This window comes from Thiosulfatihalobacter marinus (genome assembly GCF_016019955.1).
GTDB lineage: Bacteria > Pseudomonadota > Alphaproteobacteria > Rhodobacterales > Rhodobacteraceae > Shimia > Shimia marinus_A.
This window is the reverse complement of record NZ_JAECRZ010000012.1, coordinates 1-57,169: the sequence shown is the minus strand read 5'-3', so window position 1 is coordinate 57,169 and position 57,169 is coordinate 1. Positions and strand designations below refer to the sequence as shown.

General features: G+C 59.9%; 52 protein-coding genes and 2 pseudogenes (1 of these 54 cut by a window edge). 27 read left to right on the top strand and 27 right to left on the bottom strand.

Annotation, left to right across the window (positions count from 1 at the left end; genetic code table 11):
- A protein-coding gene (gene istB, locus I3253_RS15790) for an IS21-like element helper ATPase IstB (protein WP_068289770.1) crosses the window boundary here: on the top strand, nt 1–263 show its end. Its footprint begins 532 nt before the window's first position; only the last 263 of its 795 coding nucleotides appear in the window; its start codon lies beyond the left edge, outside the window; its stop codon occupies nt 261–263.
- Nucleotides 264–488: 225 nt separating this feature from the next.
- Here istB and I3253_RS15785 read toward each other — a convergent pair whose 3' ends face one another.
- The 16 genes from I3253_RS15785 to I3253_RS15710 all read right to left on the bottom strand — a co-directional run bounded on the left by I3253_RS15785 (nt 489) and on the right by I3253_RS15710 (nt 15,700).
- A complete protein-coding gene (locus tag I3253_RS15785; protein WP_084353841.1) occupies nt 489–3,110 on the bottom strand; it encodes a DEAD/DEAH box helicase in 2,622 nt (873 codons plus the stop codon).
- On the bottom strand, nt 3,107–3,964 hold the full coding sequence (locus tag I3253_RS15780; RefSeq protein WP_235859527.1) for a HamA C-terminal domain-containing protein: 858 nt from the start codon (nt 3,962–3,964) through the stop codon (nt 3,107–3,109). Before I3253_RS15780 ends, I3253_RS15785 begins: the two co-directional genes overlap by 4 nt.
- Before the next feature lie 348 nt (nt 3,965–4,312).
- A complete protein-coding gene (gene virB11 / locus I3253_RS15775) occupies nt 4,313–5,308 on the bottom strand; it encodes a P-type DNA transfer ATPase VirB11 (protein ID WP_007120616.1) in 996 nt (331 codons plus the stop codon).
- 82 nt (nt 5,309–5,390) lie between these two features.
- On the bottom strand, nt 5,391–6,833 hold the full coding sequence (locus I3253_RS15770; protein WP_007120615.1) for a TrbI/VirB10 family protein: 1,443 nt from the start codon (nt 6,831–6,833) through the stop codon (nt 5,391–5,393).
- Between the two features lie 2 nt (nt 6,834–6,835).
- Nucleotides 6,836–7,558, bottom strand: coding sequence for a TrbG/VirB9 family P-type conjugative transfer protein (locus I3253_RS15765; protein ID WP_007120614.1), 723 nt, complete (start codon nt 7,556–7,558; stop codon nt 6,836–6,838).
- Nucleotides 7,559–7,563: 5 nt separating this feature from the next.
- Nucleotides 7,564–8,244 carry a virB8 family protein gene (locus I3253_RS15760; protein ID WP_007120613.1) on the bottom strand — a complete coding sequence of 227 codons (681 nt, stop codon included), beginning with the start codon at nt 8,242–8,244 and terminating at the stop codon, nt 7,564–7,566.
- Nucleotides 8,245–8,261: 17 nt separating this feature from the next.
- Entirely contained in the window at nt 8,262–9,275 is a 1,014-nt protein-coding gene (locus tag I3253_RS15755) for a type IV secretion system protein (protein ID WP_007120612.1), read from the bottom strand.
- Nucleotides 9,276–9,701, bottom strand: coding sequence for a hypothetical protein (locus I3253_RS15750; protein WP_007120611.1), 426 nt, complete (start codon nt 9,699–9,701; stop codon nt 9,276–9,278).
- An 8-nt stretch (nt 9,702–9,709) separates the two neighbouring features.
- Nucleotides 9,710–10,477, bottom strand: a complete 768-nt coding sequence (locus I3253_RS15745) for a type IV secretion system protein (RefSeq protein ID WP_007120610.1) — start codon at nt 10,475–10,477, stop codon at nt 9,710–9,712.
- Entirely contained in the window at nt 10,474–11,586 is a 1,113-nt protein-coding gene (locus I3253_RS15740) for a lytic transglycosylase domain-containing protein (protein WP_007120609.1), read from the bottom strand. Before I3253_RS15740 ends, I3253_RS15745 begins: the two co-directional genes overlap by 4 nt.
- Complete coding sequence (locus I3253_RS15735) at nt 11,583–11,792, bottom strand: hypothetical protein (RefSeq protein ID WP_007120608.1); 210 nt, start codon at nt 11,790–11,792, stop codon at nt 11,583–11,585. Before I3253_RS15735 ends, I3253_RS15740 begins: the two co-directional genes overlap by 4 nt.
- Nucleotides 11,789–14,182 carry a VirB4 family type IV secretion/conjugal transfer ATPase gene (locus I3253_RS15730; RefSeq protein ID WP_007120607.1) on the bottom strand — a complete coding sequence of 798 codons (2,394 nt, stop codon included), beginning with the start codon at nt 14,180–14,182 and terminating at the stop codon, nt 11,789–11,791. The genes I3253_RS15735 and I3253_RS15730 overlap by 4 nt, the downstream gene beginning before the upstream one ends.
- Nucleotides 14,157–14,435: a type IV secretion system protein VirB3 gene (locus tag I3253_RS15725; protein WP_038070148.1), complete on the bottom strand. Its 279-nt coding sequence runs from the start codon at nt 14,433–14,435 to the stop codon at nt 14,157–14,159. Before I3253_RS15725 ends, I3253_RS15730 begins: the two co-directional genes overlap by 26 nt.
- Nucleotides 14,436–14,450: 15 nt before the next feature.
- Nucleotides 14,451–14,732 (bottom strand): TrbC/VirB2 family protein, encoded by a 282-nt coding sequence (locus tag I3253_RS15720; protein ID WP_007120605.1) that lies wholly within the window; start codon nt 14,730–14,732, stop codon nt 14,451–14,453.
- A 16-nt stretch (nt 14,733–14,748) separates the two neighbouring features.
- Complete coding sequence (locus I3253_RS15715; protein WP_007120604.1) at nt 14,749–15,306, bottom strand: lytic transglycosylase domain-containing protein; 558 nt, start codon at nt 15,304–15,306, stop codon at nt 14,749–14,751.
- 79 nt (nt 15,307–15,385) lie between these two features.
- Entirely contained in the window at nt 15,386–15,700 is a 315-nt protein-coding gene (locus I3253_RS15710; protein ID WP_007120603.1) for a hypothetical protein, read from the bottom strand.
- Between the two features lie 132 nt (nt 15,701–15,832).
- On the opposite strand from I3253_RS15710, the gene I3253_RS15705 reads away from it, so the two are divergent.
- Nucleotides 15,833–16,411 (top strand): hypothetical protein, encoded by a 579-nt coding sequence (locus tag I3253_RS15705; protein WP_007120602.1) that lies wholly within the window; start codon nt 15,833–15,835, stop codon nt 16,409–16,411.
- Here the strand turns inward: I3253_RS15705 and I3253_RS15700 are convergent.
- The 8 genes from I3253_RS15700 to I3253_RS15665 all read right to left on the bottom strand — a co-directional run bounded on the left by I3253_RS15700 (nt 16,405) and on the right by I3253_RS15665 (nt 23,665).
- Entirely contained in the window at nt 16,405–16,605 is a 201-nt protein-coding gene (locus tag I3253_RS15700) for a hypothetical protein (RefSeq protein ID WP_007120601.1), read from the bottom strand. The two genes, I3253_RS15705 and I3253_RS15700, sit on opposite strands and share 7 nt — an antisense overlap.
- Nucleotides 16,606–16,681: 76 nt before the next feature.
- The gene (locus tag I3253_RS15695; RefSeq protein ID WP_007120600.1) at nt 16,682–16,891 is read right to left on the bottom strand and encodes a helix-turn-helix domain-containing protein; all 210 of its coding nucleotides are present in this window, start codon (nt 16,889–16,891) and stop codon (nt 16,682–16,684) included.
- 323 nt (nt 16,892–17,214) lie between these two features.
- On the bottom strand, nt 17,215–18,414 hold the full coding sequence (gene pcaF / locus I3253_RS15690; RefSeq protein ID WP_007120599.1) for a 3-oxoadipyl-CoA thiolase: 1,200 nt from the start codon (nt 18,412–18,414) through the stop codon (nt 17,215–17,217).
- On the bottom strand, nt 18,411–19,337 hold the full coding sequence (locus I3253_RS15685; RefSeq protein WP_009827022.1) for an FAD-binding protein: 927 nt from the start codon (nt 19,335–19,337) through the stop codon (nt 18,411–18,413). The genes pcaF and I3253_RS15685 overlap by 4 nt, the downstream gene beginning before the upstream one ends.
- A complete protein-coding gene (locus tag I3253_RS15680) occupies nt 19,337–20,095 on the bottom strand; it encodes an electron transfer flavoprotein subunit beta/FixA family protein (protein WP_009827023.1) in 759 nt (252 codons plus the stop codon). The genes I3253_RS15685 and I3253_RS15680 overlap by 1 nt, the downstream gene beginning before the upstream one ends.
- Nucleotides 20,096–20,171: 76 nt before the next feature.
- Complete coding sequence (locus I3253_RS15675) at nt 20,172–20,948, bottom strand: SDR family NAD(P)-dependent oxidoreductase (protein ID WP_009827024.1); 777 nt, start codon at nt 20,946–20,948, stop codon at nt 20,172–20,174.
- Between the two features lie 51 nt (nt 20,949–20,999).
- Nucleotides 21,000–22,637: a flavin-containing monooxygenase gene (locus tag I3253_RS15670; RefSeq protein WP_009827025.1), complete on the bottom strand. Its 1,638-nt coding sequence runs from the start codon at nt 22,635–22,637 to the stop codon at nt 21,000–21,002.
- A 125-nt stretch (nt 22,638–22,762) separates the two neighbouring features.
- On the bottom strand, nt 22,763–23,665 hold the full coding sequence (locus I3253_RS15665; RefSeq protein ID WP_009827026.1) for an alpha/beta hydrolase: 903 nt from the start codon (nt 23,663–23,665) through the stop codon (nt 22,763–22,765).
- Between the two features lie 252 nt (nt 23,666–23,917).
- Here I3253_RS15665 and I3253_RS15660 point away from each other — a divergent pair.
- Nucleotides 23,918–24,851 (top strand): annotated as a pseudogene (locus I3253_RS15660) (IS5 family transposase).
- A gap of 75 nt (nt 24,852–24,926) precedes the next feature.
- Here I3253_RS15660 and I3253_RS15655 read toward each other — a convergent pair.
- Both I3253_RS15655 and I3253_RS15650 read right to left on the bottom strand, forming a co-directional pair.
- On the bottom strand, nt 24,927–27,008 hold the full coding sequence (locus I3253_RS15655) for an FAD-dependent oxidoreductase (RefSeq protein WP_197918802.1): 2,082 nt from the start codon (nt 27,006–27,008) through the stop codon (nt 24,927–24,929).
- A gap of 8 nt (nt 27,009–27,016) precedes the next feature.
- Nucleotides 27,017–28,471, bottom strand: a complete 1,455-nt coding sequence (locus I3253_RS15650) for an NAD-dependent succinate-semialdehyde dehydrogenase (RefSeq protein WP_232272174.1) — start codon at nt 28,469–28,471, stop codon at nt 27,017–27,019.
- Nucleotides 28,472–28,642: 171 nt separating this feature from the next.
- Between I3253_RS15650 and I3253_RS15645 the strand changes: the two genes are divergently transcribed.
- The 22 genes and pseudogenes from I3253_RS15645 to I3253_RS20740 all read left to right on the top strand — a co-directional run.
- On the top strand, nt 28,643–29,437 hold the full coding sequence (locus tag I3253_RS15645; protein ID WP_007120594.1) for an IclR family transcriptional regulator: 795 nt from the start codon (nt 28,643–28,645) through the stop codon (nt 29,435–29,437).
- Between the two features lie 15 nt (nt 29,438–29,452).
- The gene (locus I3253_RS15640) at nt 29,453–30,613 is read left to right on the top strand and encodes an acyl-CoA dehydrogenase family protein (RefSeq protein WP_007120593.1); all 1,161 of its coding nucleotides are present in this window, start codon (nt 29,453–29,455) and stop codon (nt 30,611–30,613) included.
- Nucleotides 30,614–30,631: 18 nt separating this feature from the next.
- Nucleotides 30,632–31,786: an iron-containing alcohol dehydrogenase gene (locus I3253_RS15635; protein ID WP_007120592.1), complete on the top strand. Its 1,155-nt coding sequence runs from the start codon at nt 30,632–30,634 to the stop codon at nt 31,784–31,786.
- On the top strand, nt 31,786–32,988 hold the full coding sequence (locus tag I3253_RS15630) for a CaiB/BaiF CoA transferase family protein (protein WP_007120591.1): 1,203 nt from the start codon (nt 31,786–31,788) through the stop codon (nt 32,986–32,988). The genes I3253_RS15635 and I3253_RS15630 overlap by 1 nt, the downstream gene beginning before the upstream one ends.
- A gap of 52 nt (nt 32,989–33,040) precedes the next feature.
- A complete protein-coding gene (locus I3253_RS15625) occupies nt 33,041–33,922 on the top strand; it encodes a helix-turn-helix domain-containing protein (protein WP_232272173.1) in 882 nt (293 codons plus the stop codon).
- A gap of 73 nt (nt 33,923–33,995) precedes the next feature.
- The gene (locus I3253_RS15620; protein WP_007120589.1) at nt 33,996–34,454 is read left to right on the top strand and encodes an acyl-CoA thioesterase; all 459 of its coding nucleotides are present in this window, start codon (nt 33,996–33,998) and stop codon (nt 34,452–34,454) included.
- A 204-nt stretch (nt 34,455–34,658) separates the two neighbouring features.
- Nucleotides 34,659–35,785 (top strand): IS3 family transposase gene (locus tag I3253_RS15615; RefSeq protein WP_197918801.1). Its coding sequence is split into 2 segments (ribosomal slippage): nt 34,659–34,929 and nt 34,929–35,785, totalling 1,128 coding nucleotides; the frame shifts between segments, so codons are not numbered across the junction.
- A 165-nt stretch (nt 35,786–35,950) separates the two neighbouring features.
- Nucleotides 35,951–38,122, top strand: a complete 2,172-nt coding sequence (locus tag I3253_RS15610) for a ParB/RepB/Spo0J family partition protein (protein WP_009827031.1) — start codon at nt 35,951–35,953, stop codon at nt 38,120–38,122.
- Nucleotides 38,123–38,248: 126 nt separating this feature from the next.
- Nucleotides 38,249–38,629 carry a DUF3768 domain-containing protein gene (locus tag I3253_RS15605; RefSeq protein ID WP_009827032.1) on the top strand — a complete coding sequence of 127 codons (381 nt, stop codon included), beginning with the start codon at nt 38,249–38,251 and terminating at the stop codon, nt 38,627–38,629.
- Nucleotides 38,630–38,745: 116 nt separating this feature from the next.
- On the top strand, nt 38,746–39,042 hold the full coding sequence (locus I3253_RS15600; protein ID WP_009827033.1) for a hypothetical protein: 297 nt from the start codon (nt 38,746–38,748) through the stop codon (nt 39,040–39,042).
- A 78-nt stretch (nt 39,043–39,120) separates the two neighbouring features.
- Nucleotides 39,121–39,504 (top strand): DUF6878 family protein, encoded by a 384-nt coding sequence (locus I3253_RS15595; RefSeq protein ID WP_009827034.1) that lies wholly within the window; start codon nt 39,121–39,123, stop codon nt 39,502–39,504.
- Nucleotide 39,505: 1 nt separating this feature from the next.
- Nucleotides 39,506–39,982 carry a DUF6915 family protein gene (locus I3253_RS15590; protein ID WP_009827035.1) on the top strand — a complete coding sequence of 159 codons (477 nt, stop codon included), beginning with the start codon at nt 39,506–39,508 and terminating at the stop codon, nt 39,980–39,982.
- A 105-nt stretch (nt 39,983–40,087) separates the two neighbouring features.
- Nucleotides 40,088–40,732, top strand: a complete 645-nt coding sequence (locus I3253_RS15585; RefSeq protein ID WP_009827036.1) for a hypothetical protein — start codon at nt 40,088–40,090, stop codon at nt 40,730–40,732.
- A 50-nt stretch (nt 40,733–40,782) separates the two neighbouring features.
- On the top strand, nt 40,783–41,034 hold the full coding sequence (locus I3253_RS15580; protein WP_009827037.1) for a type II toxin-antitoxin system ParD family antitoxin: 252 nt from the start codon (nt 40,783–40,785) through the stop codon (nt 41,032–41,034).
- Nucleotides 41,027–41,326 (top strand): type II toxin-antitoxin system RelE/ParE family toxin, encoded by a 300-nt coding sequence (locus I3253_RS15575; RefSeq protein WP_009827038.1) that lies wholly within the window; start codon nt 41,027–41,029, stop codon nt 41,324–41,326. The genes I3253_RS15580 and I3253_RS15575 overlap by 8 nt, the downstream gene beginning before the upstream one ends.
- A 126-nt stretch (nt 41,327–41,452) precedes the next feature.
- Nucleotides 41,453–45,850: a strawberry notch-like NTP hydrolase domain-containing protein gene (locus I3253_RS15570; protein WP_009827039.1), complete on the top strand. Its 4,398-nt coding sequence runs from the start codon at nt 41,453–41,455 to the stop codon at nt 45,848–45,850.
- Complete coding sequence (locus I3253_RS15565; RefSeq protein ID WP_009827040.1) at nt 45,847–46,893, top strand: DUF7146 domain-containing protein; 1,047 nt, start codon at nt 45,847–45,849, stop codon at nt 46,891–46,893. Before I3253_RS15570 ends, I3253_RS15565 begins: the two co-directional genes overlap by 4 nt.
- Before the next feature lie 312 nt (nt 46,894–47,205).
- Nucleotides 47,206–48,117: a DUF2493 domain-containing protein gene (locus I3253_RS15560; protein ID WP_009827041.1), complete on the top strand. Its 912-nt coding sequence runs from the start codon at nt 47,206–47,208 to the stop codon at nt 48,115–48,117.
- Between the two features lie 192 nt (nt 48,118–48,309).
- Entirely contained in the window at nt 48,310–49,503 is a 1,194-nt protein-coding gene (repA, locus tag I3253_RS15555) for a plasmid partitioning protein RepA (RefSeq protein WP_009827042.1), read from the top strand.
- On the top strand, nt 49,487–50,416 hold the full coding sequence (repB, locus tag I3253_RS15550; protein WP_100161449.1) for a plasmid partitioning protein RepB: 930 nt from the start codon (nt 49,487–49,489) through the stop codon (nt 50,414–50,416). The genes repA and repB overlap by 17 nt, the downstream gene beginning before the upstream one ends.
- Nucleotides 50,417–50,629: 213 nt before the next feature.
- Nucleotides 50,630–51,841, top strand: a complete 1,212-nt coding sequence (gene repC, locus I3253_RS15545) for a plasmid replication protein RepC (protein WP_037954835.1) — start codon at nt 50,630–50,632, stop codon at nt 51,839–51,841.
- 179 nt (nt 51,842–52,020) lie between these two features.
- Nucleotides 52,021–53,379: pseudogene (locus I3253_RS20740) on the top strand (ParB/RepB/Spo0J family partition protein); the annotation flags it as partial.
- A gap of 97 nt (nt 53,380–53,476) precedes the next feature.
- On the opposite strand, the gene I3253_RS15535 reads toward I3253_RS20740, so the two are convergent.
- A complete protein-coding gene (locus I3253_RS15535; protein ID WP_084353840.1) occupies nt 53,477–54,574 on the bottom strand; it encodes a tyrosine-type recombinase/integrase in 1,098 nt (365 codons plus the stop codon).
- Nucleotides 54,575–54,730: 156 nt separating this feature from the next.
- On the opposite strand from I3253_RS15535, the gene I3253_RS15530 reads away from it, so the two are divergent.
- Both I3253_RS15530 and scpB read left to right on the top strand, forming a co-directional pair.
- Nucleotides 54,731–55,615 (top strand): DUF1403 family protein, encoded by an 885-nt coding sequence (locus I3253_RS15530; protein WP_197918800.1) that lies wholly within the window; start codon nt 54,731–54,733, stop codon nt 55,613–55,615.
- A 2-nt stretch (nt 55,616–55,617) separates the two neighbouring features.
- A complete protein-coding gene (gene scpB / locus I3253_RS15525; protein ID WP_197918799.1) occupies nt 55,618–56,232 on the top strand; it encodes an SMC-Scp complex subunit ScpB in 615 nt (204 codons plus the stop codon).
- Nucleotides 56,233–57,169: the final 937 nt, after the last annotated feature.

The following is a 57,169-nucleotide window of genomic DNA, read 5'->3' as shown; positions in this document are numbered from 1 at the left end:
TCAGCGCATCTGGCGGGGCGCTACTCTTCCATCTGCTGAGCAAGCTTTACGAGCGCACCAGTGTCATCATCACAACCAACCTCAGCTTCAGCGAATGGGCCAGCGTGTTCGGGGATGCAAAGATGACAACTGCACTGCTCGATCGTCTCACGCATCGCTGCCACATCCTGGAGACCGGAAACGACAGCTTCCGCTTCAAAGCCAGCTCCGCCACAGCGGCCAGAAAAAAGAAGGAGGCAAGTCATGTCTTGACCGAAGACTGACCCAAAATTCATAATCAGAGGTGGGTCAGTTCTCGATGGAAAACCCGGGTCAGTTCTCGGTGGAAATCAACACGTTAGTATTTCGGCGTCTTCATTGGTTACCTTGTCACCCAGTTCATATTTGTACAGCATATCCCTAAAAAAGTCGTTTGCGTCTCCTTTCCTCGCGAATGAGAGCGATCCGATCTCTACTGGCTTTGCGGGCATAATCGCTTCCTCTCTACTCTATTCGCTGAATTCGTGGCCCGCTTCCGGATCATCAAGGCCCGATACCTGCAGCGTTTCCCTGACGATAAGGTTAGGCAGGTCCATCCCGGCGAAATTCGGGCCATGCTGATTAATCCAGGCCAGGCAACCTTCCTTGTCCAGATCGTCGCGCGCAATCTTCTCATACAAGGCCACCGCAGACATGCGGGAAAGCCCTAGTTCCATTAATGAGAGAAGCGTGATGCTGGAGACGCCAAACTCAAGCGCTATCCCGATGTCAAAGTCTTCATCAATCAGGTCCTCGCGCTCGGCTTCAGTCAAGAACAGGCGGAGGACATCCATATAGGCGGAAATATACTTCGGTGCCTTGAATCTTGCTGTCTCTTCCACCATGCTCATCGTTTCGCGAATGAGCACTGGAAGCTTGAACGATCTGTTGTTTCGTTGCTGATACTCTATACGCTTCCTGATAATTGCAGCCAAAGACAATCCTTTCAGCCACTCGACAACCACGAGCGCGTGCAGGGGAATGAGACTGTCTGGCAGGAAGACAGGATACAAATTTGCGTTAATCCGTCGCATGACGGTGACGTACCTGTCGTACGCATCGACGCTTTCCGAAGGCGCGAGCAGCAGATTTTCGATATTGCCTTCGTACTTTCGAAAAGCTTCCAGCAAACGCTGCAGGCCCACCGCGCTGACGCCTGGATGTCTTACTAGAACATCCTGCGTAATATTGATCAGCGCCGAAATACCTTCGAGGCTTCTATCGAGTTTCCGGAGCGCATCTGGAGAATGCCGTTTCGCAAATGCGGCATCGGAAAGCGTACCAAGACGAATATATGTATTGAGGAGGTAAGCCCCGACCTGCTCGAATTCTTCGCCTTGCGCAAGATCGGCCAAAGAGTCGATGTTTCTGTTCTCAAGATACGCAGCCAGTTCATCGGTGGAAGATATAACGACGTCAGTTTCTCTCTTGATCGGGTAGCGTGAGCGCTTCGGCACGCCGACGGGCCATGCTTTTTCATCCTTTGGATCGATACAGATAATATTGCCTTGGAATTCGTTTCCCCAGCGACCGGCCCGTCCCGCGAGGTTCCAGAAGTCGTGCGGCTCCATCGGGTTCCCACGGCCCTTCCGGGGACCGCGCACAACGATGGTCCTGCAAGAGAGATTTACTCCTTCAATCAGCGTCGAGGTGCAGGCAAGAAATCTTATCTTGCCGTCGCGGAACAGCCTCTCAACCTCGGTGCGGATGAGAGAGGGCATGTTTCCATAGTGAAAAGCGACACCACGTTCGACCAGCGGCGCGAGCTGATAATTACGGTGGACCCCTTTGCGGGCCAGATCAGCCAGGTCCAGCAATTCCTGATCATCTGTCTTCTCCGAGCCTTCCAACTGGCTGATAAGGAGCGCGACGTCCTCCGCTTCAGCCGCGCCGTTGCAGTAAACCAGTGTGCCGCCGCGACCGCCTGCCGCCGCTGCGATAAACGCCAGCCTTTTTTTCAGGCCCGCAGGCTTGTTTGACAGTTTAAGCGTGCCCAGTGGTATGGGTGAATCGCCCCAGACAAGGTCCAGCGACCACTCCTTGGGCTTCCGAGGCACTTGCTCGGCTAGGATCACGTTCTGCAGAACGGTTGGCATATCGGTATTGACCGACGTTTTCGGCATATCGTTCGGCGCATCCTCAAGCAGTTCTCCGGGATTTTGTGTCGAAGGACTTACAAACACGACCTTCATCATCGGGTTCTGCCGAGACACCCGCTCGATTGCATCCTGCAGTATTACACCACGCTGATTGTCTCCGATCTTGTGCGCTTCATCAACAATGAGAAGGTCTACACTGAAGTCCTCCCCGAGAAGATTGACAAGCAGGTGCAAACGCTCCTGCGTGAATACGAAGACGGCTTTCTTGTCTCCCGTCGTAGATGAGAAATAAACTTCCGTCAGCGGTAGCGACGTGATCTCGATGCCGGTGTCCGACTGACATAGCTCCTTCAGACTGAGTTCAATCTCACTCACCAAAGCCCGGGTTGGGGCAAGGTAAACGGCGATCTTTGTCTTGCTCGTGCGAACGTGATCGAGCAGCCACTGCAAAACGAGGTAAGTTTTTCCGGACGCGGTTGGCGCGGACGCTGAAAGCCAGCCGGCGCCGGAAGAGGCGCCCGCCCATAGTTCTTTCTGAAAATCGTTGACGCCTATCCATTTTCCGCTCGATTCAAGGAGTATCGAGTCCTCGAAACGTCTTCTGTTGGCTTCAAGGCGCATCGACACGCCCAGTCTGCCCTCAAGATCGGGAGCGATCCGGTTTCGCAGTATTGCCAGCTCGACGGACCTGCGATTGGACAGCTTTTCGAGGAGGACAGCCCCCGCATCCCGCACTTCCGGCGAAGTTTCGAGTGTGACGGCAGCGGTTGCGATCCGCAGCGCCGCCTCCTGATGCGTTCGTTCGGTTGATCTGGCCAAAAGGCTTCCGGCCAAAAGAAGCTGCTGCCAGTCAAAGCTCTTCTTTGGGTCAGCGGATTCATGGATTGCGTCCAGATTTGTTATCTCAGTCGCCACTGTGATCTGAGTCAACCTGATAATATCATCACGAAGCGCCTCACCCGACAGCCAATCAAAGAGTTCGGTATCTTTCATTTCTTAATACCCAGCGCCTTAAGGAACGATGCGCGAAACCCATCCGCCGAAGGCACTGGCACACAGAAAAACTGAATGTCGAATTTGTCGAGTTTCTCCACCGATAGTCTGTTCTTTACATTCTTCACCCATTTTTCCATTTCGTCATTCGCCGCCTTCAGGATGTCCTCCCCGATGCCTTTTGCATCATCTTTCGGATAGAAATCCGCATCGAAGGCGATAAGCGCGATCCCGCAATATTCGACCCTGTTCGATAGCGGTGAGGTTCGGTCGAAATATTTCCGGAATGCGGCCGTAAGTTCCGGATCACTGAGATCGGCTTTGTCGCTGAGGAGCACGAGATCCCGCTCGCGATCAGCGCCTTCGTGGTCCGTCTCCACGAGGAAAGGGGCAAGTGATGAAAGGCAATCTCTTATGGCCGCTGTAGGGTCGCCATACACCTTTGACTCGCCCCAGAAAAGTTTGAGAAGGCCGTTTTCGTTTACGGAAGCATAGACGCCGTCCGCACCATGATAGTGCATGTGAGAGTCGGTCTTAAGGTCCATCTTACAGAGCACCTGAGGAACCTTGAGAAAGCGCTCTGCGAGTAGGAAGAGCAGCATCTCGCCGCCTTCGCCAGTATTGGCAAGGTCCGTAAAAGTGCCGATTGCCTCGTGGTGCAGGGCTGCAACCGCGCTTCCGGACTTGAATCTGGCGTCCCGCGCCCGCGCATCATCCAACCGCGATTTCGGGACGGCATAATCGATAATTGAGTTGCGCATAAATTCCGCAAGACGCTCCGGCTTGACGCGTCCGTTCCCATCCACAGTCAGGCAATGACAGTGGAGACGGGCCACGCAATCTTTCAAGAGCACGTCCCGTTTAACAAGCTGGAGATGAACACCCAACTCTTCTGGATCGCCCGAAACTATATTAACCAAATCTTCTGGAAGTACTTGAGTCAGTGGTCGCCTCCTTTCGTTTTAGGGTGGTTGTGCCGACCCCGCTGCTGCTCGCATAGAGAGTATCATACGTAATTCAAATAGTTAGGTTTTTCTTCGCGCTGCGGTCAAAGAAATTGTGCGATACTCCTTCAACGCCCCAAGGTCCGGAGTGTCACCGCTGCCCGTTGATAATACGTCAGCTGTCTCCTTTTGGCGTGAACGCTACACTTCGCCTTGCGGAAGTTCAGTTCAGCGTTGCAAACGGCTGCATCGCGCCGTCTATGTCGGTAGTTTTCTCGACCCCGGCAGATAGAACTCCGTAATCCCCCGCTTCCCCTCGGCCCGCCCGAGCTGGACGATCACATCGATGGATTTCCGGATGTATTCCCGAACCTCGGCAAAGGTCAGTGGTGTGCCGGCCTGCAGCACCATGATCGCCAGTCGATCGATTGCGAGTTCTGCGGTTTCCGCGTGGATGGTGGAAACCGACCCGCCATGGCCGGTGTTGATGGCCTCGAGGTAGGTCAGGGCCTCGGCACCGCGCAGCTCGCCGACGATGATCCGGTCAGGTCGCATACGGAGGGAGGCTTGAAGGAGAGCGTTGGCGCTGCGTTGCGAACCGGCACCGCGGTCGGCAAGGAGGGCGACGGTGTTGGGCTGGCCGGGGAAGAGCTCAAAAGCGTCTTCGATGGTGATCAGCCGCTCGTGCTCGCTCACATGGGTCAGGAGGTGGCGGGCGAACGTGGTCTTCCCGGTCGAGGTGCCGCCGCTGATCAGGACGTTGAGCCGCGCCTCGACCAGAGTCTGCAGCGCGGCCTCAAGGTTCTCCTCCGCTAGACTGGCGATGTTTTTCATCTTCTCCGCGCGGAGGGCGTCGAGCGAGACGGCCTTGCCGAAGAGATAAGCCGGGGCGTAGTCCCTAATGCTGCCAGAGGCGAAGAGGCGAATGGTGATCGAGGCACCGCGATCGATGGCGGGCGGCACGGCGACCTGGACCCGAAGCGGGCGGCCCGCATATTCCACCTTGCCGGAGACGAGGGGGTTCTTTTCAGAGACGCGGGCCTTGGCATCGCCGACGATGGTCTGGGCCATGTTGAGGGCTGTGGTCCGATCCACGGTCTGACCTTCGTGGCGCATGCTGGCATCCCCCGCGACCTCGAGCCAGACCTTGCCGTCGGGGTTGATCGCGATCTCGACCACGTCGTCACGCCGCAGGAGATCGCGGAACGGGTCGAGATAACGCTCGAGGTATGAGGCTGGCGAGGCCTGATCCATCAATTCGGTGATTCCGGTAATATTGAACCTGGTTTCGCTGCCTCTCGCCTGCGGCTCGAACGCGAAACCTGATGCTTCTTTTTCATTGTGAACCGGAACCCCCGTAGATCACCACATCCCGGTCCACGAGCACGGTGACCGAGGCGCCCTGATCGACATAGATCGTCGGCGCGATCGAGACCTGATCGGCGATGACCGACCCGACAGCGTCCTGCAGGTCGCTGCTGACATCGCCCAGGACAATGCTTGTCGTCTCGTTGTTGGCACTCTCCGCCGCCACGGCAGGCGCCGCCCCGATCACGGAAATCAGCGCCGCCCCGCCGAAGCGCTCGGCAAACTTGGTGTCGACGAGACCAGTGAGGCCCGAGCGGCCAAGCTGGTCGCCGCCCACAGCGGCGATTTCCATCGAGGTGCCGTCCGGGGTCAGGACGCGGGTCCAAAGGATCAGGATGCGCTTCTGGTGCATTTCGATCCCGGAGCGGTATTGGCCAAAAAGGCGGGAGCCCCGGGGGATCAGGATCCGGTCTCCGGAAAACGCCAGCACCGGCTCGGAGACCACCGCGACAACGGAGCCGGGCAGATCGCTGTTAATAGCGGTTTGCAGCGCCGCCTGGATGACGGATCCTTGGGTCAGCGTGCGTTCGGGATGGATGAGGCGGGCGGCCTCCTGCACCTCGAGCGGTCGCGCACTCTGCAAGAACTGCTCGTTGCCCGAGAGGGCCGGTCCACTTGCGCCAGCGGCGGCAGGATCGGCCACCGCCGCGCCACTCGCACCACCACGTGGACCGTCCGCATAGACCACGGCGGGGGATTTGATCTGGGCAGTCAGAAGCTCCTCGGCGATGCGTTCGGCCTCGCGCAGACGCTGCTCCTCTTCCTGACGCCGGCGTTGTTCGAGAAGGCGCTGATCGGCGATCACCCCTTCGCGATCGAGCTCGGCCTCAAGCCCCTCGCGCTGCGCCCGTTCGGCATCGAGCATGGCCTGCAGCCCCTCGATGCGAGTCTCGGTCTGGCGTTGGAGGTTTGCCAGCTCGGTTTCCTTTGCGGCGAGCGTTGCTTCGAGCGCGGCCTTTTGCTCGTCGAAGGCCTCGCGCAGGTCCGCGACAGCGGATTGGATTTCCGAGTTGCGGGCAGCCTGGCTGGCGGCGAGGGCTTCGCGGAGCTTGGCGATTTCGGCCAGCACCTCGGCGCTCGGTTCCGGGGCAGGGGCGGCGGGCACGTCGAGCGCTTCCTCGACGGCGATCAGTGCGTCATTGACCCGTTGCTCGGTCTCGTCGGGCGGAAACTTCAGCCGCCCGCCGGAGCCGGGGCGGCGGTCCTGAAAGGTCTCGACATCGGAGGTCTCAAGCGCACTGTCACCTTCCTGCAGACCGGTGGCCAGAAAATACGCGACCCCGGCCCCGCCAAGGGCGAGGGCGGCCGCGAGCGCGCCGACCCCGAGGCTGTTTCCGCGGGGCTTGGACTTGCCGCGCTGGCTGAACTGGTCGAGACGGTCCTGAAGGTCGGGAGGGGTTTGTTCGGCCATGGTCAGTTGCTCACGTAGATGGCGCTCTCGTCGCGCCAGGCGCAGATCGCCTCATCGCCGATACGCAGCGACCAGTAGGTGTTCACCCCAAGCACCCGGACCGTGTTGCCTTGCTGGGTCCAGTTGACCGTGCGCTCACGGCCCTGGTCATCGGCCTTGAAGAGGGCGGGCTGGCGACCGTTTTCCGGGATGACGAAGTAGGTATAGCGCCCGTCGTCATAGATATGGCTGGGGCGGAAATCACCTTCGCCCGAGACGCGGTAGTTGTAGTTGCGGGGCGCCTCAAAGCCTTTGGGCTGGGTAGCCGCCGTCGCTCGACGTTCCTCATCGGGGTAGCGGAAGCGGACTTCGAAGAACATGCCGGTGCGGTTCGGGATCGAGCCTTCGCGCAGGTGGAAGGAATAGGTGCGTCGGTTGGTGATCACCGTCATGTTGGTGGAGGCATTGGCCACATGCGGTTTGATGGTCAGCACATTGCCAAGCTCTGGGATCGGATCGACCTGGAAGCTTTCGGTGTCGCCGACGATCACGGCCTCGAAGCGCTCGCCCGCCCCGAAATGGATCGTGGTCGAATGCCTCAGATCGGTTTCGATCCGATAGACCTGGTTTTCACTATAGACGGCGGTGCGGATGCGGATGTCGAGCGGGCCGCCTTGCGGCGTGGCCTCGGCGTTTGCGGCAACAGGAAGGGCAAGCGCCAGGAAAAGCGCGGGCAGAGATTTCATCTTGGTCAGTTCTCCAGAGTCTCGGCGTCGACGCGGTAGGAGGTCACCACGAAGCCCAAGGGGTTGGCCCAGACGTCCTGAAGGCGCTGGCGGGTTTCAGGTTGGAAGTCATAACCAACGGTAGCGACATAGGACCGGGTGACGGTGCGGGTGTCGCGGGGACGGCGCAGCGTGCGGGTGAAGCGGACCTGGGCCACGCCGCGCTCGATCTGGTTCACGGACTTGATCACCACCTCGATCTTGGCGTCGCGGCCATAGACGGTGATCGGGTAGTCTTCGTTGGTCGAGGACCAGAGATCGCGCAGCGTGCGGGCGGCATCGCCATCGGAACGGTTGAGCACCGAGTTGATACGCTGCTCGCCATCGGTCAGGTCATAGGTTTCCCGATCATCGACATAGGCCACGAGATTGGCCTGGATGATGGCGTCGCTCTCGGAAAGCGTCAGCGCCTGTACGGCGGCGACCCGGTCCATCTCTCCGGTTTCCTTGTCGACCACGACGACGAAGGTCTCGGTCGATTTGAGTGGAAAGAGGCTCGCGCCCGCGACCATGCCGGCAACACCAACCAGCACGCCTGCCGCCGCAACGAACCAGGCGAAACGCTCACGCCGTCTTGGCCCGTAGATGAAATCCGCCTCGAAAGCGTCGCGGTCAGGCGCGGAGGAACTGGTCACAAGCTTCTTCAAAGTCGTCGTCTTTCACATCAGGGTTTGCGGAAGGCCTTGGCGGCGGAGAGAAGCGCGCCGGGGCTTTGCCGGATCAGCTCGCCGGTCTTCACCACACCCGCATTGGCCATCTGGTTCAGCTCATGCGGGGACTTGCCGGTGACGAGGCGCGAGGTTGCGCCCGCGCCATACTCCCGTGTGTTCACGAACCCCTGGCGCGCAAGGCCCGTGAGACCGACGGCATTGGACGCGATGCCGACGACACCGGTGAGATTGGAGGCGATGTAGGGCACCGAGGCCATGATCCCGGCGCTGAGGATCAGAATGACGAGGAAGGGCAGGATCAGGCTGACGGTTTCGACATCGCCCGGATCGGCGGAGGCGTCCCCGATCGCTTCGGCGATGGCGACGATGATGCCCGCGGCGCCTGCTGCGGCGACCGGCATGAGCGCGTAGCCAATGGTGGCGCGGGTCCAGGCCTCGAAGAGGGACTGGGTCGGTTTGAACAGCGAGGTCACGATCATGAAGGGGGCGATGACGATCATCAGCGCGAAGACGATGCGGGCGAAGGCGATGATCCCTGCGGTGACGGCGGCGAAGACGGCGGAGAGGACGAAGAAGATGGCACCCAGAACCGCGCCGAAGACCCAGCCCGCGCGGTCGCCGATCGTATCGCCATAGGCGGTGATGCGGGCGACCATATTGTCGAGGCTCTCATAGACCCCTGCCTCGTCGCCCGAGCCGGTAAGCGCCAGGATCGAGGCGCCCACGGAGTCGGGCACGCGCGTGACGATGTCATAGATGACGCTGAAATTATCCCAACTCTGCGCGAAGATCCCGACCAGGGCCACTTTCATCCCGAAGGCAAACCCGGTTCCGAAGGGCAGGGGGCGGAGCTGCATGACCGCGTTGATCCCGAGGAGCACGACAAGGAGCGTCGCGCCCGCCGAGATGACATTACCGACCGAGGCCGCCGAGGAGATAAAGCCGTCCTGCGCCACGGTGTTCACCGCGGCGTCGACTTGGCCAAGGATGTCGCGAATGACCCCCATTTACTCCGCACAGGCCTCCACAACTTGCGCCTCGAGCGCGTCCGCCTTGGCGTAGAGCTCGAGCACGTTGAAGGGCAGGCGCGGGTTGTCCGAGGTCTGGAACCGGGGCAGGGCGGCAAGCGCCTGATCCCAGGCGAACTGATCCAGCAGGCAGGTGCAGGTTTCCGAAGCGAGCGCCTCTTCGGCAATCAGGATGCGCAAGATCGCGCGGTAGCCATTGCGCAGATAGGCGGTTTCGGCCAGATCGGTAGGGGGTTTCGGAACACGACATTCATCCGTTTGATCCCGCGCGATGGCCATCGAGTTGAAGGGCGTGTCGCCGGAAGGGTTCGTGCTCGGGGTCTGGGCCGACGCAGCATTGTGCAGGATGCTCAAGACAAGGGCGGCGAGACCGAGCGCCCGGCCTGGAGCCAAGCTGCGGGTCATGGTTTGCCTCATGGATCCACCGCCATCGAGCGGAACTTGCGCTCATCCGCGAGGGTCGCGGCATCGACAACGCCAAGCTGGCCGGCACTCACGCCTTGCGCCGCTTCCAGCCGCCAAATCTGGGTCAGGATGATGCCAAGCTCGGCGGTGACGCGGGTGTTGAGATCGACGGCAGCCTTCAGCCCGTCCTGATCGTCGATGAGCCCGACCATGGTCTCGAGCCGCTCAAGGCTTTGGCCCGCTTCTTCGTGGCTTTCCTGTGCCGCGACGGAGAGCATGGCGCTGGCCCCGGCGGAAGCGGCGATGCGGTTATCGGCGGGCTCATCCGAGCCAGAAAGCGTGCTCAGGCGTTCCGAAGTAAACCCGCTGCCCGAAAGCACCCGTTCGACCGAGGCCGAGAGTTCTGCACCCGGATTGAAGCCGCTGAGAAAATCGCCGCTTGCCAGCGATTGTGCGGTATTGAGGGGCGCCACCAGCTTGCCGCGCAGCGCTCGGAATTCTTCGACCGTGGCGAAGAGTTCTCCGAGCCCGCTGCCTTCAATGAGCGAGGTCAGTTGCGCCTCGAGGTTCGTGAGCTGCGAGAGCTGGGTTTCCAGTTCCAGCCGCATTGTGGCGAGCTGCTGCATCTGGACATTCAGGTCCTCGGCCATGTGTTCGAGCTGCGCCACGAGTTGACCAAGCTGCGAGCCATCAAAGGTTGGGACGCCCTGGGCCGTTGCGGGCGAGGTAAACCCGAGTGTGGCGACCGCGGCCACGGTCAGGAGAAGCTGTCTCATTCGGGAACTCCCATCTGCATGAAGTCGCGCTCCGCCAACCGGTCTGCGACGAGGTGCTGCGCATAGACCGCCTCGCGCTGCTGGTTGGCGGCCATCAGCCGGACGCGAAGGTTGAGGATGCGGCCAATCTCGGCCTTGGCGTAGGTGTTGAGTTCCCAGGCCGCCTTGGCATTGGGTTGCGCATCGATCTGCAGGATGATCGCGCGGAGGCGGTTGATCACTTGCTCGGTCGTTGCCGAACTGTCGGCGGCGTAATAGACGCCCGCCTCGGAGATGCTGGCATATTCGGCGAGCGCAAAATCCGAGGGCGAGAGCGTGCCAAGCGCGTCGGCACCGCCCACCACAGCGAGGTATTCGTTGTAGAATTTCGAGATGTTGCGCACATAGCCTTGGGTCTCGGCAAAGGGCGGCACGCCCCCGTATTCGATGACCCGACCCGGCCCCGCGTTATAGGCCGCGAGCGCATGGGGTATGTTGCCGAAGCGGTTGAGCTGGGTGGTGATATAGCGCGCGCCGCCGCGGAGGTTGTCTTTCACGTCATAGCGGTCGACGCCGAGATCGGAGGCGGTGCCAGGCATGAGCTGGGTCAGGCCATAAGCCCCGACCGGGCTTTCAGCGGCGACGTTGAAGCGACTCTCCTGTTTAATCAGAGCCTGGAAGAGGCAGCGCCACTGGGTGGCCGAGAGACCGGCGCGGGCCACACCGGGCGCGCCTGCGAACTCGCCGGCGACCTCGACGATCATCATCTCGACCGTCTCGCGGCCCTCGCCGAAGAGGCGGCTGTTCATCGGGCTTGGATCGGTATTGGGATAGACCGCCGCCACCCCGAAATCCGCATTGCCCTCGAGCGCACGGATGTCGAAGCCAGGCCCGGTAATGGCAGCGGTCATTTCCTCGAGGACGCGCAGCTGGTCGGCCTGCACATCCGCCAGCGTGGACTCGGTCCGATCCTTGTCCTGCTGGACGCTTAGATCCTCGGCCAATGCCCTCACCCGGGCGATGGCGCGACCGATCGCGGAATTGTCCTGTGTCGGCACGCCCTGGGCATGCGCAGGCAGGGCGCTGAGGCCGAGGCAGAGCCCGGCGGATATGATCGCGGCGCGGCTCATTCCGAACGGGGCAGGGGCTCGAAGGTGCAGTCAGGCTTGGCCGTCTCCTGCACCGGTGCGCCCATGGTCGAGAAGGACAGGGCGGACCGCGTCACTTGCGGCTCGCCATTGCGTCCGAAACAGGGCGAGGTTTTCTCGGTGTATTTCTCGCAAGCGGAAAGAAGGCTCGCGGCGGCGCAAAGCGCGAGGAGGGGTTTCGAACTCATATCACATGTCTCCAGAAATCGGGATTGGCGCGCCAATCGGCAGGCACGCGGGCCTCGCCAGTGGCGCCGCCGCCAAGGATGGGAAGGAGGTCGCCAAGTGCGGAGAGATCGGCATCGACGAAGACGCTGTCGCCCGCCGAGCGGATAAGCGCGATGCGCTGGCCGATGGTCGGCTGCACGAGAAGGGCAGCCTCCTTGGCGTTGACGCGGAGAAAATCGTAATCGGAGACGGTGGCGCGATCGTTCGGGAAGAGGATCTGCGTCGGCACCGTCTCGACGATGGTTTTGCCGACGCGGCTGTCGCGCAACTGGCTCGGATACTGCGTCATCATGATGACGACGCAGTTCATCTTGCGAAGCGTCACCAGCCAGTTTTCCAGCCGCGCCCCGAAATACGGATCGTCCAAGAGCTTCCACGCTTCGTCGAGCACGATGATGGTGGGACGGCGGTCTTCGACCACGCGTTCGATCTGGCGGAAGATGTAGGAGAGTACCGCCATGCGCTCGGTCGTCATGTCGAGGATCTCGGTCATATCAAACCCGACGATGTCGCCCGTGAGCTTGAGGCCCGCGCCGCGCTCGGGCTCGTCGAACACCCAGCCATAGCGCCCGCCGGGGGCCCATTCGGCAACGCGGGATTGCAGCTCGCCATCATCATCGAGTGACTGGAACAGGGTCTCGAAACTGGCGAAACGCTGCAGCGCCGCCCCCGCATCGGCGTTCTGGCCGACCGCGCTTTGGATATGGCGGGATTGCTCGCCCGAGAGCGTGCCATTCCGTGTGAGAAGTGTCGCAAGCCAGTCCGAGAGCCAGGCGCGGCCGCGCTCGTCGGTTTCGGTGGCGAGCGGGTTCAGACCTGTCGGCACGCCAGCCCGGATTTCGTTATAGCGCCCGCCGAGGGCGCGCACGGCCATCTCCAGGCCGCGATCCTTGTCGAAGAAGAAAAGCCGTGCGCCGACCCGCTGCGCCTGCGCTGCGAGAAAGGCAGTGGTGAGCGTCTTGCCGGTCCCGGTGCGCCCCAGAACCAGCGTATGGCCAACGGTCGGTTCCTTGCCTGGGGCTCCCGCCTCGTGGAAATTGAAGCGATAACCAGAGGTGCCGACCGTGGGCAGGACCGAAATGGTCTGACCCCAGGGCGACTGATCAGGACCGCGTCCTTCGACGCTACCATGCAGAGCTGCGAAGTCGGCGAAATTGATGGAGGAAATCGGCGTCTTGCGAGCGCGGTAGCCGAAATTGCCGGGGGATTGTGCGAAGTAGGTGGCTTTCAGCGCCATGTTCTCGCGCACGATGACGGACATGATCTCCTGACCCACGCGTTTGATCTGGGCGGCGGCCCGTTCGAGCGTGTCGCGGTCCGGCGCGTAGACCGCGATGGAGAGGTGATGGTCCCCGAAGGCGATGCGTCCTGCCTCCTGGTCGTCGGCAGCCTGGCCCAATTGTTCGCGCAGGGAGACGGCCGCATCGTCGGAGGCCTGCATCTGGCGGATGATGCGCTGGATGCGTTCGGCCATGATGTTGTTCGGGATCGGGCTGAAGGAGTTCGTGAGCACGATGTCGAGCGGCAGGTCGAGCGCGTCGAGCAGCGTCACATCGGTCAATGCCGGGTAGGTCTTCATCGAAAAGAGCGCGCCGTATTTGACCCGCCCAGTCACGGCGTCGGTCAGGGTGACGACGTCGCCGTCGAAGGTCGCGCGGCAATTGCTCAAAATATGTGAAAGAGGCAGAGCGCTTTGTCCGAAGGCTATGGGGGAGAAGCTGCCCGCGTTCAGCGTGTTTAGATAGCCCAGCCATTCACCACCCGTGCGGGTCAGGCGCACAGGGTTGGCCGAAGACAGAGCCACCTCGAAAAAGCCCATGACCTCGTTCAGCTCCTGCAGGCGCGTCGCGCGGTCCTTGACCCAGGCTTTGCGGGCCAGCGTCCGAAGGAATGGAATGCGCGCGGAGATATCGGGGCGCCGGATCACGCTGAGATAGAGTTGGCGCTTGGCCGGGCGCAGGTCTTTCACATGGGCCTGCCAGCGGGCATCTATCGCGGCGGCGAAGCTGTCGCCCTCGATGGGGCGCATCCCCAGATCCTGTGGCACGGAGATGCGGTGGATGTAAAAGCCGAAGGCATTGCCGGTCTGGGCGACGATGGCGGCAACCGCGCGCTTGAGCGCATCGAGCCGTGCGTCTTCGCTGGTCATCGGGTTCAGACCATCAAGGCGCAGGGTCGCCATCAGATCGCCCTCGCGCAGCACCATCACATCGTCATCGGCAAGCGCGAAATACGGCAGGTGATCAGCGAGATAGCTCTCCCGCGCGAACTCCCCGCCGCCAGCCTGAAGCAGAGCGGTTCCGTGAGTGGAAAGTGTGCCCGCATCAAGCGCCAAAGCTGTCGCCTCCATGCAGGGCGCGGTTCTTCGTCGGGCGCACCGAGCCGTAGGAAACGCGCAGGACCTCGAAGAAATGCGGCTCGCGGTCGGCGACGAACCAGAGGATCGGATAGGCGACGAGGCCGATCAGGAAGAAGACCATGGACTTGGTCCAGATGAACGGCAGAACGACCCCGGTCGCCAGCACCACGAGGTATCCGACAGGGAGGCCCAGATACTTGGGCGGTCGGGCGAGGCCCAGAAAAAGGGGGGATCGTTCTGCCAACTCTATTCTCCAACCTCAGGAGAAGCCGTCGACGATGGTGCCGGCCGAGAAGATCAGCACGATCCCGATGATGACCGAGGCGAACCAGCCCCAGTTCAGCCGCCCCATCATGCACATGAAACCAGTGCCGATGACGGCGAGTGTGGCAACCGCGATCCCAATCGGACCGGTCAGCGCGGCCTCGACGGTTTCCAGCATGGTCTGGATCGGCGACAAGTCCTGCGCGAAGGCAGGGCTTGCGAGAGCCGCCAAGGTTGTGGTGGCAGGCAAGAGGCGGCTGAGGCGATGTCGAAGCATGCGAAGTTCCCTTGTTTTACTGAAGATCGATGAGGACCGGCGCGCGGGCTGGAACCCGGTCTGCGACGCGGATGTCCGGCGCGGAAACAGGTGTACCCGCAAGTCGGGACCGGATCCGGTGGATGCGCGCGATGTAGTCGCGGGTCTCGATGAAAGGCGGGATGCCGGAATACTCGACCACCCGGTGCGGTCCGGCATTGTAGGCCGCGAGCGCCAAGTCGATGTCCTTGAACGTTCCGAGTTGTGCGAGCAGATACCGCGCCGCGCCGTCGAGGTTCTGGGAGGGATCGCGCGGATCGACGCCGAGCGCACGGGCAGTATCCGGCATCAGCTGGCCAAGACCATAGGCATCCTTCGGGCTGACGGCGGTCGGGTTGTAGCTGCTTTCAGCCTCGACCAGGGCGCGGAACAGAATTTGCCAGTCGTCCGCATCAAGGCTGACCTGCCGCAGGGCACGGTTCCCCTGGTGGCGGACGGCAGTCGTGCGGATCAGGGAGAGGGTGTCGTCGCGACTGGAAGGCGGCGTGGCGTCCAACGAGGCCAGAACGACCTCGGCTTCAGCGCTATGTTCCAAACCAGCCCAGGCAGGGCGCTCACCGTGAAAGGTCCAGCCCGAAGTCCGGGCTGTGCCGTCGCGGCCGAAGGCGATAACGTCAGCCGCGCTCCTCGAGGGTGATGCTGTAGTCAGGACCAAAGCGCAGATCGCGCCCGTCACCGAACTCGAGATGATGTTTGAAGAGCCCTGGCCATATGTTGAAATACCGCGGCTCAGGCCCGTGCGGGGTGATCCGGGTCGAGACCAGAATGGCTTCCGGCTCACCCTCGCGCAGGTAGATGCACTGGTAGCGCGGCTTGCCATCGTCCGTGAACCCCACGAGTTCATACCGGCAGCGGAACGCGATGCCCTGTTCGGACAGGTCTTTGACACCATCGATGGTGATCAGGATCTGGTTGCGCGCTATCGGCATGTTCGGACTCTCCCCACGAGAGCCCTTCTACTTCCTGCGCTTAAATCCATAAAGTCATATGGAGTCAATACGACATATTGCAGATAAATACATATTGCGCGATAGTCTGCGCAACTTTTGCGGGAGAGCGACATGAAGCGACAGGCGATGGCAGCGGCGATGGGGGTGATGGCGGTGTTCGGAGCCCCGGGGAAGGCGCAGGCCTATGACATCGACTGCGCCATCATGCTCTGCATGGCTGGCGGCTTCCCCCCGAGCGCAGTCTGTGCACGGGCCTATCGCACTATGATCCGCCGCATCACGCCCTGGCCGAGCCTGCCGCCCTTCGGGGTCTGCACCTTCGCACATGTGCCGGTCGAGCTGGGCGGGCCCGGCGGGGAGGGCGAGCTCGACACCACTCTGCCCGAATACGAATGGCTGAACCGCACCCATGTGATCTGGTTCACCGGTCAAGCCTATAGAGAAAGGGGAGGTGAACAGTATTGGGACTGGTCTCTCCGTTCCTGCGACCGAGAGAACCGCACCTGCCGGTACATCCAGCGGGTCTACCGATCCCACACGCCCTGGCCCGAGGCATTCGTATCGGAAGGCGGTCAGGAGATCGCCTATCCGACCGGCGGAGGTTCCTCGTACTTCTATTTGCGCAGTATCATGGTTGAATACGGCGACTACGAGGGCAACATGGGCCACTCGGAGTGGTTCTCCTACTGATCCGAACGGTCTGATGCCTTCAGGGAAACTGGGCGAAGCTCGACCAGACAAGCATCAAAGCGTTCTGGATCGACATGCCAGCGGCGGCTCACCGAGCCATCATTCCAACGGTAATCGGTGAACAGGTGAATCTCCTGCGCACCGTCGTTCAGAAACCCGTTCTGGAAGGGCCAGCCTGTCTTCTTCTTACCCATCGAACTCTCTGCACTCCATTTGACTACCTCTTGAGACGTTCCGCTCCAGGACGCATCAGGGGCTGGCAAAAACTGGCTAGCGTTTTGTGAAGAGCTCTGCTGGATCTACGTTCAGTGCTTTGGCGATACGTTCGAGAAGGTCGAGGGAGGCCGCGAACTTGGCGTTCTCGAGCTTGCCCATATGGCCGCGACTCACATCGGCCCGATGAGCAAGCTCCTCCTGGCTGAGGCTGCGGGCGCGTCTCAATTCCTGGATGTTTAGTGCTACACGGTCCCGCAAGTTCATGCCGTTGAAACGGACACGATGCGCGAAATATCGCCACGCGATATATGTTACATTCGGAAGTGCAGAGAAGAAATCTTGGGATGGCGCGAGATCGCCGGAATGGAATGCCTGCCGAAACGCAGGTCACGTGATGATCCGTCTCGCAAACATTATGGGCCGTTCAATCGTTCTTTCAGGAAAGGGCGGCACCGGAGAGAGGTTCCGGTACCGCCAGGGTATCGCCCACAGGGAGGTGGTAGAGGGCGAATTCTACACGGAAAATTTGGGGTCGACCAATAATCGCGTAAACATGATTATGGTAATTTTTAGGCTGTCACGGCACCTCAGACAGCTTCGAGTGCGATTGCAATTCCCTGTCCCACGCCAATACACATGGTCGACAACGACTTTTCTCCAGGTTTGAGGTCCAGCATCGCTGAGCCGGTGATGCGGGCACCCGACATGCCAAGCGGATGGCCGAGAGCAATAGCGCCGCCGTTTGGGTTCACGCGGGCATCATCATCCGCGATCCCCAGGTGCCGTAGTGTGGCCAGACCCTGCGAAGCAAAGGCTTCGTTAAGTTCGATCACCGAGAAGTCTTCTTGTTTCAGTCCAAGTCGCGCCATCAGCTTTTTCGACGCCGGTGCCGGCCCGAAACCCATGATGCGCGGTGCAACGCCGGCGGTTGCGCCGCCCAAGACCCTTGCGACCGGCGTGAGGCCAAATTTTTTTGCGACGTCGCTGGTGGCAAGGATCAATGCTGCGGCACCATCGTTCACGCCTGAAGAATTCCCTGCGGTTACCGTGCCATCCGCTTTTACGAAAGTTTTCAGTTGGGCGAGCGCTTCCAAAGTCGTACTCGCGCGAGGGTGTTCATCCTGTACGACGATCTTTGGCTCCCCCTTTCGCTGAGGAATCTCTACCGGGACAATTTCACGGGCCAAACGACCGTTCGCCATAGCAACGCTCGCCTTTTGCTGGGAATGTAGGGCGAAAGCATCTTGGTCGGCGCGGTTGATGCCGAAGACTTCAGCCACGTTTTCGGCCGTTTCAGGCATACTGTCGACGCCGTATTGGCTCTTCATCAGTCTATTGACGAAGCGCCAGCCGATGGTGGTGTCTTCCACACTATTCTCGCGCGAGAATACTGTTGTAGCTTTTGGCATCACAAACGGAGCACGCGACATGCTTTCCACACCACCTGCGACAATGAGATCGGCCTCTCCTGATTTGATAGCGCGGGCGGCCGTGATTATCGCATCCATGCCCGACCCGCACAACCGATTCATTGTTGTCCCCGGTACACAATCCGGAAATCCAGCTAGTAGAAGCGACATGCGAGCAACATTACGGTTGTCCTCTCCCGCTTGGTTGGCGCAGCCAAAAATCACTTCGTCAATGGTCGCTAGATCTAGCCCCGGGTTTCGGCTGGCCAAGGCCCTGAGTGGGATTGCGCCAAGATCGTCGGCTCGCACAGAAGAAAGCGCGCCGCCATAGCGACCGATTGGTGTGCGGATGTAATCGCAGATATAGACGTTTGTCATTCTTTGAGTGCCTTTGTCAGGTCCGGGACTGCGTCGAAGAGGTCTGCGACGAGGCCGTAATCGGCGATTTGGAAGATGGGGGCCTCTTCGTCCTTGTTGATGGCGACGATGACCTTACTGTCCTTCATCCCCGCAAGGTGTTGAATTGCCCCGGAAATCCCGACCGCGATATACAGCTCGGGCGCCACGACCTTGCCGGTCTGGCCGACCTGCCAGTCGTTCGGTGCGAACCCAGAGTCCACAGCCGCGCGCGAGGCGCCGACGGCAGCACCCAGTTTGTCCGCAAGTGCTTCAATAATCGCGAAATTTTCCTCGGAACCGACGCCGCGCCCGCCCGAGACCACGACCTTGGCCGAGGTCAGTTCCGGACGATCCGACGCCGCGACCTTGTCCTCGACCCAGGCGCTCAGGCCCGCGTTGCCGGCTGCTGCGATGGCCTCGACGGCGGCCGAGCCACCCTGGCCAGCCGCGTCGAAGGCGGTGGTGCGGACGGTCAGTAACTTCTTGGAATCGTTGGACTTTACCGTCTGCATCGCGTTGCCCGCGTAGATCGGGCGCTCGAACGTGGACCCGTCCAGGATGGCCGTCACGTCCGACAGAACCATCACATCCAGCAGCGCCGCAACGCGCGGCAGGATGTTTTTCGCGCTTGCCGTGGAGGGAGCAACGATATGTTCATAATTGCCTGCCAGGCTGACCACCAGATCGGCGACCGGCTCGGCCAGGCCGTTGGCGTAGGCCGCGTCATCCGCGACCACAACCTTCGCCACGCCGTCGATCTGCGACGCGGCCTGACCCGCAGCAGCAGGGCCCGCAACCAGAACGGTCACATCGCCCAGCGATTTGGCAGCGGTCACCGCCTTGGCGGTGGCGTCCAGCGCCAGCGCGCCACCGGCGATTTCTGCAAGGAGAAGAACAGCCATTACACGATCCCCTTTTCTTTCAGTTTCGACACCAGCTCGTCGACCGAGCCGACCATCTCGCCTGCCGACCGTGCGGCGGGCTCGGCGGTTTTCACAATCTCCAGGCGCGGGGTGACATCGACGCCGTAATCGGCGGCGGTCTTCTCATCCAGCGGCTTCTTCTTGGCCTTCATGATGTTGGGCAGCGAGGCATAGCGCGGCTCGTTCAGGCGCAAATCGGCGGTGACGATCGCCGGCAGCTTGACCTTGATCGTCTGCAACCCGCCATCCACTTCGCGGGTCACGACGGCATGATCGCCTTCGATCCCGACCTCGGAGGCATAGGTCGCCTGGCCCCAGCCCAGCAGCGCCGCCAGCATCTGGCCGGTGGCGTTCATGTCATTGTCGATCGCCTGCTTGCCCGCGATCACCAGGCCCGGCGCCTCGGCGTCGATCACGGCCTTCAGGATCTTGGCCACCGCCAGCGGCTCGATGTCCTGGTGCACGTCATCGGCGGCCACAACCAGGATCGCCCGGTCCGCGCCCATCGCCAGCGCCGTGCGCAGCGTTTCCTGCGCCTGCTTCACGCCGATCGAGACGACGACAACCTCGTCCGCCTTGCCCGCTTCCTTCAGCCGGATCGCCTCTTCGACCGCAATCTCGTCGAACGGGTTCATCGACATCTTCACATTCGCGAGATCAACTCCGCTCCCGTCCGCCTTAACGCGAACCTTCACGTTGTGGTCAATTAGGCGTTTTATAGGAGCAATTATTTTCATTGGCTTTTATCGTTTTCAAAATTTGCAATGGTGGTAACGGCCCGGATTCCGAGCCGTTACTCGGGATGGGTCCCTGTCAATTCGCAGTATAACCGCCATCTACTACAATCTCTGCTCCGTGAACGAACGATGACTCATCCGATGCGAGGAACAGGACCGCATTCGAAACCTCTTCAGGTTTGCTTGGTCGCTTGAGCAGCGTCGCCCCCAGAATTGCCTGCCGGGTAACTTCGTCGGCGTGTAGCAGATCTTTTGTCATGGGAGTATCGATGACACCGGGATGGATCGAATTCACGCGTATGCCACTTTCAGCCAGGTCGACTGCGCAGGATTTCGTCAACATCCGTACGGCGCCTTTGGATCCAATGTAGGCTCCCGCCGAAGCGGCTCCAACAATCCCATAGATTGAAGAAATATTGATAATAGATGCCTTTTCGGCCTCTTTCATCAATGGAACCGCGGCTCGGATGCCGAGATAAATACCGCGTACATTGACGTTGAACGTCATGTCAAATTCGTCAGGCGAGGTTTCGTGGAGCGGCTTAAGAATGAGAATGCCAGCGTTGTTCACTAGCACATCAAGCCGACCAGCACTTGATTGCACCGTAGAGATGACATTCTTCCAATCTTCTTCAAGCGTCACGTCATGTTGAATGAATTCCGCCTTCCCTCCGGCTTCAATGATACCTTTCACTACGCTTTCAGCCGCTTCCGTGTCACGGTCGGTTACAAATACATGCGCACCTTCACGTGCCAGCGTTTCACAATGGGCTTTTCCCATGCCCATCGCTCCACCTGTTACCAGTGCGACTTTTCCGAATACCCTTCCCAAATCTCTCTCCCTAGTTTTCATGAACAAATTTAATTGGTTCCGCCGGGGATTCTTGATGCCCGGCGGAATTCTTTACACCTTCTCGGCAGTGCGGTTGCGGATCAGGGATGTATAACCTTCCTCCTTCACTGCATTAATGGCATTTCGGTAATTGCCAATCCCGGCCATGTAGAACATTACTGCATTCTTCTTTCCGGGGATATTTGCGCCGAAGATCCAGCTTTCAGCTTTGGGGAAGAGTGTCATGTCGGCGATTTCACGACAGGTGCGAACCCAAGCATCGCGCGCTTCCACGGTTGGCTCCACATTTCGAACCCCCTCTTCTTCCACCGTGCAAATCGTGTCAGCGATCCATTCGACTTGCGTCTCAATGCTGGGGGGCAGGTTGGTGAAGGGGCCATTAGGGCCAAGGATCATGAAGAAGTTCGGGAAGTCGACCTCCATCATGCCGAGGTAACCGAGCGGGCCTTCCTTCCAAGTGTCGCGCATGGTCACGCCTCCGCGTCCGCGGAGGTCCATTTTGACGTAATTGCCGTCGACCGCATCGAAGCCAGTGGCAAAGATTACGATGTCAAGCTCATGCTCCTCGCCGCTTTCGAGACGTATGCCGTTCGGAGTGAACTCTGCGATCGGATCGGCCTTAACGTCGGCGAGGGTCACGTTGTCTCGGTTGTAGACCTCGTAATAGTTGTTTCCGCAAAGCGGGCGCTTGGCGTAAAGGTCCTTCGGCGTCAGTTTCTCTGCGACCTTGGGGTCCTTCACGATTTTCTTGATTTTGCCCTTGATGAAGTCAGCGGCCGCATCATTGGCCACTTGGCTGGTCGCAATATCGCAAAAGGTGCCAAACATGAAATAGAAACCACCGCCGCGCTGCCAGGCGGCTTCGAAGACCCGCTCCCGTTCTTCGGGGGAGGCGGTTTCGGCGGGCTTGACGCTTTCTTCGAAGCCGAAGGCCACAACAGAATTCTTCACTTGATTCCAGATACTATCGTAGTTTGCCTTTTGCTCTGCGATGGTAGCATCGTCTTGCGGGGTGTTCCCAATCGGCACGACATATTGTGCAGAGCGCTGAAAAACAGTCAGGTGTTTTGCAACTGGTGCCGTTGCTGTAATAACCTGCACACCGGTCGAGCCAGTGCCAATAATGCCCACGCGTTTGTTGCTCAAGTCCACGCCGTCGGGCCAGGCACCTGTGTGTAAGATACGGCCTTTGAAATCATCGATGCCCTTGAATTTTGGAACATTCGTTGCGGACAAGAGACCGAGGCCAGTGACAAGGTATTTGGCGGTAACTGTCTCACCACTATCAGTGATCACGTTCCAGAGACCGGTTTTTTCATTATAGTGCGCGCCGTCCACCTTGGTGTCGAACTTGTAGCTGCGTCGGAGATCGAGATGATCCGCCACCTCGTTCATGTATTCGAGGATCTCGGGCTGGGTCAGATACCGCGTTTTCCAGCGGCCTTTTTGAAGCAACTCTTTGTCAAAAGAATAGCGGTAGACATAGCTTTCCGTGTCCGACAGCGCACCGGGATATCGGTTCCACCACCAGGTGCCGCCAACGTCACTGGCGCTGTCATAGCCCCGGACGTTCAGTCCCTGCTCGTTGCGAAGTTTGTGGACGGCGTAAAGCCCGCCGAAGCCCGCGCCAATGACGACTGCGTCGTAATCCGCTCCGGATGTTTTAGTAATCTCAGTCTGAATGTTCATGTCACTCCTCCCAGAGTAAGACTGCTCCGCCCCGCAGTTTGCGGGTGAGATGGCAGATGAATGTGTCGTAGGGGTTTCTCTCGCACCGCACCGCACCGCACCGCAATGCAGTGCGAGTACAGGTGTCAGAGGGCCTGATACCATGCGGCGATGCGACCAAGTTCCTCGTTCGCCTCGGGCGCGCGTCCCGAAAGCGCGGGAAAGACATGCTGCATGCCTTCGACGATAGACAGGGTCACATTTACGCCCTGTGCCTTGGCCTTTTCGTGCAACCGCTCGGCATCGCTCCTAAGCGTCTCAGCCCCTCCGGCATTGATATAAAGCGGCGGGTAACCGGTGAAATCGTTCTCCAGAGGGTTGGCCAACGGATTTAGCTGATCAGTGCCTTCACCGAGGAACATTCCCGCCATCGCTTCGAGAATCGGTTTCCCGACTAGCGCATCGGTTTCCGCGTTGGTTTCCAGTGTTTCCCCGCGCATCGCCATGTCTAGCCAGGGCGAATATGCGATGACCGCTCCGGGCAGTGGCAGCCCAAGTTCGCGAAATTTCAGCACGCTGGCGATGGCAAGATTGCCGCCAGCACTGTCGCCAGCGGTCAGAATATTTCTTGCCTTGAAGCCCTTATCCAGCAATGCTGTGTACGCGGCTACCGCATCTTCGATCTGCGCCGGAAATGGGTGCTCGGGTGCGCGTCGATAGTGCAGGATCACCGACGTAACCCCAAGCACCTTAGCGAGGTGCCCTGCCATTTTCCGATGACTATCGGCTGAGCCGACGGCAAAGCCGCCACCATGAGTGTAAACAATTACACGCGAGGTATCGGCCCCGACAGGCAGTGCCCAGATAGCCTCGACTCCTCCGATATGATCGCTTTTGTAGCTAACGTTTTCCGGCTCTAGAGCAGGCTGCCCCCATTCATCGAACATGCTGCGCAAGTTCGCGATCGTCAGGTCTGGGTTCTCGACCATCTGATCGGTCCAATTCTGATAAAGCGCCCGCAGCGTATCCGCTTCTCTACTGATTTCCATATTTATCCTCCCAAGAGTAACATTTGGCAAAGCCACCACCTGACGTCGCCAATCTCGGAGGCGTCAAACGGTCTGAGGCGTACGCCAATGATCTCAGAGTAAGGGCGAAGAATGCACCGTGTATTGAACATACCTGCTTTGGAAATTGTATGATCTTGCTCAGCCTGTCGTGAGGCAGATATGCCTGCTACTAGGCTCTGTTGAACAAATTCCGTGCGGGATCCATCTTATGAACCCGGCTTGGTAGCCGGGGTGCATGAGCAGACTGCACCCCCGACCTACAACACCAGGAACTTGCGAGCCTACAATGAAGCGCTCAAGCGCCGGGGCGCTCTGGCAATCTGGTTCGACCCCGAAATGAGCTGGGAGGCCGCGCCGATAGGCAGTCGTGGCCGGCAGCAGACCTACAGCGATGCCTCCAGCCAGACCTGCCTTTCCATGAAGGTGTTATTCGGCATGGCGCTCCGGTAGACGACTGGGTTCGTCTAGAGCCTGCTGCAGCTGGTTGGTCTCGTCCGGACTGTGCCCGACTTCAGCACCCTGTCCCGGCGTCAGAAGACCCTGGCCGTGAACATCTCGAATCGCGGCTCCAAGGGGCCGCTGCACCTGCTGTCAGCACGCGTATCAAAGTCGCGGGCGAAGGCGAGTGGCACGCCCGCAAGCATGGTGGACCCAAACGGCGCGTCTGGACCGAGATCCATCTCGGGGTTGACGAGGAAACACTGGAGGTTCGCGCAGTGACGAGGTCACAGGGAGCCACATCGGCGATGCATGGGTTTTACCCGACCTCCTCAACCAGATCCCGGCGGACCAGTAGATCGGCAGTGTCATGGCTGACGGTGCCTACGACACACGGAAATGCCACGACGCAATTGCTGACCGTGGTGCCCACGCCGTTATCCCGCCACGCAAGAACGCAAAGCCATGGAAGACCATCACCGCCGGAGCCGTGGCGCGAAACGAGGCCCTGCGCGCGGCGAAGTGCCTGGCTCGCGCGCTCTGGCGACGATGGAGCGGATACCACCGCCGAAGCAGTGTCGAGACGAAAATGAACTGTGTCATGTCGCTGGGGCATCGCCTTATAGCGCGGGACTTTGACCGTCAGGTCGCGGCACTCCCAGTCCGCATCGCCGTCCTGAACGGATACACTGCACTCGGCATACCCGTTACGGAAGCTGTGGGATAAGTTTATCCGGGGAAAGGGCAACCACGGCCATCACCCCATTTGCAAAACAGACTCCCTCTACCACAGAAAGACAACTTATCTGCCGGTGATCGTGGGAAACATGCTGACATGTTCCTCCCCGGTCGCGAAAACTCTTTCTAAATAACGAGGCACCCTCCAGCCGCAAGGATCCTCTTTGACATGCGCGCTGAAGAGCGCGGTCAACCGATCCTTGCCGATATTTTTGGCGTGGTGCATCAGGCCTCCCCGCCAGCGGGGAAATCCGTAGCCGTGAATCATTACTAGGTCGATGTCTTGCGGTTTTTCTGCTACGCCTTCGTCAAGGATATCGCAGGCTTCCGCCACCATTGTGAGCAAGAGCCTTTCTACGATTTCGTCAGCTGAGAACTCGCGGCGAGTGAAGTTCATTTCTTCTGAGACACGGAGTATTTCGCTAGCGACCAGCTCCGAATGTGAGGGTTTGCCGTCTGGCCCATAGTCGTACCATCCGGCGCCCGATTTGCGTCCTAGGCGTTTGTGCTTTTCGACCAGCCGCTCGACCAAGGGCACGTGACCACAGCAGTTCCCTTCGGCAACTGCCTTGCGACGGATATTCGCGTAGGCGATGTCCAGCCCCGACATGTCCTGTGCAGCATATGGACCCATCGCCATACCGAATCCGCGCATAGCCGCGTCGATCTCGTCGACATTAGCCCCCTCCACCAGAAGGCGATTAGCGGCGCGACGGTAGCTCGACAAAATTCGGTTTCCGATGAAGCCATCGCAAACACCAGACAGTACCGGGATTTTACCAAGCCTGTGCGCCAGCACAAGTGCTGCACCTAATGTTCCGTCTGACGTTCGGTCGCTCCTGACGACTTCCAGAAGTTTCATAATATGCGCAGGACTGAAGAAATGCATCCCTACAAAGCGTGCCGGGTGTTTCAACCCATCAGAGAGCCGATTTACATCGAGATAGGATGTGTTTGTGGCAATGATGGTCTCGGGTGGCAGTGCGCCTTCGAGTTCGGTCAGGATCGCGGTCTTAACCGCAAAATCCTCGAAGGCCGCCTCGATTGCTAGATCGGTTGGTGGCAGAGCGTCATAGCCTGAGACCGTAACCAGCCGGTCTTCAACCGTCTTTGCCGCATCGACGGACAGAATACCGCGACTGATACCCTGATCAATCAGCTTTTGCAGGTTTTTACTGGCCCACTCGGCGGACGAGGCACTACGTTCGACGACAGTCACCGAGATCCCTGCGGTCGCCAGCGTGTACGCAATAGCTGCGCCCATATTGCCACCACCGACCACGATGGCGGTTTCAGCATCTCGGGAAGGTCGGGGGTAGGCGCGCCCCTTGTTGGTTGCGGTACGCTCGGTGAAGAAAACGTGCCTAAGGGCCCGCGCCTGATCCGAGGTACGAAGGTCCAAAAACGCAGAGCGCTCGCTGGCTAGTGCGTCGTGCAGCGGCGTCGTCGCACTGGTCGCGACTAGGTTCACCGCAACCTGCGGGGCATTCTGGCCAGGCATACGCCGCGCTACATGCGCTCGGGCGACTTCCGCTGCGACGTGGTTTGGCTTTGGTGAAGGAAGATTGTCGGGTGCCTGTGCCGCCTCAAGTACATCGTCATCGAGAGCTATGGCCGCGCCAAGCGGGTCATCGGCTAGCAGCTGGATCAGTCCCATTTTCAGTGCCTGCTCGGCGGAAACAGCCTTCCCGGTGACAATCATGTCAAGCGCAGCTTCAATACCGATAAGTCGCGGCAGTCTTTGGGTTCCCCCTGCGCCAGGCACGATCCCCAAGTTTACCTCTGGCAAGCCCAGTTTGGCAGAAGTTGAGGCGATGCGATAGCAGCAAGCCAGAGCAATCTCTAGTCCCCCACCAAGCGCAGCCCCGTTGATTGCTGCGATAGTAGGAATCGGGAGGTGTGCAAGTTGCATCAGCACATCATTTAGTTGTGGATCAACAGGCAACTTACCGAATTCCTTCGCATCCGCGCCCGCGACGAAGGTCGTTCCTGTGCCGGTGATAATCAGCCTGGTAGCCCCAGTTTCGAGGACTTTGAAGATACAGTGTTGTATTCCAGCCCGAACCTCCGCGTTGATTAGGTTAAGCGGCGAATTGTCTATGGTCAGAATTGCTGCGTCATTTGAGAAGCTTAATTCAACAGGCATGGGCATCCTCACAGCACTGGCGCGCGATTGCGCGAGATAAATTTGGTAATGAGATAGCCTTCGAAGGTTTCCGTCCCGCCTTCAGTCCCATAGCCGCTGTCTCTCACGCCTCCAAACGGAGTCTCGGGCAGAGCGAGGCCGAACTGGTTGATGCTTACCATACCTGCCTGCAAACCCGCAGCTGCTTTATCTGCACGCTCTAACGAATTGGTAAAGACATAGGACGCCAGCCCGAAGGGTAGCCCGTTGGCCCGCGACAGTCCGTCCTCTATGTCACGAAAAGACGAGACGACAGCAATCGGGCCGAAGGGTTCTTCGCGCATCAAGTCAATGTCGTCGTTGGGCGTATCGACGATTGTCGGGGCATAGAAGTTACCATGATTTCCAAGCCTTTTGCCTCCCGTCAACACCCGTGCGCCGTTTTCGCGGGCATCCTCGACGAGCTTTTCCATCGCATTCACGCGTCCGCGATGACACAATGGTCCCATCTGCGTGCCTTCGGCTAAACCAGCGCCCACCTTTACGCTCTCAAATGCTGAAACTAGTTCGGACAGAAATCGATCGTAGATGCCTTGTTGTACGTAAAACCGGGTTGGGGCGATGCACACCTGGCCTGCATTGCGCAGCTTGTTGACCGCCAAGGCGCGCGCCGCGGCCGTGGCATCGGTGTCGTCGAACACCAATACGGGCGCGTGACCGCCGAGCTCCATCGTCGCCCGCTTCATATGGCGGCCAGCCAATTCTGCCAGATGCTTGCCCACCTCGACCGAACCGGTGAAGGTGATTTTGCGCACCTCGGGGCGCGCAATTAGAGTTTCCGAAATGAAGGCCGCATTACCCCAGACAAGGTTCAGACAGCCTTCGGGCAATCCTGCATCCAGCAGATAGCGAGCAATTGCCATGCAACCCGCCGGAGCCTCTGCCGGGGCTTTTAAGATCATCGTGCAACCTGACGCAAGCGCCGCCGCGACCTTGCGTACCGCTTGGCTCAGCGGAAAATTCCAAGGCGTGATGGCAAGGCAGACGCCTATCGGTTCGCGCACGACAAGCTGCTGTACCCGCGGGCTGCGTGATGGAATGATGCGCCCATAAATGCGCCGACATTCCTCGGCGTGCCAGTCAACGTGGTCAGCCGAGGCGCGGACCTCAGCCAAAGCCTCAGCCAGCGGCTTGCCTTCATCGAGAGTGATCCAGCCAGCGATCAGTCTGTCATTTTGGCGCAGCAGGTCGGCAAACCGCCGCAAAATCGCACTTCGTTCCATGGGAGAGCTGTTTTTCCATCGGCGAAAAGCTGATTCGGCCGAGTGAACCGCATGGTCTAGATCTGCGGCGCTAGCCTGCGGAATCTGTCCGATAGTTTGCCCGTTTGCAGGGTTTATGACTGCACGATCCTCTGGCGTGGGAGAAGCGATCCAGTCTCGTCCGATGAGGTGCTGGATGGTCGGATAATTCATTTCTTTCATGGCATTATGCCCTCGCTTAGTTGTGTCATCCGCAGGATCCGGCACGAATGGGACTAGGTGGACGACCTTAATTTTCCGCATAGCGGGAAAGTTTACCGCAGTATTGACTCGGACGTTATCGATCGTTTAGGTGTGTTTCAAGACGCATAATTCTTTCCGAGGAGGGATATCGTGAGACCAAGGAAAGACCGCACCAAGGATGCCGAGAAACAGGATCGCGATTTTGTCACGGCGTTGGCGCGCGGCTTGGAGCTGTTGCGGGCCTTTCGGCGGGAAGGGGAGGCTCTGGGGAACGGTGAGTTGGCCGAGCGCACTGGCCTGAGCAGATCGACGGTCTCCCGGCTGGCCTATACACTGAACAAGCTGGAATACCTCAGCTACGACCCGGATACAGCACGTTATCGACTGGCCCCTCCAGTGCTTTCGTTGGGTTTCTCCTGCCTTGCAGGGATTCCGCTGCGGCAACTGGCGAAGCCCTTTATGCAGGAGCTGGCTGATTACACAGGCATGCCGGTGGCCATGGCCAGTCGTGACCGGCTATCGATGGTCTATCTGGAGCGGTGCAAGGGCACTAATGCCGTCACGCTGGCGATCGAGGTTGGTGCCCATATTAAACTGGCCACGACCGCGGTTGGTCGCGCCTGCATAGCGGCGCACGACCCGGATGAGCGGGCCAGAATTCTGGCCCTTGTGGAGGAACATGAAGGCGACAACTGGCCGAATGTGCAGCCCGGAATCGAAGCAGCTATCGCAGACTACCAACAGCACGGTTACTGCACGTCCTTCACGGAGTGGAAACGTGATGTGAACGCTGTAGCGGTGCCCTTCGTGCCGAAGGACGGCTCACCCATTATTGCCTTCAACTGCGGTGGCCCTTCGCAAACCCTTACGCGCGACTGGATCGAAAGCGACGTCGCGCACCGCCTTGTCGATCTTGTCCGCCGCGTTGCGGCGGTCGCACCCTGAACAATAGAGAGCATCATGGCCCTTGATAAAGATACCCTTTCCCAGTTTCTCGACGCGCTCGACCGCTTCGTGAAAGAGCGACTAATCCCTTACGAGGATCGCGTCGCCGACGAGGATGTGATTCCGCCGATGCTGGTCGATGAAATCCGCATGATGGGCCTTTTCGGCATGTCGATCCCGGAAGATTTCGGCGGGCTCGGCTTGTCGATGATAGAGGAAGTGCAAGCCGCTTTCGTTCTTGGCCAGGCTTCGCCTGCGTTCCGGTCGCTAGTTGGCACCAACAACGGGATCGGCTCTCAGGGAATCATCATCGATGGAACCGACGAGCAGAAGGCGCAGTATCTACCAGCTCTCGCGTCCGGAGATATGATCGCATCCTTCGCCCTAACCGAGCCAGATGCTGGGTCGGATGCTGGCAGTCTGCGCACTACGGCGCGGCGTGACGGTAACGATTTCCTTCTGAACGGCACGAAACGCTACATTACCAATGCACCGCGTGCCGATCTATTCACGGTTTTTGCCCGGACCAATCCAGAGGCGGAAGGTTCTGCCGGCGTAAGCGCCTTTCTCGTCGAGGCAGGGACGCCAGGCATAACGCTTGGCCAGCCTGACAGGAAGATGGGGCAGAAGGGCTCGCACACATGCGACGTCATCCTTGACAATGTCCGCGTGCCTGCCGCGAACATTATCGGCGGGCCGGACCGTCTGAACAAGGGCTTTAAGACAGCAATGAAAGTCCTTGACCGGGGCCGACTGCATATTTCTGCCGTCTGTGTGGGCGCCGCCGAACGGCTGATCCGTGACAGCCTATCCTATGCGATGGAACGCAAACAATTCGGTGAACCCATCGCTGAAAAGCAACTGATCCAAGCCATGCTGGCTGACAGTCGCGCCGAGGCCTTCGCAGCGCGTTGCATGATCGAAGAAACAGCACGCCGCAAGGACGCTGGTCAGAACGTGTCGACTGATGCTGCCTGCTGCAAGATGTTTGCCAGTGAGATGGTAGGTCGAGTGGCCGATCGCGCAGTGCAAATCCACGGCGGTGCAGGATACATGGCCGAATATGCGGTCGAGCGCTTCTATCGCGATGTGCGTCTCTTCCGCATCTACGAGGGGACAACCCAGATTCAGCAAATACTGATCGCGCGGAATATGATCCGCACTGCAGCAGCTTAACAGGAGCGAAGACAAACTATGGACTTCAATTTCCTTTCCACCCCGAGGATCGTCTGCGAGAGCGGTGGGCTTGGCCGGATCGGCAGCCTGATGCAAGATTTGTCTTGCACCCGTGCGCTGGTCGTGACGGACCCGGGCATATTGGCCTGTGGTTTTGCGGACGAGGCAGCCGCCTCACTTAGGGCTGCTGGCATCGAGGTTGAGATTTTTCATAAAGTCGAAGCGGACCCCCCGATCGCTGTCGTCGAGGCCGCGGTAGAGGTCGCGCGGGCCTTTGGTGCTGACGGAATCATCGGACTTGGCGGCGGCAGTTCACTGGACACTGCCAAGGTCATCGCAGCGGCGGTAGCCAACGATCAACCGATTACGGACATGATCGGGATTAATCAGGTCACCGATAAACGCTTGCCACTGATCCAGGTGCCAACCACGGCAGGGACCGGATCAGAGGTAACATGGGTGTCCGTGCTGACTTCGGAAAGCCACGAAAAAAAAGCGGTATATGCACCGCAGCTTCTGCCTGACGTTGCCTTGCTAGATGCAAAGCTAACATTGGGAATGCCTCGTCACATCACAGCGGCCACGGCGTTAGACGCAATGGTTCACGCCATTGAGGCAGTAACCAGTCGCACCAGAAAGAATCCCATTTCCGATGGAATGGCGGACAAAGCGCTGGTGCTTCTCGGTCAGAACTTACCAATCGTCATGGAAACGCCTTCGGACCTGTCAGCGCGAGAGGCCATGCTGTTGGGGGCGACACTGGCTGGGATGGCCTTCATTAATGCCAGCGTGGGGGCGATTCATGCCTTGTCATACCCACTTGGAACAGGTTTCAAGGTTCCTCACGGGCACGCAAACGCTCTGGTCGCAGGACCAGTGATGAGGTTCAACATGCCCGTTGCAGAAGCTGAATATGCTCGTCTATCGCGGTTACTACTGCCCTCGCGGCCTTTCAACTCTGATGCGGCTGCGGCCCATGGCCTGATCGACGAGATGGAACGGATGCTAGTCGAAAGCGGACTTGAGTCTCGACTTTCTGGTGTCGGAGTGACCGAGGCAGCCATTCCCGGAATGGCTAATGAGGTCGTGACCGGTATCACGCGATTGCTGGAGACCAACCCGCGCGACATGACAGCCGAAGATGTGTCGCGCCTCTATCAGGAGGCGCTTTGATGGCTGGCTCATTGGACGGGATCAAGGTGGTCGACCTCAGCCGCGTGCTGGGCGGGCCTTACTGCACCCAAATGCTTGCGGATCATGGCGCTGAGGTCATCAAGGTGGAGCCGCCTCTGGGCGACGAGACCCGCAGTTGGGGCCCGCCTTTCAATGATGAACTCAGCGCTTATTTCTCTGGCGCCAACCGCAACAAGCGGTCCATCGCTATCGATCTGCAGCAACCGGAAGGGCGCGACCTGATTTTGCGGTTTCTTCAGGATGCGGATGTTTTAGTTCACAATTTTAAGTCTGGTACTCTTGAAAAATGGGGGCTTGGTTATGCTGATGTTCTCAGGGCACGTTTTCCTAGACTGGTACTCTGCCATGTGACTGGATTTGGTTCCGATGGCCCACTTGGCGGTTTTCCCGGCTATGACGCCGTGGTACAAGCTATGACGGGCCTCATGAGCATCAACGGCAATCCCTCCGAAGGCCCGACACGCATGGGTACGCCCATCGTGGACATCGGCACCGGTCTGATCGCCTGTAACGCTATTCTCGCCGCACTTTTGGAACGGGGCCGGTCCGGATTGGGCCAAGCCATCGAAGTGCCGCTATATGATTGCGCGATCAGCATGATGCATCCCCAAGCGGCTAATTCCCTCATGTCCGGACAGATACCAATGGCGACCGGCAATGGGCATCCAAATATCGTACCATACGACATGTTCGAAACAAGTAATGGCAAACTCTATCTGGCTATCGGTAACAATGGTCAGTTCGCAAAACTCTGTGACGTGCTTGGCCTACCTGAGGTGCCCTGCGATCCACGATTTGCCGACAATGCCGCGCGTCTTGCGCATCGGTCAGAGATGACAGAGGTCTTGTCAGAGTGCCTGGTGCAACATGACGCCTTCAAACTTGAGCCGGTGCTTTTGAAAGCTGGGATTCCCGCCGGAGTCGTTCGGAATGTGAATGAAGCGTTGGAGCATCCACACACCCGACATCGCGGCATGGTGGTATCAGTTGGCACCTACCGCGGCACCGGCGTGCCAGCACGCTTGTCGCGTACCCCCGGAGCGGTTCGCGCGGCACCGCCTCGCTTCGGGCAGCATAGTAGGGAGTTGCTTAGCGAGGCTGGACTGACAGAAGCTGAAATCGATAGATTGACTCAAGCGAATATCGTTCGAGAAGAACCGCGGATGCGCGAGACGACCTAAGCCGAAATTTCAGCTCAAGCGGACGATCGTGAAAAAGTTCAGGGAGGCCAAGATGGAAAGACTGCTCATATCACCGGACCGGATACCCGAATGGATTCCCGGCACGACTACGTTGGACAGTTCCGGGTGCAACTGGAACGGCATTACCCTGAAGGGCTATCGTTATGAGCGACAAGACGCGGCAATTCCCCCCATGCGCGACTATATGATTGTTGCATATGATGGCGCGCCAACCACTATGCGCCGCACGAGTGGCGGCCCATGGCAAAGCGCGCGCGTAGAGAAAGGTAGGATTTCCTTGCTCACGCGTGCAGAGGAATCCACTTGGAGTTGGTCCGAGCCTATCACGGTTAGACACGTCTATCTCAGTCACAGTGAACTCGAAAACACGGCCCTTTCGGTCTTTGATCGTGACCCGAAGTCCATTGAGATCAATGATTGTCTGTCTGCGAAGGACCCCTGTATCCTGAACTGCATCCAATTGCTAGAGAATGAGCTAAAGAACGGTGGAATCGGCCAGAGATTGATCATCGACGCCCTGCGCATCCAGATCGCCGTTCACCTTCTGCGTCAGTACGCCAAGGTCTCTTTGACCAGCGACGCAAACTCGAACTTCAGCCCTGCTCAAAGGCAGAGAATCATCGATCTCGTTGAAAGCTGCTTAGGTGAAAACCTCAGTCTGGAAGACATGGCCGCATCTATCGGTTTCAGCCAGTTTCACTTTTCGCGTCAGTTCAAGGCGGAGTTTGGGTTGGCACCGTATGCATATGTTTTGCGCAAGCGAATATCGAAGGCCCAGGAGATGCTGAGAAAGGGTAATGCCCCCCTGAAAGTGGTCGCGCTTGACTGCGGTTTTGCAGATCAGAGTCATTTTAGTCGAACTTTTCGAAAAATGACAGGCGCGACCCCCGCCGAATTCCGGCGCATGGCATAATTACCGGAAAACTATTCCTTCCTATCGCTGTCACGCACCAGAGACAAAGAAATGTTGAGCCCGTAACGCTGCAATGAATGTACCAGAAACAGAATTTAAACCACGATTTGCCTTCGAACGCAGGATTTTCTTTGGCGACTGTGACCAGCTGGGAATCGCCTTTACTGGCCGGATCACGAATTTCGCGCTGGAAGCGATCGAGACTTTCTGGGACGATTTGCTTTCAGGCCGGGGCTGGCTTTTTCTACTCACGGAAAGAAACACGGCCATGCCTTTTGTCTCTATGGACCTACAATTCCATGCGCCGGTGAAAGCAGGCGCGAACCTAGCATGCGAGGTCTATGTGGTCCATGTCGGGGAAAGTTCAGTTGGTCTAAAAGTTGTCGGCCGTCAGCATGACTTGATTTGCTTCGAATGCGAAACGAAGTCAGTTTTCCGAGATGCTTCAACATTTGGAAAAGTCAAAATTGAAAGCTCAATTCGGCAGATTTTGCTCGCGGAAGTGGGTTCGGAAAATCAAACAGTGAGCTAGCAACCTTTGAGGTTGCCGCCTGTAATCAAAGAGGTTTTTCGCCCCGTTTGCGTGTGACCGAGTGCAAATTTCTATCTGGCCTTCAAGAATGGCATTTTGAAAAGCCGCGGCCAGAGACGAAGGTCAGCGGATGAGGTCTGAAGTGGTCCCAGGAAACCGGACAGTCAGCTAAGGTGTTTCCCGAACCTTTGAAGGGATACGAACATGGCAAAGCGCCGGAACTTTACAGATCAGTTTAAGGCCAAGGTGGCGTTGGAAGCGCTGCGTGGCGACAAGACCGTGCAGGAGATCGCGGCGAAGCATCAGTTGCACCCAAATCAGGTCAGCACATGGAAGCGGCAGGCCATCGAGGGCATGGCCGATGTGTTCTCGGGTGGCAAGCAGAGCGGCCCGACCGAGGCGGAAGTAAAGGAACTTCACGCCAAGATCGGGAGGCTGGCGGTCGAGAACGATTTTTTGTCGGAAGGGCTGAAGCGATGAGCCCTGGAAAGAAACGCGCGATGATCAACCGGGATCACCCCAAGCTGAGCATCAGCCAGCAGTGCAAGCTGGTGAGCCTGAGCCGGTCGGCGTTCTACTACACGCCCGCCGGGATCGACGCCGACACGCTGTCGATGATGAAAGAGATCGACCGGGTGTTCACCAAATACCCATTCTTCGGGTCGCGCCAGATCGCGGCCTATCTGCGCCGGGAAGGCATTGTTGTTGGCCGCCATCGCGTCAGGCGATTGATGGCGAAGATGGGTCTTGAAGCGGTCTACAAGCGCCCACGAACCAGCCAGCCGCATCCTCAGCACCCGGTCTTCCCGTATCTGCTGAGGAAGATGGTGATTGACCGACCGAACCAGGTCTGGTGCGCCGATATCACCTTTGTGCCAGTCAGAAATGGCTTCCTCTATCTGGTGGCAATCATGGACTGGGCGACGCGCAAGGTGCTGAGCTGGCGGTTGTCGAACACGATGCACGCCGACTTCTGCGTCGAAGCACTGAGCGAGGCCATCGCCAGGTACGGCCCGCCTGAGATCATGAACACAGATCAGGGATCGCAGTTCACCGGATCGGCCTGGATCACGACGCTGACCGAGGCGGGCGTGCGCATCTCGATGGACGGGCGCGGGCGTTACCTCGACAACATCTTCATCGAACGCCTCTGGCGATCCCTGAAGCAGGAGGCCATCTATCTCGAAGAAATCAATGAAGGCTTCCGGGCCCGTCGTGTCATCAAGGGCTGGATGGCATTCTATAACACCAGCCGACCCCATTCCGCGCTTGATCGGCAGACGCCGGACGACGCATATTGGGCAGGCTTGGAAGAGCGACACGCAGCATGAAACCTAAACCCGATACACCTTAGAAACGCTGCAAACCTGTCCGAAAAGATGGGACCACTTCACACGTCAACGCACAGTGAAAGCCAGAGAAAGGGAAGCCCGGGTGCCGGGCTTGAAAGGATAGAGAGAGGCTCATCCGGGTCCGGCGAGACAAGGACCCTGACCATGGCCAAGACCACGACCCGCCCGAATCCCACCACCTCAAAAAAGACCGAAGCCGTTGGATCGGCCGCGCCTGACGGCGGTGCCGACATCCGGATGATCCCGCTCGACAAGCTGGAGCCGAGCCCACTCAACGTCCGCAAGGTGGCCGCAAGCGCCAGCGACGATGCCGAGATTCTTGCGAGCATCCGCGAGACGGGAATCAAGCAGAACCTGGTGGTTCACGCACTTTCCGAGACACGTTTTGCCGTCGACGCAGGCGGTCGTCGCCTCAAGGCGCTGAAACAACTCGCCGAGGACGGTGTGATCCCCGCTGATCATCCAGTGCCCTGCCTTGTCGAGGACGAGCGCAACGCCATCCTTACCTCGGCCACAGAAAACCTCCAGCGCGCGGCGATGCATCCGGCAGACCAGTTCGAGGCCTTCGACAAGATGATCGGCGAGGGTCGCAGCGAAGACGAGATTGCGCTCAAATTCGGCGTCTCCGTCGACCTGGTGCGCCGTCGCCTCAAACTCGCCCGTGTCGCACCCGAAATCATCGAGCAGTTTCGTGCCGGTGATCTGACCCTCGAATGCGTGATGGCTTTCACGCTGACCGACGACCATGACCGCCAGCTCGCGGTCTGGAACGCCGTGAAGGGCGGCTATCACATCCATCCGCAGAGCATCAAACGTCAGCTGACCGGGGCCGCACATTCGGCGAACTCGGCAATTGGTCGATTTGTCGGCATCGAGGCGTATGAGGCGGCGGGCGGGGTTCTGCTGCGGGATCTCTTCGACGACCGGGCAACCGCTCATATGGAAAACCCCGACCTCTTGGAGCGTCTCGCCATTGAGAAACTGCAGGCTGCGGCCAAACCCTTCGAAGGGATATGGAAATGGGTCGAAGTGCATCTTTCGGTGGATTATGGCGCGTTTCGCAGTTTCGGGCGGGTCTATCCGCAGGACATCGAACCGGATGCGGACATGCTGGCCGAGGAGGAACGTCTCATCGCGCGTGAGGAAGAATTGGCGGCGCAGAACGACGGGGAGGACTGGACCGACGCGGAGACCGAAGAATACTACGCCATCGAGCCGCGTTTGCGCGAAATTGAAGCCATGCAGCGCGAACGGCAACCCTATGCCGAGGCAGATCGCGCTATCGCCGGTGTAGTCCTGACCATCGGCCATGACGGGGTGTTGCGCGTCGAGAAAGGCCTGGTGCGGCCCGAGGACATTCCTGTTGCGCCCGAACCGGACGATACCACCGCAGATCCGGATGGCGCTCCCTCCCCTGCCCGCCCACAGGTGACGCCGCCGACCTCCTCCACGCCGGTGCCGAGCTCCGACCCGGCCGCGACGTTGCGCAAGGCGGACGGGATTTCGGCGAGCCTGGCCGACGATCTGCGCGCCACGCGTCAGCACATCCTGCGGGCGCATCTGGCGGCGGATTTCGAGGTGGCTTTCGATGCGATGCTCTACGCGCTCTGCGAGCAGGCTTTGGGGCGGTCCTACAACAACGAGGCGCTCGATATCTCCATCCGGCCCTTCCAGGCGCAAAACCGCGAGGTGCTGCATGCGGACACCGTCGCTCAGAAGATGCTTGAGGCGTTGGAGCAGGACCTCGCCACCGACTGGATGAAGCTGGAGAAACCCGATGACTTCCGGGCGATGTCGGCCCTGCCCATTGCGGACAAGCAGGCGCTTTTCGCCTGGGCGACGGGTCTCGCGGTCAAGCCGCAGCTCTCCTCTGACAATCGCCCCTCCCACATCATTGAGGAGATTGGTGCGCGGCTCGACGTCGATGTGGCGGCCTGCTGGCGCCCGAGTGCCCAGAACTACTGGGGTCGCGTCAACAAGGGGCATGCGGTGGCCACGGCGCGCAAGCTCATCGGCGATGATTACGCCGAGGATCGCAATCGCGAACGCAAGGGCGATCTCGCAGCCGCGATGGAGCGCGCTTTCGCGGAAACGGCCGGCGAGACGGAAGGTTTCGACGCGGCGACGGCAGCAAAGACAACGCGCTGGCTGCCAGACGGGATGGTGTTTGCCGGTGCGGCGGAGGCCGACGCCAAAATGATTGGCGATGCGCCCGAGGCGGAGGAAGGCGACGTGCCTGCCGCAGACGCTCTGGCCGAGGCGGAGAGCAATGAACCATCGTCCTTGCCCGCCTTCCTTAGCGGAGATGCGGCCTGACGAAGCGAACACCGACCTGATCACGACATGAGCTTTGGGCCGCCCTCACATCGAGGGCGGCTCTTTCCGGCTGACGGGTTGCCGACAGCCGATATCGGATCGGCTGGCCCGTCCCGGAGACATCCTATGACCACCAGACTCGACCTCGATCCTGTTCAGGAAGCCGCACGCATCGCCGCGCAGAATGACGCGTTTCGCAATTCCATCCTCGGCAATCCTTCCGTTGCCGATGCCCCGCAGGGACAGTTTGTGATGACATGTGGCGTCGCCGCGCTTGGACCCGACGCACAACTGGAACTCACACGCCGCGTTGCCGCGTTCGACGCCTTCAATGCCGACAGTGACCCGCAGGGATTGCACGAGATGGGGGTCATCGAATTCAATGGCACGAAGGTTTGGTTCAAGATCGACTTGTACGACGTCGATTATCAGTACGGCTCGCCTGAGCCTTCCGACCCGAAACAGACGCGTCGCGTGCTGACCTTGCTTCTCCCGTCGGAATACTGACGCCCTCCACCCCCAATCGCCGCCCCGGGCCGTCCTTGCATAAAGGGCGGTCCTTTCGGGCTGGCGGGTTTCAAGGGGCGCGATGATCGCGTCCGGCCTGCTGCAGGAGACCAGAGATGGCCAAGACACTCGATTACCAGATCACCCTCTATCCCGCGCATCGTGACGGCGCCTTCGTTGTTACCCAGTTCCATATGATGGCGACCTACCCCGAAAAGCGCGTCCAGGCCGCGGGCATGGACGATTTGATCGACAAGGTGACGCAGTTCGCAATGGAGCATGGTGAGAGTTGCAGTGCTTCGGTGCGTTGCCTCGCCCCGCGCAAACCGCCGGGGTTCAAGCGCGCGACCGAGAATCTGTATTTCAACCTGGTTGACCGGACGGCTGAAAACCGCGGCGACGCTGCGGCCTGAAGCCCCCCAAAGGAAACTCCGGGGCGGCCTCGCGTAACGGTCGCCCTCCCCTCTCCCAATTCCAAAGGACAAAAAGACATGACACAAGCGACTGATTTCTACGCACAGATGCTCGAATCCCAGAGACGCGCATCCGAAGAGCGGGGCGAGACTCGCGCTGCCCTTCTCTCCGAGCTGCGTGCCTTCGGCGTGACCAGCATCGAGGTGCAATATGAAGGCTACGGCGATTCCGGCAATGTCGAGGATGTCGTCGTGACACCCGACACGATCACGCTGACAGAAGAGTTGCGACGCCGGGTTGAAGATTTTGGTTGGGATTTCGCCTATGCGCTGAGCCCCGGATTCGAGAACAACGAGGGCGGTTATGGCGAGCTGACCTGGGCGCTCGAGACGGACAAGATCGATGTTAGCCACTCGAACCGCTATATCGAAACCAACACCACCGAACACGAGGGGCTCTGACATGGCACATCCCCTCCACCACGCCGAAAGCTCCGCCCGAAAATTCGGCGGTGTTCCAGATGACTATCAGTTCGTGCATGACTGGTTTGACTCATCCAAAGAGCACCTAGGTCTCTTTGTTCACAGAGCCCAAAAACATCATACAGTCGGGATCTATGATGCCGAACGTCACTTCGGCCGCAGCCTGACCAACAGCGCGGGCCGGGTCGTCCCGATCCGCTGGATCGGTGAGCAGCATGTGCGCGAGGACTGCCAGGGACGGATCCCGTCGCTGGCGGACTGGCTTGTCCGCATTCAGCCGGAACCGTGGATGGCCAATGGCCGGATCGACAACGATCCTACGCAGATTGTTGGCGATCCGCGTGCGGTCTGGATCGAGGCGGTCTCCAATCACCAGACCATTCTCGGTTTTGAGGACTGGCTGCTGAAGGTCTCTGTCGAGCACATCCAGCATCGCCAAAACCGCGCCGCTGCCTGATCCGCCGGCCAGAAAACTCACCAACCACCGGATCCCATCCACTTCGACCCGCCTGCGCCACAACCGGCTTGGCGGGTCGATTGCGTTTCAAGAAAGGATATCGACATGCAAGACCCTGTCTACGAGGAGGCCTACCAAGGCCACGTCATCAAGATCTATCACGACCCCGATTCTGAGAACCCAAGGGAGTGGTCCAACCTCGGAGCGCTGATCTGTTGGCACCGCCGATACCGGCTGGGGGACAGCCACCGGTTCGACTGCCCCGAGGCGTTCCTGCGCGATCTTGCGGGCGTCTCGGATCAGAGCGATCTTTCACTGGATCGCCTCCGCGAGCGCGCCGAGCGCAAGGCAATCATCTTGCCCGTGTACCTCTACGACCATTCCGGCCTCGCGATGAACACCATCGAGTTCCATTGTCCGTGGGATTCCGGCCAAGTTGGCTTTGTATACGTAACGCTCGAAACGGTTCGAAAGGAGTTCGGCGCGAAGCGCGTCACCAAGGCGATGCGCGAAAAGGCCAAGGACATTCTGCGCGCTGAGATCGTCACCTTCGATGCCTACCTCGGCGGACGGGTTTATGGCTATGTCGTCGAGCGTGACGGTGAAGAGATCGACGCCTGTTGGGGGTTCTTCGAGCACTATGATCTGGACTGCCTGTCCGAGGCGCGGGCGGTTGTAGATCCTCTGATTTTGCGAGAGGTACAAAGACCCGCCGCTGCGGAACAGGGCGCAAGCCCACCCCCGAGTTGAAACGCCCGCAATACTCATATATCTTATTCATGCGTATTACGGAGGTGAGCATGGCAAGCACAAGCGTCACACTTGGCCCCCATTGGGACGAATTCATCGCCCTGATGCTTAAAGAGGGGCGTTACGGGTCAACCAGCGAGTTGATCCGCGCCTCTCTGCGCCTGATGGAGGAGCAGGAAGGTCAGCGGGCGCGGCTTCGCGTTGCGCTGATGGAGGGCAAACAATCCGGTGACGCCGGTCCGCTTGACATGGATGAGATCAAGCGCGACGCGCGGAGCCGCTCTGGCGCTTCTGATGCGTGACATTCATCACTCTCAGGCGGCAAAATCCGACCTCGTCGATATCTGGGTCGAGACAGACCGACAGTGGGGCGAGGCGCAGGCGGACCGCTATCTCGATGATATCGATCGCGCCCTGAAGGGTCTCATCGCCAACCCGCAAATGGGGTCTGACTGTTCCGATCTCTTGCAGGGTGCGCGTAAACTGATCACGGGCCGGCACCTCGTGTTCTACGAGGTGGACCCGGACAGGATCTTCGTGATCCGAGTCTTGCATCAGTCCATGGACGTGCCGAGGCATCTGCGGTCGTCCTGATAACGGGCGAATTCGCACCGGGGCTTTGCCATGAAAGAGCGAGAGGCAGGGCAGGAGGGGTGACCCCTCCCGGGTGAGAGAGTGCGCGCGGGGCTTGGGGCCAACCCTAAACCCCGGAGATTGCCGATGAACGCTCACCCCCATTCCGTCCAACTTGCAACCGAGCCCGACGCCCCTGCCCTGCCAGAGGCTCCGGGCTTCGCCCAACACCTGATGCAGGTTGCGAAAGCCCTCGTCCCCCTGTTCGAGGCGGGCAGGTCCATCGACGCCGCCGCCCTTCGCACTGCGATGGAGCAAGCCTTCGGTGCCAGCGACACCAGCGGCTCCTGGATCTGGAAGGATGCTTACGAAGCCGCAGAGGTCGCCCAGATCCTGATGCTTTCGCGCTACGGTGCGCTGATGCAGCGCCAGGTATCCGCGCCGCGGGCATTTCTCACCATGATCGAGCGTCTCGCCGGTCTGGCCCCCTCCCACACGCGGCGCTCTGAAGACAGTGTCCGCCTGCAACAATTCTCGACCCCTCTGCCCCTCGCGGCCATCGTTGCGCAGGCGGCGGGCTTTCGGGACGACGACCTGGTGCTCGAGCCTTCGGCCGGTACCGGCCTGCTGGCGATTTTCGCAAAGATTGCAGGCGCTCGCCTGGCGCTGAATGAGCTTGCCGAGACCCGCCGCGCCCTGCTGGGACATCTGTTCCCCGGTGCAGTCGTCTCGGATCACGATGCCGCCTCGATCGATGACCGGCTGGATCGGTCGATCACGCCCTCGGTCATCGTGATGAACCCACCGTTTTCTGCGGCCAACCATGTCGACGGCCGGTTCCGGCAGGCCACCAGCCAACATGTCCTGTCCGCCCTAGCGCGTCTCGCGCCGGGTGGGCGGCTTGTCGTCATCACCGGCGAGAGCTTCCGCCCCTCGACGAAATCCTTTCAGTCGACGTTTCAGCGGATCGCACAAAGCGCCGATGTGGTATTTTCCGCCGCTATCGACGGCAAGGTCTTTGCGCGGCATGGCACCACGATCGACACACGGCTGACGGTGATCGACAAGCGTGCGACTGGCGCTGATGAGATCGCATCGGTCGAAAGCGAGGCCGTCTACCATCCGATCTGCGCGACCACCGCCGACCTTCTCAACGCAGTGCTCACCCACTGCCCGCAGCGCCACAGCCCCTCGCCCTGCCCCACCAGTACGGCCCTGTCGGCTCCGACCGCTTCGACCCGCACCAACCTGCAGGCCCTGCGCAATGCCGCGCGCAAGGAAACCCGTGCCCTCGCCGAAGAACGCGCAAGGCACCCGTTTGACGATATCACGACGGCCCCGATCGACTACCTGCCGAAGGCTTGGAGCCAACCCGACGGCACGCTGCAGGACACGGTCTACGAGGCCTATGACCTTCAGGCGATCAGGATCGATGGCGCGGCGGAACATCCGACCGCGCTGGTGCAATCCACCGCCATGGCCTCGGTGCCGCCGCCCGTGCCGACCTATCGTCCCATCCTGCCGAAGAACCTCGTTCAGGACGGCCTTCTTTCTGCGCCGCAGCTGGAAAGTGTCATCTATGCGGGCAACGCGCATGAGACGCATCTCAAGGGCTGGTTCAAGCGCGGCGAGATCGAAGGCCAGTTGATGGCGGCGGCCGAGGGCGACGAAGGCGCGTTTCGCCTGCGCAAGGGCTGGTTTCTGGGTGATGGCACGGGATGCGGTAAAGGGCGACAGGTTGCCGGTATCATCCTCGATAATTGGCTCAAAGGGCGCCGACGGGCGGTCTGGGTCTCGAAGAGCGACAAGCTCATCGAAGATGCGCGTCGCGACTGGATAGCGCTCGGGGGACGCGAAAGCGATATCGTGCCGCTCTCGAAGTTCCGCCAGGGCAGCGACATCCGCCTGCCCGAGGGCATCCTCTTCGTCACCTACGCCACGCTGCGCTCGGCTGAACGTGAGGGCAAAGCCTCCCGCCTCGATCAGGTCACGTCCTGGCTCAGCGATGGGTTCGACGGGGTCATTGCTTTTGATGAAAGCCATGCCATGGCGAATGCTGCCGGAGAAAAGTCCGACCGCGGCGACAAGAAGGCGTCCCAGCAGGGCCTCGCTGGCCTCGCGCTGCAGAACGCCGCGCCCGATGCACGGGTTCTCTATGTCTCGGCGACCGGTGCCACAGTCGTCGGCAATCTTGCCTATGCTTCGCGCCTCGGTCTCTGGGGCACCGGCGATTTCCCCTTCGTGACGCGGGCCGAGTTCGTCGCCGCGATGGAGGCCGGGGGCATTGCGGCCATGGAGATGATCTCGCGCGACCTGAAGGCGCTTGGGCTCTATCTGGCGCGGTCCCTCTCCTATGCCGGGGTCGAATACGAGATGCTGGTCCATGAGCTGAGCCCCGCTCAAGTCGCCATATACGACAGCTACGCCGATGCCTACCAGATCATCCACAACAACCTTGAGGCAGCGCTTCAGGCCTCGGGTATTTCTTCTGAGACCGGCACGCTGAACGCCCAAGCGAAATCCGCCGCGCGTTCGGCCTTCGAGAGCAACAAGCAGCGCTTCTTCAACCATCTCATCACCGCCATGAAATGTCCCTCGCTGATCCGCGCCATCGAGGCGGACCTTGCAGCAGGGCACTCGGCCGTGATTCAGGTGGTCTCGACCAGCGAAGCGGTGATGGAACGCCGCCTTGAAGAGATCCCTTCCTCGGACTGGGACGATCTGCAGGTCGATTTCACGCCGAGGGAGAACATCATGGACTACCTGATGCACAGCTTCCCGACGCAGCTTTTTGAGCCTTACACCGACGAGAATGGCGATCTGCGCTCGCGCCCCGCCCTCGATTGCGATGGCAACCCGATCATCTGCCGCGAGGCGGAGCGGCGGCGGGATGATCTTGTCGAGCATCTTGGGGCCCTCGCCCCGGTGCAGGGCGCGCTCGACCAGATCCTCTGGCATTTCGGAGGCGATGCAGTGGCTGAGGTCACGGGGCGCAAGCGGCGCATCGTCAAGACGCGTGAGGGGCGGCTCAAGGTCGAGAACCGCCCCGCCTCCTCCAACCTCGGCGAAACCCAGGCCTTCATGGACGATGCAAAACGCATCCTGATCTTCTCCGATGCGGGTGGCACCGGGCGCAGCTACCACGCCGATCTCGGGGCCAAGAACCAGCGCCTTCGGGTGCATTACCTCCTGGAGCCCGGGTGGAAGGCCGACAATGCGATTCAGGGTCTCGGGAGGACCAACCGCACGAACCAGGCGCAGCCGCCACTCTTTCGCCCCGTCGCCACAGACGTGAAGGGCGAGAAGCGCTTTCTCTCCACCATCGCCCGCCGCCTCGACACGCTGGGTGCCATCACCAAGGGACAGCGCGAGACCGGCGGTCAGAACATGTTCCGTGCCGAGGACAACCTTGAGAGCCCCTACGCACGCGCTGCGCTGCGCCAGTTCTTCTACAAGCTGCGTGCGGGTAAGATCGAGGCCTGCTCCTATGCGAAATTCCAGGAGATGACTGGGCTGACGCTCGATGAAGCGGATGGCACGATGAAAGAGACCCTGCCGCCGATCCAGCAGTTCCTGAATCGTTGCCTCGCGCTCCGCATCGACATGCAGGACGCGATCTTCGAGGCCTTCGGCGGGTTCCTCTCGGCCATCATCGAAGATGCGCGCCAGGCAGGCACGCTCGATGTCGGCCTCGAAACGCTCAAGGCCGAGAAATTCGAAATCGTCGACCGCAAGGTCATCTTCGAGCACGGGGCTACGGGCGCAACGGCAACTGCGCTGACCGTGGAGCGTACCGATCGCAACGATCCGCTCACCCTGCCCCGGATCAAATCGATCTGCGCAAATACGGACGGCGCGACGCTGTGCTGGAACACCTCCTCCAAACGCGCGGCGCTGATGGTGAATGCGCCGGCCTTCATGGACGAGGACGGCGTGCCGATCCTGCGGGTGAAGCTTCTGCGTCCGATGGCCACAGAAATCCTCGCGCTGACCGAGTTCTCGAAGTCGCACTGGGAAGAGATCGATGATGCGATATTCGAACAGCTCTGGCAGGCCGAGGTCGAGGCAGTGCCGGAGTTCACCACCTCAAAGATTACGCTCATCTGCGGGCTTCTCCTGCCGATCTGGGATCGGCTTCCCGCTGACAACATGCGCATCTACCGCCTTCAGACCGAGGATGGGGAGCGCGCCATCGGTCGACTGGTCAGCCAGGAGCAGCTTCTCAATGTCTTTGCACGCCTTGGTCTCGATTGCCAGATCGAGATGACGCCGCGGGAAGTGCTCGCCGCCGTGATGGAAGCCAGGACGACGCTGAACCTCCTCGGCGGCTATCAGCTGCGCCGGTCGCTGGTCATGGGGCAGCCGAGGCTTGAGCTGATAGGTGCTTCAGGCGCGGCCCTGCCCGGACTGAAGGCAATGGGCTGTTTCACGGAAGTGATCCAGTGGAAGACGCGGGTGTTCATTCCGGTCGACGGCATCGAGGTGCTGACACGGGTCCTTGCCGAGCATCCAGTTGGCGCCGGCACATCGGAGGCCGCCGCATGAGCGCGCGCCACAGTATCGCGGACCTCTCGGCCGATCTGGCAGACCATGCCGAGAGTTTCTGCCGCCAGTATTTCCCCGAGGGGCGCAAGCTGGGTAATTATTGGCAGGTCGGCGACACGTCCGGTGCAAAGGGCCAGAGCCTCGCCATCCGTCTGCAGGCGCAGGTTGGTCGTAAAGCCGGGTCCTGGCAAGATTTCGCGACGGGTGAATATGGCGACCTGATCGACCTGCTGCATGAACGGCTTGGGTCTGTCACGCTCAAGGAGACCCTGAGGGAGGCTCGATCCTTCCTCGGCGAAGCCCCCTGCCCTGCCGTACCTCGAGACACCCAAAGGGCTGAGCGCCCGGATGCAGCCTCCAGCAAACGCATCGCGCGGGCGCGCAAACTTTTCGCTGCTGGCAAGCCGGTGTTTGGCACCTTGGCCGCCACCTATCTGCAGGGGCGCGGGATCACACGGCTCGGCCCGGCCCTGCGCTATCACGCGCGTGTCTTCCTGCGGCAGGGCGAGGACGACCCCGATCTGCTGGAACGGGCCCCTGCCCTACTGGCAAAGATCACCGACAATCGCGGCCAGATCACCGGATGCGCAAGGGTTTTTCTCGACCCGTCCACCGGCGGTTTGGCCGAGATCGAGAGCCCGAAGCGGATCCTCGGACAGCTGCACGGCCATGCCATCCGCTTCTGGTCCGGCAAGGCGCGCAGCGATCTCATCGTCGGTGAAGGTCTCGAGAACACCCTCTCGGTCGGCACGGCTCTCCCCGAGTTCGATCTCGCCTCCTGTCTCACTGCCACCCATCTCGGCCTCTTCATCCCGCCGCCGAGGATCAAGCGTATCTGGATCGCGCGGGACAATGACGAAGCTGGACGCGACGCATCAATAAGATTGCTTAACCAACTGGAATCGCTTGGAATTACCTGTGGTGATCTCGTACCAAACATGGGCGATTTCAACGACGATCTGCGGGCATTTGGCAAAGATGCGCTGCGCCGTTCTCTGCTAAAGGCCATGAAAGCACAAGGTCTGGAGATCGAGGACGGGTGACCGCCAACCTCCCCGGGGATGCCTGACCGGGCAAAGGTTTCGCCGGTTCTATCTGATCCCGTTTGGACAAGGGGAGCGATGGACCGGCGGGTCGGAGCAGAGTGCTCCTCGCCCGGGCAGCAATGCGCCCGCTACCCGGAAAATTCCCCTGCCCCACCACATGACCGTGGCGGGCCATTCCTCGCGGGAACAATTTTCCGGTCCGGGTCACATTCTCCGCTGCGCTCCGATCCTGACGGATGCGGCCCGGTCGCCGCCGGTCCTGTTATCGCCCCATCCAAATCGGGTCAGATCAAACAGAGGAACCAGACAATGCCCCATCAGACAGACATCCAAGAGGAAACCGGCGTGACCTCCGCCATCCTCGACCACCTCGCACTTCACGTCGCAACGCCCGGGCCCGGCGAGACCGATCATCGCCCCCTGCCCCAGCCCGACGAGGTCGAACTCGCCATGGCGACGCTCTTTGACACCACCATCGGCCTCCTCACCGGAAGCCAGTTGGAAGACAATCTCGAAGAGATGCTCTGGTCCCTGACCTCGATCTTCCATCGCCGGCTCACCCATATCCAGAAGCTCCTCGATGACAACGAATTCGAGGTCCGGGAAAGTCTGGCCATCCAGGACGGCTCCGAGGTCGCCTCGGTCGAACTCGAGCGCCTCCAGATGATCGGGCTGAAGCTCTGGGACCATCGCGACGCTTTCGAGCAGATGCGCGATCTGGCCGTGGACCACTTCTCGGCCGCCACCGGTTCACCCTGGCTGCCCCGCACCGGATCCAAGGTCTCGCATCGCGGTCTCACCTCCGCCGTGGTGGACAGCCGGGCCTATCTCTCGGCCAAGCGGCGCAAGGAGACCGAGGTTCACTGCCCCGAAGGCACGCGGATCGCCTTCTCGGGCGGGGACTATCACGCCTACGACCTGATCTGGTCCGTCCTCGATGCCACCCATGCGAAATACCCAGACATGATTCTTTTACACGGCGGCACACCAAAAGGTGCCGAGATGATCGCTGCCCGCTGGGCAGATACCCGTGGTGTCACGCAGGTGGCGTTCAAACCCGACTGGAAGAGCCATGGCAAGGCTGCCCCCTTCAAGCGCAACGACAAGATGCTCGAGACCATGCCCCAGGGTCTGATCGCCACGCCCGGTTCGGGCATCACCGAGAATATCGTCGACAAGGCCCGCAAACTCGGCATCCGCATCAAGAGGATCGGGGCTTAGGCCCCGGTTCACGCACCGCGCAGGAGATCCCGCACGACCACAGCCTCGGAGTAATGGAACGCTACCCTTGTGGTGGACTTGGTGCACGACGCAATATCTAGAAAGTGCTTGCACGAATCTGGCTGGTCGGGCAATAGTCTCGAAAAATAACGCGCGGTCACATAAAAAACGCGCCCACGGATCGGGGCAGACATGAGCGAAGCAGAACAGGATCTTGATATCGCCATCGGGCACTACGCGGAACTTCTCGCGTCGAACCTGCATGCTCAGCGCGCTGCGCACTTCCCACCAGATGCAAAGAAGGTGATGCGCACTTTGACCAGCGGCGAAGCTGCTGAGCTCCTTGGCGTCGACCATACCTATCTTCGGAAGCTTCATCGAGAAGGAAAGATCGTTGACGTCGAGACGACGGCGGGAAGTCATCGCCGCTATACGCTCGACGATATCTGGGAAATCCGGCAGACGCTTGAAGGAAATGCAAAAAAGTCTGGAACTTACGTGCCTGGGCGTCGCGACGGTGACGAGCTTCAAGTCATATCAGTGGTGAACTTCAAGGGCGGCTCCGGCAAAACGACGACGTCTGCTCACCTCGCTCAGCGCTTGGCGCTAAAGGGGTACAGGGTTCTTGCGATCGATCTCGACCCCCAAGCATCTCTTTCGGCTCTTCATGGAATCCAGCCAGAACTCGACCTTATGGAGGGCGGAACCCTCTATGATGCCGTTCGCTACGACGATCCGGTTCCGATCGCCGAAGTGATCCGCAAGACTTACATCCGCGGCCTTGATCTTATCCCGGGCAACCTTGAACTCATGGAGTTCGAGCACGAGACGCCTGCTGCTATCCAGCGAGGCGGAGCGAAGGCGTTCTTCGCGAGAGTTCATGACGCACTCGATAGTGTTGAAGCAAACTACGACGTTGTTGTGATCGACTGCCCGCCGCAGCTTGGTTTCTTGACGATGTCAGCACTTTCTGCGTCCTCGGGTGTCCTCGTGACGGTTCACCCGCAGATGCTTGACCTCATGTCGATGTCTCAATTCCTGCGAATGACTGCGGATCTCCTGGGAGTGATCAGGGATGCAGGCGCAAATCTGCGCTTCGATTGGCTGCGCTTCTTGCCAACGCGATACAAAGTCGGCGACGCGCCACAAACCGAAGTCATCGCCTTCATTCGCGGGCTGTTTGGGAGGTCGGTCCTGACCAATCACATGGTTGAATCGACCGCAATATCTGATGCCGGCTTGACCAAGCAAACGCTCTACGAAGCTGACAAAAAGGACTTCACGCGTCAGACGTTTGATCGTGCGATCGAATCCATGAACGCAGTGAACGATGAGATCGCTGAAATCATCCAGAACACATGGGGTCGGAATGGCAAGAAAGCCTAAACTTGGCCTGCCGCTGCAGACCCTTCGCAACGCTCCTGACGCTCTTGAAGGGCGCCGACTGCGTGGCGGTGTATTTGAGATCGATCCGGCGCAGATCCTTACCGAAGGACGGTTGGATGACAGGCTTCAGATTGAAGTTGAGGGCCTGAAGAACTCTATTTCCAAGAACGGTCAGCGTGTGCCCGTCTTGGTGCGCCCACTGGAAGGCGATCGCTACAACCTGATCTATGGCCGCAGACGCTTGGAAGCATGTCGCGAACTCGGTATCAAAGTTCGAGCCATCGTCACAGAGGTTGAGAGTGATCAAGCGCTTCGAGATCAGCTTCTCGAGAACCAAGAGCGTCGTGATCTGAGCTTTATTGAGCGTGCGCTCGTTGCGACGGCACTTCTGGACGGTGATCATTTGGAAGGGGCTGAGCGCACCAATCGAGGTGTCGCCGAAGTCCTTAACCTCCACGAAGCCGGGGTTTCACAACTCTTGAGTGTCGTTCGGACGGTCGGCGAGGAACTCATCCAGGCAATTGGTGCGGCTCCCGGGATTGGTCGCCCGAGATGGGAAGAGCTCAAAAAGGCTTTGGGTGCCTACGACGGTGATCGAGACCAACTGCAAGCCGTAGCTCATGCAGCCAAGTCCGAAAGTTCCGGCTCGGTCGATGAGGTTTCTGAGCGTGCGTTTCTCGCAGTTCTGGCAGCCGCGAAGAGCGCAGAGAAGAAAGCAAGCCCGTCTAGAAAAGGCGTGCCTGCTTTGGCGATCCCCGGTGTCGGAGCTGCGACGGTCAAGACCAGCCGCCAAGGCAAGCAGCTTAAACTCGATCTGACTACGGATGAACCTGATTTTATCAGCTGGTTGGAGGGCAATGCCCCAAAGCTGATTACCGAGCTTCATGAGCGCTGGAAGCGTTCAGAAGACTGAGGAAGAGCAACCAACAAGAAGGAGGCACGATACAGGCAAAAAGAAAAAGGCCCCGAGAAGCTAGCTTCACGAGACCTTTGTAAGGTTTCGCACCGGGATCAGCCCGCTACAAAATCTCAGTTTTCGCACTTCTGAATGTAGCGTTCTGGCCCCTACCCCGCAAGCGCAAAGCGATTCGCGGGCCCTAGAATTTTTGTCTTCGTGAACATTTTCATGGAGTACACACCAATTTCGCCGTTTATGCGGCCGATTTCGCACGCTCATTTGCGCGTCATCGAGCGACCCGAGGCATCTGTTCCGGCCAGACCCGTTAACAAGTGGGAACTCCTGCGCGAGCTCTCCAAGGCGCAAGCGGCCTTTGGGGTCTCGGAACGTGATCTGACTGTTTTGCAGGGGCTCCTCAGCTTCTTTCCGGACGATGCGCTTGGCGGGAACGCCGAGATGGTCGTCTTCCCCTCGAACAAGGCGATCTGCGAGCGCCTGAATGGCATGCCGTGCTCAACGATGCGTCGTCACCTCGCGCGTCTCGTCGAGGCTGGCTTGCTCCAGCGGCGCGATAGCCCCAATGGGAAGCGCTACGTCCGCAAGCACGGCGAAGACCGCGTCGCCTTTGGCTTCGATCTTTCCCCGCTCTACTGCCAGTCCGAGGAGATAGCACGGGCCGCAGAGGCCGTACGTGAGGCTGAGGAGCGCGTCAGGCGCCTGAGAGAGGTCGTAAGCCTCATGCGACGCGATCTCGCGGCCCTCGCCGAGTTCGGAGACGAGATGCAGCCAGGCCTAGGCTTCTGGGATCAGCTTCGCGACAAGGCTGCCCTCACAGCCCGCGCGCTTCGCCGCAAGCTTTCAATTGAGGACCTCGCGGCCTATCGAGCCGATCTTGAAGCTCTCCTTGACCAGGCACGCAACATCATTGATGGCCCTGAAACAGAAGAAATGAACACCAATGATGCCCAATCTGAGCGTCACCATCATAATTCAAATAAAGAATCTATAGATTTTGAGCCGGCTTTAGAAAAAAGCGGAGCGGCGGCGGGTGTGCCAGATGTGGATACGAATGAGCCGGTGGCTGACGTTGATGAACAGGACACAAGACATCTGCCAAAGATCCCGCTTCACCTAGTGATAGCGGCATGTCCCTCGCTGAAGACCTTCTACCAAGGTGAGATCCGGCATTGGCATCAGCTTTTCGATGCGGCGGGCCATGTGCGGCCAGCCATGGGGATCAGTGCGTCTGCATGGGAAGAAGCACAGCGGTTCATGGGTCCGGAGCAAGCGTCGATCGTCGTTGCTGCGATGCTGGAACGCTTCGCCGACATAAGATCGCCTGGTGGATACTTGCGAGCTCTGACTGCCAAAGCTGCGGCCGGCGAGTTCTCCTGTGGGCCGATGGTCATGGCATTGATTGGGCGACGATCTGCAGCTTAACAGCTGTTAAGGTTGAGAGACTGCGTACTTTTCCGCCACCTCGGGACTGTCGACTTAACAGCTGTTAAAGTCCTGCCTCGCGAGCGTCAGAATATGAGAGGGAAAGGGTTGTTGGTTTGAGGGTGACGGGAAGTGAGATCGGAAGAGTGGCTTCCGGCGCCCGTCGTGGAGGAGATCTGATGGCGAAACCTGCCCAGAAAGTCACCCAGTCCCCGTTCCGGGACATTCCCTTCGACAAGCTCGTGCTGAGCCAGTCCAACGTCCGGCGCATCAAGGCCGGCATCTCGGTCGAGGAACTGGCCGAAGACATCGCCCGCCGCGGGTTGCTGCAAAGCCTGTGCGTCCGGCCCGTTCTGGCGGATGATGGGTCCGAGACAGGCAAGTTCAAAATACCCGCTGGCGGTAGGCGCTTCCAGGCCCTGTCACTCTTGGTGAAGCAGAAGCGCCTGGCCAAGACGACGCCCATTCCCTGCTTCGTGCGGGATGCGAAGTCCACGATCCTCGCCGAAGACGACTCGCTCGCCGAGAACATGAAGCGCGCTGTCCTGCATCCACTCGATCAGTTCCGCGCCTTCGTGGCGCTGCAGGAGAAGGGTCAGGGCGACGAAGAGATCGCAACCGCCTTCTTCGTCAGGCCGCAGGTGATCAAACAGCGCTTGAAACTCGCCGTCGTGGCCCCTGCCCTGCTCGAGCTTTATGCCGAGGATGAAATGACGCTGGAGCAGCTGATGGCCTTGACGGTTAACCCGGATCATGAGCGCCAGGTTCAGGTCTGGGAGGCGATCCGCTCGTCCTGGAACAAGGAGCCCTATCAGATCCGGCGGATGCTGACGGAAACCTCGGTGCGGGCATCCGATCGTCGTGCTGTCTTTGTCGGCATCGATGCCTATGAGTCTGCTGGCGGCACCATGTTGCACGACCTCTTCCAGGGCGATGACGGCGGCTGGCTGGAAGACCCCGCCCTGTTCGATCGTCTGGTCAGCGAGAAGCTTCAGGCTGAAGCCGAAGCCATTGCGACCGAAGGTTGGAAATGGATCGAGGTCTCGCTCGACCTGCCCTATGGCTACAGCCACGGTTTGCGGCGGCTGAGCGGAGACCCGGCACCGATGACGGATGACGAAGGCGCGGCCCATGCCAAGCTTCTTGCCGAATACCGGGCGCTCGAAGAGGAATACGAGGGCCAGGATGAATTCCCCGAGGAAGTCGACGCGCGACTTGGCGAGTTGGAAATTGCGATGGAGAAGCTCGAGACTCGGCCGTTGATCTTCGACGATGAAGAGATCGCGCGGGCAGGGGCTTTTGTGACGCTTTATCGCATGGCGAGCTTGTCGTTAATCGCGGCTTTGTCCGGCCCGAGGATGAGCCTCGGGAATACGCTGATGTCTTCAGCTGTGAACCGACAGCAGGGCGCTGAGCTTTCAACGGGGAGTTACGCGGATGGTATCGGCCACGGTACGGAAATCACTTCTGCTGGTCAAGCGCTTGGCGCGAACGCACGCGACGACGAGGACGATGGTGCGTTGAAGCCCTTGCCTGAGCCCGTTCCCGACACCGAGCAGGCTGAAGATGCAGATCTTCTTGACTTCATCAGCTCAGACCGGCCAAGGATTAATGACAGGATGACAGTTCGCAAGATTACAATCCAGCGGCTTTCGTCAGGTTCACGCGGAAGCGGTCGCGGCGGCGTTGGTAGCGGCGGGTCATCTGTGCCGAAGCGTGGCCAAGGTGCTTCTGCACATACCGCTCGTCCACCTCGGCCGAACTGGCGAGACCTGCGCGCAGAGAATGGCCAGAGAACAGTGCCAGGCGTTCCTTTTCGGGCAGTTCGGATCGGATGCCGGCGTCCAGGACCGTTCGCTTGATCAGCCGCGCGACATGCTTGTCGTTCAGCCTTGTCTCCAGGGCCTTCTTTCCACCCCGAGTGGTGCCGACAAAGACCGGCCCGAAGTCGATCCTGGCGAAGTGCAACCACTGCTCGAGCGCATGCACAGGGCAGCTGGAGTTAGACGATCCCAGACCGATCTCGACCTCGCGCCAGCCGGTCTTGGCGTTGAGCGTCAGCACGGCGCCGTCGTCGAGGATCTCGATCCAGCCGCCTGAATCGGGCGTGTCGTCCTTTCCGACATCCAGGCTGACGATCTCGGAGCGGCGGAGCCCGCCGGCGTACCCGAGGAGCAGGATGGCGCGGTCCCTGAGCCCGCGCAGGTCGTAGGGCAGGGTGGCGACCATCGCGAGGATGTCCTCGGCCAGGATCGCTTCCTTCTGCACCGGCGGACGGGCGTGTTTGCGTTTGATCCCGGCCAGCACTGTTGCGATGTGGCGGTTCTTACGATCGAGGACAAAGCCGCGTTGCGCATAGTTCCAGGCAAGGCCGGAGAGGCGACGTTCGATGGTACTGACCGATAGGGCAGGGGAGGGGCCCGCTCCGGACGCCAGGTCTGCGAGATAAAGCCCGATCATTTCAGGCGACGGGGGCAGAGGCTCCGCGCCCTTCATCCGACACCACCGCGCGAAATGCGCCCAATCCTTGGCATAGGCTTTCAGCGTATTGTCAGAAGCTGCGGCGCGCGCATAATCTCGGGCGGCGTCGACCAGGCGATCAAGGCTGCCGGATCCCGCGACGTGGGCGGGTAGGGAGATGTCGTCGCTTTTTTCTTGATCGCTGTCGCCGTTCTGAGCGATACAAAACGCACCAGAGTTTGATGATGTCGACTTCTCGTCCTCTGAGGGCATTTTCCAGTGAATCCGGTGGTGAAATTAAACTGCGTCCTAGCATATCTCTTGATGTCCGATAATGCAAACTTATTGGACACGGTGGAGACCGGTGGGGTGGGGCGGTTAGATCGCTATTTTCTGGAAGAAAGCGCCGCGCTGATGTAGGCTTCAGGTATGACATTTGCCCGGCCGGATCACATCATCGACCTCGACACGTTACCCCGGATGCCCGCCTGGGTCACCTCTGCATGCGCTGAAACCCTTGAAGATGTTGCGTTTTTGTCGGGTGCTGCGCTGAACCACCTGCATCTTGTGTTGGGACACGAGGAGGTGCCCCAAGCGTTGTTACGGGACCGGCTGGCGCTTCGCGCAGCGGAGGCTTGTGTCGCGTTCTCTGGCCGACCAGAGCGGGCACGGGAGCTGCGTGATGCGGTGCACCTTCTGCGCCCCTGCGATCTGCCCGGACCGGCGGGCGAAACCTGCCTTGCCTGGCGTCGCGCGGTGGAGCGGCCGGTGTCGGTCAAGGCTCTGGGCCGAGCCTTGCCGACCTTCGAGCCGGGCCAGATCGCGACGTGGCTCGATGCGGGGGAGGGGGCGCCGATCAAACGAGCAGCACTGGTGCTGGATGCTGTCCTGACGGAGGCACCCCGTGCCGAAGTCCCGGCGTTGATCCTCGCGGACGCCGCCCTCGCCCAGGCGCTTGGTTGGGATCATGTCGTGCCGCTATTCGCCGCGGGCCTGAAACGTGCGGACCTGCGCAAGCGCGGGGACGATTTGCGGCTGGCCTTTCATCGCGCGCTCGTCTTGTCGGCGGTCGACGCCGTGCGGCAGGCCGCCGACCTTGCGCGTCGGGCGGCGCATTTGAAGTCGGTCGCACCGAAGCTGCGGGCAAAGGGGGCCGGGGAGGCCGTCGGGATATTTTTGACCCGCGATGCGGTCTCGCCTGCGGCGTTGCCTTTGCCGGATCGCGCCGCGCGGCGGCTCTGTGACCGGCTGGTCGACCTCGGCGCGGTGCGCGAGCTGACCGGGCGCGACACCTTCCGGCTTTACGGGGTGTAGGGATGGCGAAGGATCGACCTGACCTTGAGCTTGACCGCGAGTTGGTTGACTTACCGCCGGAGCTGCGATGGCGGGAATGGATGCGCCGGATTGAGGCGGTGCTCTTTGCCTCTGCATCCCCTGTGCCGCGCGAAGACCTGGCGAGGGTCGTGGGGCAGGGGGCTTCGGTCGACCTGTTGGTCGAGGATCTTGCCGCCGATCTGGAGGGGCGGGTGTTCGAGATCGCCAAGGTGGCCGGCGGGTGGATGTTCCGGACCCGGGCGGCCTATGCGCCCGCGATCCGCGCTGCGGCGGATGTCGGGGACCAACTGCTCGATCTGAGCGAATTCGACGTCGCTGTGCTGGCCGCCATCGCTTATCACCAGCCGATCACCCGCGACGGGCTGAAGGATATCTTCGGCAAAGAGATCAGCCGCGACCTGATCGGGCGGCTGCATGCGCGCGGGCTGATCGGGACCGGGCCGAGGTCACCCCGGCGCGGGGCGCCTTACACCTTCGTGACGACCGAGCAGTTCCTTGTCGCCTTCGGGTTGCAGAGCCTTCGCGATCTTCCGGATCGGGAGCAGTTGGCGGATGCGGGGGTTGTAGGCGAAGCTCCACAAGTCGATTACGGGTAACCAGCTGCCGATGCAGAGGGTGAAGTCCGCCGTTTTGCTTATCGTTTCATTTGCGGTGCAACGATTCATCTGCACGCCGAGAAAGTCACGCGATTACAAAGAGATAATCGTTTCAGGATTTGCAAACGAAGCCTCATGCATCTATTGGCGACAGGGTATTCCCTCCTTGTCGTTGTGGGCGGATTGTGTTGAAAAACTCCGGTTTTCGCGAAAATGGGTGAAAAATTTGTCCATAGAAGGCCTCTCCGAAAATTCGTCGAGGGGGTCGGTCTAAGATCAGCGTTGGCAATGTCCGACGCTCCCAGATGCTCCACAGGGCACTCGGCTTCAATTTGGCAGGAGCACCGAATTCTGGCAGCAAAATACAACCGCCAGATTTTCGGGTTTTTCAACACAATGGGCGGAAAGTGTGAATTCGCTGCACCTGCAAGGGGATTTTGTCAAAGATGTGAAAGCGGTCGTTCACGGCTCAGGTTCAACGCTCCCCATGCTGCACCAAGCACCAAAGTCAGCAATGCGCAGGGAGCGATGTTTGCAAAGTGCGGGCTGTTTCCGGATAGCGGTCATTGGGGTAGTGTGCAGCAAAAGGCAAGTAGGAGCCCGCTTTACTCAATGCTGCGCAGCGTAGGAACAGCGGCTTCAAAGTTGAACCCGCATTCCCCAAGTAGACCGACGATTTGTGCGCCCTGACTGCCAGTAGCGTGATTTATTTCAGCATGTTAACGCAGTCTGGAGCGAGATTTTTTGGTCTCGGTGACAGGTTTACGACAATTCTTGGACTGTGCTGGGGGCACAGGACCCATCGGCCCTGCCCCCCACCTTTAGCTTACTTCTCGCGGTGCATCACCCCGTCGCCAAACGGCGTAACAGGCCCGAGCGTGCATATTTGATCGTTTGATGGGACAAAAGGCGTACAAGCTATGCGCCTGAGCGCTGC

What these genes read in the sequence shown, in the direction of transcription:
- I3253_RS15785 (WP_084353841.1), bottom strand. Translation starts at nt 3,110, where the DNA reads ATGAAAGATACCGAACTCTTTGATTGGCTGTCGGGTGAGGCGCTTCGT.
- virB11 (WP_007120616.1), bottom strand. Translation starts at nt 5,308, where the DNA reads ATGGATCAGGCCTCGCCAGCCTCATACCTCGAGCGTTATCTCGACCCG.
- I3253_RS15770 (WP_007120615.1), bottom strand. Translation starts at nt 6,833, where the DNA reads ATGGCCGAACAAACCCCTCCCGACCTTCAGGACCGTCTCGACCAGTTC.
- I3253_RS15765 (WP_007120614.1), bottom strand. Translation starts at nt 7,558, where the DNA reads ATGAAATCTCTGCCCGCGCTTTTCCTGGCGCTTGCCCTTCCTGTTGCC.
- I3253_RS15755 (WP_007120612.1), bottom strand. Translation starts at nt 9,275, where the DNA reads ATGGGGGTCATTCGCGACATCCTTGGCCAAGTCGACGCCGCGGTGAAC.
- I3253_RS15750 (WP_007120611.1), bottom strand. Translation starts at nt 9,701, where the DNA reads ATGACCCGCAGCTTGGCTCCAGGCCGGGCGCTCGGTCTCGCCGCCCTT.
- I3253_RS15745 (WP_007120610.1), bottom strand. Translation starts at nt 10,477, where the DNA reads ATGAGACAGCTTCTCCTGACCGTGGCCGCGGTCGCCACACTCGGGTTT.
- I3253_RS15740 (WP_007120609.1), bottom strand. Translation starts at nt 11,586, where the DNA reads ATGAGCCGCGCCGCGATCATATCCGCCGGGCTCTGCCTCGGCCTCAGC.
- I3253_RS15735 (WP_007120608.1), bottom strand. Translation starts at nt 11,792, where the DNA reads ATGAGTTCGAAACCCCTCCTCGCGCTTTGCGCCGCCGCGAGCCTTCTT.
- I3253_RS15730 (WP_007120607.1), bottom strand. Translation starts at nt 14,182, where the DNA reads ATGGAGGCGACAGCTTTGGCGCTTGATGCGGGCACACTTTCCACTCAC.
- I3253_RS15720 (WP_007120605.1), bottom strand. Translation starts at nt 14,732, where the DNA reads ATGCTTCGACATCGCCTCAGCCGCCTCTTGCCTGCCACCACAACCTTG.
- I3253_RS15710 (WP_007120603.1), bottom strand. Translation starts at nt 15,700, where the DNA reads ATGCCGATAGCGCGCAACCAGATCCTGATCACCATCGATGGTGTCAAA.
- I3253_RS15705 (WP_007120602.1), top strand. Translation starts at nt 15,833, where the DNA reads ATGAAGCGACAGGCGATGGCAGCGGCGATGGGGGTGATGGCGGTGTTC.
- I3253_RS15700 (WP_007120601.1), bottom strand. Translation starts at nt 16,605, where the DNA reads ATGGGTAAGAAGAAGACAGGCTGGCCCTTCCAGAACGGGTTTCTGAAC.
- I3253_RS15695 (WP_007120600.1), bottom strand. Translation starts at nt 16,891, where the DNA reads ATGAACTTGCGGGACCGTGTAGCACTAAACATCCAGGAATTGAGACGC.
- pcaF (WP_007120599.1), bottom strand. Translation starts at nt 18,414, where the DNA reads ATGACAAACGTCTATATCTGCGATTACATCCGCACACCAATCGGTCGC.
- I3253_RS15685 (WP_009827022.1), bottom strand. Translation starts at nt 19,337, where the DNA reads ATGGCTGTTCTTCTCCTTGCAGAAATCGCCGGTGGCGCGCTGGCGCTG.
- I3253_RS15680 (WP_009827023.1), bottom strand. Translation starts at nt 20,095, where the DNA reads ATGAAAATAATTGCTCCTATAAAACGCCTAATTGACCACAACGTGAAG.
- I3253_RS15675 (WP_009827024.1), bottom strand. Translation starts at nt 20,948, where the DNA reads ATGAAAACTAGGGAGAGAGATTTGGGAAGGGTATTCGGAAAAGTCGCA.
- I3253_RS15670 (WP_009827025.1), bottom strand. Translation starts at nt 22,637, where the DNA reads ATGAACATTCAGACTGAGATTACTAAAACATCCGGAGCGGATTACGAC.
- I3253_RS15665 (WP_009827026.1), bottom strand. Translation starts at nt 23,665, where the DNA reads ATGGAAATCAGTAGAGAAGCGGATACGCTGCGGGCGCTTTATCAGAAT.
- I3253_RS15655 (WP_197918802.1), bottom strand. Translation starts at nt 27,008, where the DNA reads ATGCCTGTTGAATTAAGCTTCTCAAATGACGCAGCAATTCTGACCATA.
- I3253_RS15650 (WP_232272174.1), bottom strand. Translation starts at nt 28,471, where the DNA reads ATGAAAGAAATGAATTATCCGACCATCCAGCACCTCATCGGACGAGAC.
- I3253_RS15640 (WP_007120593.1), top strand. Translation starts at nt 29,453, where the DNA reads ATGGCCCTTGATAAAGATACCCTTTCCCAGTTTCTCGACGCGCTCGAC.
- I3253_RS15635 (WP_007120592.1), top strand. Translation starts at nt 30,632, where the DNA reads ATGGACTTCAATTTCCTTTCCACCCCGAGGATCGTCTGCGAGAGCGGT.
- I3253_RS15630 (WP_007120591.1), top strand. Translation starts at nt 31,786, where the DNA reads ATGGCTGGCTCATTGGACGGGATCAAGGTGGTCGACCTCAGCCGCGTG.
- I3253_RS15625 (WP_232272173.1), top strand. Translation starts at nt 33,041, where the DNA reads ATGGAAAGACTGCTCATATCACCGGACCGGATACCCGAATGGATTCCC.
- I3253_RS15620 (WP_007120589.1), top strand. Translation starts at nt 33,996, where the DNA reads ATGAATGTACCAGAAACAGAATTTAAACCACGATTTGCCTTCGAACGC.
- I3253_RS15610 (WP_009827031.1), top strand. Translation starts at nt 35,951, where the DNA reads ATGGCCAAGACCACGACCCGCCCGAATCCCACCACCTCAAAAAAGACC.
- I3253_RS15605 (WP_009827032.1), top strand. Translation starts at nt 38,249, where the DNA reads ATGACCACCAGACTCGACCTCGATCCTGTTCAGGAAGCCGCACGCATC.
- I3253_RS15600 (WP_009827033.1), top strand. Translation starts at nt 38,746, where the DNA reads ATGGCCAAGACACTCGATTACCAGATCACCCTCTATCCCGCGCATCGT.
- I3253_RS15595 (WP_009827034.1), top strand. Translation starts at nt 39,121, where the DNA reads ATGACACAAGCGACTGATTTCTACGCACAGATGCTCGAATCCCAGAGA.
- I3253_RS15590 (WP_009827035.1), top strand. Translation starts at nt 39,506, where the DNA reads ATGGCACATCCCCTCCACCACGCCGAAAGCTCCGCCCGAAAATTCGGC.
- I3253_RS15585 (WP_009827036.1), top strand. Translation starts at nt 40,088, where the DNA reads ATGCAAGACCCTGTCTACGAGGAGGCCTACCAAGGCCACGTCATCAAG.
- I3253_RS15580 (WP_009827037.1), top strand. Translation starts at nt 40,783, where the DNA reads ATGGCAAGCACAAGCGTCACACTTGGCCCCCATTGGGACGAATTCATC.
- I3253_RS15575 (WP_009827038.1), top strand. Translation starts at nt 41,027, where the DNA reads ATGCGTGACATTCATCACTCTCAGGCGGCAAAATCCGACCTCGTCGAT.
- I3253_RS15570 (WP_009827039.1), top strand. Translation starts at nt 41,453, where the DNA reads ATGAACGCTCACCCCCATTCCGTCCAACTTGCAACCGAGCCCGACGCC.
- I3253_RS15565 (WP_009827040.1), top strand. Translation starts at nt 45,847, where the DNA reads ATGAGCGCGCGCCACAGTATCGCGGACCTCTCGGCCGATCTGGCAGAC.
- I3253_RS15560 (WP_009827041.1), top strand. Translation starts at nt 47,206, where the DNA reads ATGCCCCATCAGACAGACATCCAAGAGGAAACCGGCGTGACCTCCGCC.
- repA (WP_009827042.1), top strand. Translation starts at nt 48,310, where the DNA reads ATGAGCGAAGCAGAACAGGATCTTGATATCGCCATCGGGCACTACGCG.
- repB (WP_100161449.1), top strand. Translation starts at nt 49,487, where the DNA reads ATGGCAAGAAAGCCTAAACTTGGCCTGCCGCTGCAGACCCTTCGCAAC.
- repC (WP_037954835.1), top strand. Translation starts at nt 50,630, where the DNA reads ATGGAGTACACACCAATTTCGCCGTTTATGCGGCCGATTTCGCACGCT.
- I3253_RS15535 (WP_084353840.1), bottom strand. Translation starts at nt 54,574, where the DNA reads ATGCCCTCAGAGGACGAGAAGTCGACATCATCAAACTCTGGTGCGTTT.
- I3253_RS15530 (WP_197918800.1), top strand. Translation starts at nt 54,731, where the DNA reads ATGACATTTGCCCGGCCGGATCACATCATCGACCTCGACACGTTACCC.
- scpB (WP_197918799.1), top strand. Translation starts at nt 55,618, where the DNA reads ATGGCGAAGGATCGACCTGACCTTGAGCTTGACCGCGAGTTGGTTGAC.